The organism is Streptomyces monomycini (genome assembly GCF_022271435.1).
GTDB lineage: Bacteria > Actinomycetota > Actinomycetes > Streptomycetales > Streptomycetaceae > Streptomyces > Streptomyces monomycini.
Genome location: NZ_JAFIQY010000031.1, coordinates 1 through 55,217, shown reverse-complemented (window position 1 = coordinate 55,217; position 55,217 = coordinate 1). Strand labels below are relative to the sequence as shown.

The window sequence follows — 55,217 nt, the reverse complement described above, 5'->3', positions numbered from 1 at the left end:
GGGCCGGGGCGGTGAGGACGCGCAGCACGTCGAGGCAGCTGTCGGACAGGGCCGCGGTGATGCCGGTGAGGTGCAGGACGCGGGTGTCGTGGAGGGCGTCGGCGTCGAGCAGGCCGGGGGACATGGCGGAGGCGGCGGATCCGGCGCGGTAGTACGCCACCTCGGCCTCACCCGCCTCGGTCTCCGTACCGGTGGCGCGTTCGCCGGCGGTACGGAAGTAGACGCCGGTGGGGCGGGCCGGGTCGCGCTGGACGTGGGAGACGTCCACGCCGCAGGCGGCGACGGCGTCCCGGACGTGGTCGCCGAAGGCGTCGGCGCCGAGGCGGGAGATCCAGCGGGTGCGGTGGCCGGTACGGGCGAGGGCGCAGGCCACGTTGGACTCGGCGCCGCCGATGCCGCGCTCGAAAGTGGGTACGTCGGCGAGTCGGCCGGGCCCGGCGGGCATGAAGGTGACCATGGTTTCGCCGAGGCAGACGACATCGACGGCGCCGGTTCGCGGCCGGGCGGGCGGCGGGCCGTCCGCGATCTCGTCGCGGGCGGGGGGCGGGCCGTCCGTCGCCGCGTCGCGGGCGGGCGCGGTGCCGTCCGTCGCGTCGTTGCCGCCGGCGCTGACGTTGCTGGACGTGGTCACGATTACCTGCACTCCTTTGCGTACGGGCCGTGTTGAGCCGTTCCGCGACGTGTTACGCACCATTGACCCGGCGATGGCTCGGATGTTAGACAGCAGTAAGCGATATGCGCAATGGGTGTTGCACACAGTGCAACAAGAACTTGAGGAGGCCCCCATGGCCGCCGCGCCCCACGCCGACCGCAGCGCCACCGGCGCCGCACCCGGCGCCGACGCAGCCACCGCCGAGCGGCGTGCGACGACCCTCGCGGACGAGCGGGTCGACCACCGCTTCAAGGGGCTTCCCCCGGATGCCGAGGGCCGTACCGTCGGCGAGCTGGCGGCCGACCGCCGGAACCTGTTCACCGGCGGCTTCACCACCCCCGTCCTCGCCCTGTCCGCCGAGTCGCTGGAACACAACCTGGCGCTGATGGAGACCTACGCCGACCGGCACGGCCTGGCCTTCGCCCCGCACGGCAAGACCTCGATGGCGCCGCAGCTCTTCGCCCGCCAGCTCGCGCACGGCGCCTGGGGCATCACCGCCGCCGTCCCCCACCAGGCCCGCGTCTACCGCGCCTACGGCATCCAGCGGATCTTCCTCGCCAACGAGGTCGTCGACGCCGCCGCGCTGCGCTGGCTCGCCGCCGAGCTGGACGCCGACCCCGGCTTCCGCTGCGTCTGCTACGTCGACTCGCTGCGCGGCATCGAGCTGATGGACGCCGCCCTGCGGGAGGCGGGCGCCACCCGCCCGGTGGACGTGGTCATCGAGCTGGCCGCGGGCGAGGGCGCCCGTACCGGCGTGCGGACCGACGAGGAGTGCGTCGAACTGGCCGACGCCCTGGCGGGGGTGGACACCCTGCGCCTGGTCGGCGTCGCCGGGTACGAGGGCGAGGTGCCCGACGCCACGCACGAGCGGGTGACCGCCTGGCTGCGCCGCCTCCTGGCGCTCACCGTCGCCTTCGACCGTTCCGGACGCTTCGCCGACCTGGACGAGATCGTGCTCAGCGCGGGCGGCAGCGCCTGGTTCGACGCGGTCGCCGAGGTGTTCGACGAGGCGCCCGAACTGTCCCGGCCGCTGCTGAAGCTGCTGCGCTCCGGCGCGTACGTCTCGCACGACGACGGCCACTACCGCCGCCTGACCCCGTTCAACCGGGTTCCGGACGAGGGCGCCCTGCAACCCGCCTTCCGCCTCTGGTCCCAGGTCGTCTCCCGCCCGACGCCGGAGCAGGCTTTCCTGAACGCGGGCAAGCGCGACGCGGCGTACGACCTGGACCTGCCGCAGGCCCAGGTCGTACGCTCCGGCCGGGACGGTTCCGTACGGCCCGCGGACGGCGTCACCGTCACCAAGCTGTCCGACCAGCACGCCTGGGTCAGCACGGAACGGGCCGGTGACCTGGAGGTCGGCGACTGGGTCGGGCTGGGCCTGTCGCACCCGTGCACGATCTTCGACAAGTGGCAGCTGATCCCGGTGGCCGAGGCGGACGGCACGGTCGTGGACTACGTCCGGACGTTCTTCTGACGGAACCCGTACGACGGCCCTCCCCCTGAGGGCCGCGAGACTTCGGCGCGGGGCACCACCCCCGAGTCCCGCGCCGAACACCGGGGGCACCCCCGCCCCCGGCCGGCGCGCCCCACCCCCCGGGGCGCGCCCGGGTCCCGCTCCGGCTCATCCCCCCGATGCCGGAGCGGGGCCCGTACGCCATGGCCGCGCGGCGCGGCCCGGCGCGAAGCCTTTGTTCGACAGGAAAGGCAGTTCGGTCATGGACACCGTGGTCCGCGACGTACGCGTCATCGACGGCACCGGCACCCCCTCCTACCGGGCGGACGTCGCCCTCGACGGCGGCCGGATCGCCGAGATCCGCCGGGAGACGGACTCCGGGCCACGCCCCGGCGCCGCCCGTGTGGTGGACGGCGCGGGCCTGGCCCTCTCCCCCGGCTTCATCGACATGCACGCGCACAGCGACCTCGCGCTGCTGCGCGACCCGTCGCACGAGGCGAAGGCGGCGCAGGGCGTCACCCTCGAAGTGATCGGCCAGGACGGCCTGTCGTACGCGCCGGTCGACGACCGTACGCTCGCCGAGGTCCGCGCCCAGATCACCGGCTGGAACGGGGACGGCTCGGACATCGACTTCAGCTGGCGCACGGTCGGCGAGTACCTCGACCGCCTCGACCACGGCTTCGACGGCCAGGGCATCGCCGTCAACGCGGCTTATCTGATCCCGCAGGGCACGGTACGGATGCTCGCCCTCGGCTGGGACGACCGCGCGGCCACGCCCGACGAGATCGCCCGGATGCGGCAGCTCGTCGCCGAGGGCCTGGAGCAGGGCGCCGTCGGCCTGTCCTCCGGCCTCACCTACACCCCCGGCATGTACGCGGACGACGCCGAACTCACCGAACTGTGCCGGATCGTGGCCCGCTACGGCGGCTACTACTGCCCGCATCACCGCTCGTACGGCGCGGGCGCGCTGGGCGCGTACGAGGAGATGGTCGGCCTGACCCGCCAGGCGGGCTGCGCCCTGCACCTCGCCCACGCCACCATGAACTTCGGCGTGAACAAGGGCCGCGCTCCTGAACTCCTCGCCCTCCTGGACCGCGCCCTGGAGTCCGGCGCCGACATCACCCTGGACACGTACCCGTACACGCCCGGCTGCACGACCCTGGTCGCCATGCTGCCGAGCTGGGCGAGCGAGGGCGGCCCCGACGCGATCATGGAACGGCTGCGGGACGACGCGGCGGCCGAGCGCATCCGGCACGTCATGGAGGTGGAGGGCGCGGACGGCTGCCACGGCGTGCCGATCGAGTGGGACACCATCGAGATCTCCGGCGTCTCGCACCCGGAGCTGGAGGGGTACGTCGGCCGGACGGTGGCCGAGTCGGCGCGGGAGCGCGGCGAGGAGCCGTGGACGACGGCCCGGCGGCTGCTGGTCGAGGACCGGCTCGGCTCGACGATCCTCCAGCACGTCGGCCACGAGGAGAACGTCCGCGCGATCATGCGCCACCGGGTGCACACCGGCGGCAGCGACGGCATCCTCCAGGGCCACAAGCCGCACCCGCGGGCGTACGGCACGTTCCCCAAGTACCTGGGGACGTACGTACGGGAGCTGGGCGTGCTGTCGCTGGAGGAGTGCGTCGCGCATCTGACCTCGCGCGCCGCCGCCCGGCTGCGGCTGCCCGACCGGGGGCTGGTCCGCGAGGGCTACCGCGCCGACCTGGTCCTCTTCGACCCGGAGACGGTGGGCGCCGGGTCCACCTTCGACGCGCCGCGCACCCTGCCGACGGGTATTCCGCACGTGTTGATCGACGGGCGGTTCGTCATCGAGGACGGGCGGCGGACGGATGTGCTGGCGGGGCGGGCCGTGCGGCGAGCGCGCGTCTGACCAGGCGTGTCAGCTCCTCGCCGTCGGCTGCCACGCCCAGGGCGCCCAGGGCGCGGGCGGCCTCCTGGCGGGACGGTGTGACCCGGCCTGCGTAGAAGACGACCGGGCCGGTGTAGCGCCCGTCCCGGCGCAACGCCTCCACGTACAGGAAGCCGGCCCGGTCGTCCGTGCCACGGGCGATGTCGGAGATGATCAGGGACGGCGTTCGCCCGGCGATGACGGCGTCGGCGGTACGGGAGTCCTCGGCGCATTCGACCGTTGCCCCTCGGCGCCGGCACCACGCGGCCAGGGCGGTGTTGTTCTCAGGGTGGTCGTCGACCCAGAGAATGGTGTGGCCGGCGAAGGGTTCGGCGGGAAGCCGGGATGAGGACGGGCCGTATCCGATCTCGCCGGCCTGCGCCTCGTACACCCCGGTCTGCACGGGTACCCCCGCCGCCCCGGACTCCGGCTCCCGCTGCGGCAGCGTCACCATCGCCGGTCCGCCCTCGCGCAGGCTGCGCACCAGCTCCTCGGAGCGTGGCAGACCGAGCAGGCCGTCGAGCAGGGAATTGAACGCGGAGTCGGCAACCATGCCCGGGAACACGGTGGGGAGTTCGCGCTCCACCGCCTCCAAGGTCGCGCGCCAGTTCCCTGGGACGGGCGCCACGTCCCGGAGCGCCAGGAAGGCGTCGACCGACGACTGTTCCTCGTCGGACCAGGACGCGGACGCCCGCAGCAACGTCCGCACCCGCCGGTACGTACAGAAGTCCGCGATCACGTCCCCGCTGTCGGCCCCCGGCGGGCTGGTCATCATCCGGTAGAAGTCGGCGTAGAAGTACTGGATCAGTAGCGTGCGGAGGACGGCCTCCGGCGGGTGGTCCGCCCACATCGGGTTGAGGGTGGCCTCCAGGACGAAGCCGTTGACCAGCCGTTTGATGCGGCGCGGGTTGCGGGCCGAGCGCTCGGCGAGCAGTTCGACCAGGGGCGCGTCGAGCAGCCGCTCGATACCGGCGGTGCGCGCGCACCACCCGATGTACTCCTGCACGCCCTGGCCGTCGGCCACCGGGATGCGGTAGCTGGTCTGGAAGATCTTCTCCATGAAGGCGGCACCGGCCGGGGTCAGGTCGCGCAGCAGGCCGCTCGGCCCCATCGCCGAACGGTCGCAGCCGATGACGAACGCCAGCCCCGGCACGTCCAGATAGACCTTGACCGCCTCGCACACCGCGAGCACCGTCTCCTCGGAGCAGCGGTCCAGGTCGTCGATGAAGACGACGAGCATCCGGCGCGGTGAGTAGTCCGCGGTCTCGGCCCACTCCTGGGCCAGATCGCGGATCGCCTCCCGCATCTCGTTGCGCGCCTGGGAGTTGACGGACAGGTTGCTCCACAGCTCGTCGACCAGCCCGGCGGCGCCCAGCGGCCCGGCCACGAGGGCCGCCAGCGCGCGCAGGGCCCGCAGCAGGGCCCGCTGTTCGGAGACCCGGTGCAGCGCCCGCCGCAGCAGCCTGCGGTCGAAGCGCATCAGTACCGACTTGATGAGCCCTTCCAGGGCGTCGGCGCCGGACGAGGTCCAGGCGTTGTACCAGACGGTGTGCACCTCGGGCACGTTCGCCAGCTCGCCGCGCACCAGCTGCATCAGGCTGCTCTTGCCCATCCCCCACCCGGCGTCGACGGCGAGGGTGAACGGGGTGGAGGCCCGGGAGGCGACCAGCAGGCCCGCGAGCTGCCGGGCGGCCTGGCCCGAGCCGAGCAGGTCGGTGCCGGCGGTGTCCACCGGCTCGTCGTTGAGCAGTGCGAGCCGTTGCTCCGATGACACCATGCCGCCGCCCCCGTGATCGCCCGGCCACCACCCCGGAGCGTACCGCCGGGGCGCCGGGCGCGGGAGCCGTTCGCGCACGCCCCCGTCGGCACCCGGCGCGGCGCTCCGTCACGGCGGGTGAGCAACCCCACACCACCAGGCGTCCAGGGTGAACTAAAACACCAGGCGGGGGGTGTTACGCGCCCGTATGGTGGCTGGCATGCAGGTGATCCAGTCAACGAAGCTCGCCAACGTCTGCTACGAGATCCGGGGCCCGGTCCTTGAGGAGGCGATGCGGCTCGAAGCAGCGGGACACCGCATCCTCAAGCTCAACACCGGCAACCCGGCGGCGTTCGGATTCGAGTGCCCGCCGGAAATCCTGGAGGACATCCTCCGTACGGTCGGCACCGCCCACGGCTACGGCGACGCGAAGGGGCTGCTCTCCGCCCGGCGCGCGGTGATGCAGCACTACCAGACCAAGGGCATCGAACTGTCGGTCGACGACGTCTACCTCGGCAACGGCGTCTCCGAGCTGATCCAGATGTCCATGCAGGCGCTGCTGGACGACGGCGACGAGGTGCTCGTACCGGCCCCGGACTACCCGCTGTGGACCGCCTCGGTCTCGCTGTCCGGCGGTACGGCGGTGCACTACCGCTGCGACGAGCAGGCGGACTGGATGCCGGACCTCGCCGACATCGAGCGCAAGGTCACCGACCGCACCAAGGCCATCGTCGTCATCAACCCGAACAACCCGACGGGCGCGGTGTACGACGACGAGCTGCTGCGCGGCATCGCCGAGATCGCCCGCCGGCACAACCTGATCGTCTGCGCCGACGAGATCTACGACAAGATCCTCTACGACGGCGTCACCCACACCCCGTTCGCCTCGCTCGCGCCCGACCTGCTGACCCTGACGTTCAACGGGCTCTCCAAGTCCTACCGGGTGGCGGGCTACCGCAGCGGCTGGATGGCGGTCTGCGGCCCGAAGGCGCACGCGGCCTCGTACATCGAGGGGCTGACGATCCTCGCCAACATGCGGCTGTGCGCCAACATGCCCGCGCAGCACGCCGTGGCCACCGCCCTCGGCGGGCATCAGTCGATCAACGACCTGGTGCTGCCGGGCGGACGCCTCTTGGAGCAGCGGGACACCGCGTACGACCTGCTCACCCAGATCCCGGGCATCACCTGCACCAAACCGAAGGGCGCGCTGTACGCCTTCCCGCGGCTGGACCCGAAGGTCTACAAGATCAAGGACGACCGGCAGATGGTGCTGGACCTGCTGCGCGCCGAGAAGATCATGATCGTGCACGGTACGGGCTTCAACTGGCCGGAGCCGGACCACTTCCGCCTGGTCACGCTGCCGAACAAGGACGATCTGACGGACGCGGTGACCCGGATCGGCAGGTTCCTGGACGGGTACGGGCAGTACTGAGCGGGGCCGGGGGCCCGGCCGGAGCCGGCCGGGGCCCAGCCGGAGCCCGGCCGGGGAGCGCGCCTCGCCTCCGGGGAATGTCACCCGTACGTGGGCTGTACGGATCACAACTTTAGACAGTGTCTAAGCTAGGATGGTCTCCTAGCCGTTGAGTGTTGCCAGGAGGCCGTCCGATGTATGAACCGATCCGCACCAAGTCGGTCCACTCCATGGCCGCCGACCAGGAGGTCCCGCACCGCTCCCGCACGGAGGAGCTGGACATCCGCCTCGCCGGCCACCTGACCGCGCTGCTCACCGTCACCGACGAGCTGCGCGCCACCGTCGCCGATCCCGCACTGGACGAGGCCGCCGAGCGCATCGCCGAGCAGGTCACGCGGCTGCGCGGCGGGGCGTACCCGCTGCGCGCCGCGCCCACCGGCAGTGGCGATCCGGCCCGCGCGCCCCGGCTGCACCGGCGCGCCCGGATGCTGGCCGGCAGCGCCCTGGCTGTCGCCACCTCGCGGGGCGACCGGGCCGCCGCCGCGCTGGCGGCGGAGCGCATGGAGGCGCATGAGGCCGACGCCGCCGTACAGGAGCTGGCCACGGCCTGAGAGGCCGCGCGGAAAGCAAGAGACGGCCGGGGTCACGTGGTCGTGCACGTGACCCCGGCCGTCGACCGTGGGGCCCGGTCCGTGCCGGGCCGTTCCCGTACTACCCCACGCGGCGTACGAGCGCGGGGTACTCGTCCCACAGTTCCTTCGGCGTGTGGTCACCGAAGGTGTTCAGGTGGTCGGGGATGAGCGCCGCCTCCTCGCGCCACACGTCCTTGTCGACGGTGAGCAGGAAGTCCAGATCGGCGTCGTCCAGGCCGAGGCCGTCGGTGTCCAGCGCCTCCTTCGTCGGCAGCACACCGATGGGCGTCTCGACACCCTCGGCCTTGCCGTCCAGGCGCTCGACGATCCACTTCAGCACCCGGCTGTTCTCGCCGAAGCCCGGCCACACGAAGCGGCCCGACGCGTCCTTGCGGAACCAGTTGACGTAGTAGATCTTCGGCAGCTTCGCCTGGTCCTTGTCGGCGCCGACCTTGATCCAGTGGCCCATGTAGTCGCCCATGTTGTAGCCGCAGAACGGCAGCATGGCGAACGGGTCGCGGCGCAGCTCGCCGACCTTGCCCTCGGCCGCGGCGGTCTTCTCGCTCGCCACGTTCGCGCCGAGGAAGACACCGTGCTGCCAGGTCAGCGACTCGGTCACCAGCGGTACGGCGCTGGCGCGGCGGCCGCCGAAGAGGATGGCCGAGATCGGCACGCCCTTGGGGTCCTCCCACTCGGGCGCGATGATCGGGCACTGGCCGGCCGGGACGGTGAAGCGGGCGTTGGGGTGGGCCGCCGGGGTGCCGGACTCCGGCGTCCAGTCGTTGCCCTTCCAGTCGGTCAGGTGGGCGGGCAGTTCCTCGGTCATGCCCTCCCACCACACGTCGCCGTCGTCGGTCAGCGCGACGTTGGTGAAGACGGAGTTGCCCCACATCGTCTTCATGGCGTTGGCGTTGGTGTGCTCGCCGGTGCCGGGCGCGACACCGAAGAAACCGGCCTCCGGGTTGATCGCGTACAGGCGGCCGTCCTCGCCGAACCGCATCCAGGCGATGTCGTCGCCGATGGTCTCGACCGTCCAGCCGGAGATCGTGGGCTCCAGCATCGCGAGGTTGGTCTTGCCACAGGCGCTCGGGAAGGCCGCGGCGACGTACTTGGCCTCACCCTGCGGCGGGGTGAGCTTGAGGATGAGCATGTGCTCGGCGAGCCAGCCCTCGTCGCGCGCCATGACGGAGGCGATGCGCAGCGCGTAACACTTCTTGCCCAGCAGGGCGTTGCCGCCGTAACCGGAGCCGAACGACCAGATCTCGCGGTCCTCGGGGAAGTGCGAGATGTACTTCGTGGAGTTGCACGGCCACGGCACGTCGGCCTCGCCGGCGGCCAGCGGGGCGCCGAGGGTGTGCACGGCCTTGACGAAGAAGCCGTCCTCGCCCAGCTCGTCCAGGACGGCCTGGCCCATCCGGGTCATGGTGCGCATCGAGACGGCGACATACGCCGAGTCGGTGATCTCCACGCCGAGCGCGGAGAGCGGCGAGCCGAGCGGGCCCATGCAGAACGGGACGACGTACATCGTCCGGCCGCGCATCGCGCCGCGGAAGACGCCCTGCTCACCGGTGAAGATGTCGCGCATCTCCGCCGGGGCCTTCCAGTGGTTGGTCGGGCCGGCGTCCTCCTCCTTCTCGGAGCAGATGAAGGTGCGGTCCTCGACCCGGGCGACGTCGGAGGGGTCGGAAGCGGCGTAGTAGGAGTTGGGGCGCTTGACCGGGTCCAGCTTCGTGAAGGTGCCCTTCGCGACGAGCTCCTCGCACAGGCGCTCGTACTCCGCCTCCGAACCGTCGCACCACACGACGCGGTCCGGCTCGGTGACGGCTGCGATCTCGTCGACCCAGGAGATCAGTTCCTGGTGGTTGGTCGGTACGGGGGAGGGAGCCGCGTTGTCGCGCGCCACGATCGCTCCTAGATGAGGGTTTGGGACGGACCACTGTCCGCGTACACGCCGGCAGAGCCCGCTTCTGAAGATGCCTGCCCCTTGGGGGCTGCGACCCGGATGCTTCGCGACCGCTCATCCGGTGCCGACCGCACTCATTTGATCATCCGATCCTCATGGGCATCTGTCCAGAGGAGGTTCTCGTGACCGTCACCACTTCCGGACCGATCTGTAACCTACGGTTGCGTAGGTAGCATTGCGGCCATGACTTCCGCGCCCGACGCCGCCGAAAGCCGCTCTTCCTCCGTCACCAGCGCGGCCGCCGACGCAGTATCCGCGGTCGCCGCGAAGGCCGCGCCGCTCAAGCCCAAGCTGCGGGGCTGGCTGCACGCGGGGATGTTCCCCGCCGCCCTCGTCTCCGGAGTGGTGCTCACGGCACTGGCCGACAGCACCCGCGGCCGGATCGCCTGTGCCGTCTACACCCTCTCCGCGTGCCTGCTCTTCGGGATCAGCGCCCTGTACCACCGCGGCAATTGGGGCCCACGCGCCGAAGCCGTGCTACGGCGACTGGATCACGCCAATATTTTCCTGATCATCGCGGGCACCTACACCCCGCTGACCATGCTGCTGATCCCCGGCGGCCGCGGCCAGACACTCCTGTGGGCCGTGTGGGCGGCCGCCCTCGCCGGTATCGCCTTCCGCGTCTTCTGGGTGGGCGCGCCGCGCTGGCTCTACACACCCTGCTACATCGCGATGGGCTGGGCGGCCGTCTTCTTCCTGCCCGACTTCCTGCGCAAGGGCGGCATCGCCGTACTCGTCCTGGTCATCGTCGGCGGCATCCTCTACAGCGCGGGCGGCATCATCTACGGCATCAAGCGCCCCAACCCCTCACCGCGGTGGTTCGGTTTCCACGAGGTCTTCCACTCCCTGACACTGGCGGCGTTCGTGGTGCACTACGTCGGCATCTCACTGGTGGCCTATTCGCACGCCTGAGGCACCCGGCGCGACATCCGCGCCACCGGTGACACCCGCACCGCCGTCCTCCGCGCCGTCCTCACCGCCCCGCCGGCGCGAGCCCCCCGCACCCTGACGTGGCCGCGGCCTCGACGCCGCGGCCACCTGCCATGTCAGGGCCGTCACCCCGGCCAGCACCAGCGCGACCACCGCGGTCGTGCCGCCGACGAGGAACCCTCCGACGCACAGCGCTGCCGCGAACACGGCGAACACGTCAATCGCAGTACGCATACCCGCAACACCCCCTCCAAGCATCACTGACAGTGATCTTGCCCTCGCTCAAGCGTTACACACACCACTGACAGACAAGGGCATATCAAGGAACAGCGGCGGACCGACAGCCTCCTGCGTGCGGAAGCGGCCCATACCGCCGGACAATGACGCTCATGGCCTGCGCACAGAACTCCGCCGCTCAGCCCGGCACTCCCAAGATCGGGCTGCGGGAGCGGAAGAAGATCCAGACCCGGCAGGCGATCCGCCGGGCCGCCTACCGGCTCTTCGCGGAGCACGGGTACGAGGCGACCTCCGTCGACCGGATCGCCGAGGTCTCCCCCAGCACGGTTTCCCGCTACTTCCCCACGCGGGAGGACATCGTGCTCACCGACGAGTACGGCCCGCTCCTGGAGGCGGGGCTGCGGGCCAGGCCCGCCGGCGAGCCGATGACCGAGTCGATGCGGCACGTGGCCGTCGAGGCGCTGCGGCGCCTGTCGGCCGAGGAGCGTGCCGAACTGGTCCAGCGCGCCCGGCTCATCCGCGAGGTGCCCGCGATCCGGGGCCGTACGGCGGAGAACACCGCGCGGGACAGCGCCATGATCAGCGCCGTACTGGCGGAGCGGACCGGCCGCTCCGCCGACGACCTGGAGGTCCGGGTGATCTCCACGGCCCTTCTGGCCGGGCTCCAGGAGGCGCTGCTGCACTGGGTCGCGGACGGGCAGCGGGACGATCTCGGCACCCTCATCGACCGCGCGATGAACGTACTCGGCCGGGGCCTGACGTGGTGAGCGCGCGCCGCGTCCGCACCGCCTCACTCCCGTAAAGCCCTCTCGTACGGCGCCACCCGCCCCGGCTCCCTGGCCGGTTCCCCCAGCCGCCGGGCCAGCCGCCCGCGCAGCCGCGTCAGCCGCTCGATCCGGGCGTCCAGGTCGGCCAGCCGGCGGCGGGCCACCTCCGCCGCCGTACGGCGGTGCTGCGTCGGCCCGAGGTCCGCCACGTCACCCGCCGGGCCTCCCCCGCCACCGCCCCGGGCTCCGCTCTGAGCGCCGCCCTGTGTGAAGAACAGCTCCGGTATGCCCTCGGGAGGCAGCGCGTCGAGGAGTGGCGCGAAGGACCGGATGTCGCCCACCGTCAGCCCGGCGTCGAGCAGTTCACGCACCGTACGCAGCTTCCGTACGTCCTCCGGCTCGTACACCCGGTGCCCCGACGGCGTACGCCGGGCGATCACCAGCCCGTGCTCCTCGTAGTAGCGCAGCGCCCTGGCCGTCATGCCCGCCGCGGCCGCGGCGTCCCCGATGCGCATCCGGTCCTCCCCCGCCGGGGCCCGGTCGGTGGTGCCCCGCTGCGTACGTCGTCTCACTCAGACCGTACGTCGTCGCCCGGAGCACACCGACGGGCCCGCGCCACAGGAACCCCGCTCACCTCTCCCCTCAGCCCCCCCTCGCCACTCCCCTCACAACTCCACGAGCACAGCCCCCAGGTGCCGCCCCTCGACCAGCTCCCGCAGGGCGCGCGGCGCCTCCTGGATTCCGTGCAGCCGCGCGTGCGGGAAGGTGAGCGTGCCGTCCCGGAGGCCGCGCCCGAAGACCTCGTTCCACTCGGGGATCAGGTCGGGGTGGTCGTAGAGCGCGATGCCGCGCAGGGTGATGCCGCGCGCCACCAGGGACAGCGTGTCGATTTCCGTGGTGTGCGTGCCGGTATCGGAGAGCTGGTTGGAGAGCGCGCCGACGAGTGCGATACGGGCACCGCGGTTGGCGAGCGTGACGGCGGCCTGCAACTGCTCGCCGCCCACGTTGTCGAAGACCGCGTCGACGCCCTCCGGAGCGGCCTTGCGCAACTGCTCCTCGATCGGGCCGGCACCGCGGATCACCGCGGCGTCATACCCCAGTTCGTCGACCAGACAGTCGGCCTTGCGCTGCGATCCCGTACTGCCGATGACCCGCCCGGCACCGCGCAGCCGGGCGATCTGGCCCGCCAGCGAACCGACCCCGCCGGCCGCGCCCGACACGAACACCGTGTCCCCCGGGCGCACCTCGGCGCCCCGGACGACGCCCATGTAGGCGGTCGGGCCCTGCGACAGGTAGGCGGCCGGGTCGGGCAGCAGGTCCCGGTCCCTGCGGTGCGCCTCGGCGGCATCGACCAGGGCGTACTCCCGCCAGCCGAAGTGGTGTTCCACCAGGTCACCAGGGACGAAGTCGGTGCCGGGCGCGTCCACCACCTCGCCGACGGCCGCCCCGTACAGCGGCTCGCCCGGTACGAAGGACGGCATCGGGACCGTGGTGGCCTCGTCCATGAGCGTCCGCATGACGGCGGCGACGGCCATGGTGGTGTTGCGTACGAGCACCTGCCCGGCCGCCGGCTCGGGCACCGGTACCTCGACGACCTCGAACAGGTCGTCGGTGAGCGGGCCCCGCGGGCGGCCGGTGAGGCGGACTTCGTGGTGGGTGGCGGGGAGGCCGCCACCGGTGCGGTGCGTGCGGTTCGTCATGCCGTCACGCTAAAAGTTGACGCCCGCGTGAAGTTCAAGCCCGCTTTGCGGCCTAGGACTTAGGACGGAGGAGGTCGGCGGGGCCGGGGGCAGGCCGGCGCCCGCCCCCTCTCAGCCGCCGCTCAGCTTCTCCCCCAGCTCTCCGGGGTCGGTCGTCGGCCGCTCGCACGTGAAGTGGCGGCACACGTACGCGGCGGCCCGGCCGTCGGCCAGCGGGCGGTCCTTCAGCAGCGGCACCTCGTCCGACCCCGGCTCCCCCAGGGCGACCACCGCGCCGGGCGCCGTGCCCAGCAGGGCGGCACGGTGCAGTGCCCGGGTGGCCGGGTCGCCGTCCGGACCGACCACCGCGACCTCGCGCGGCCCGTCCAGCGCGGCCTCGGCGACGGCCAGCCCCCACCCGATGAAGCGCGGCGCCCGGCCGCTCAGCGCCTTGACGGCGCCGAGGGCGCGCTCGGCGGCGTCCCGGTGCGGGCTGCTGCCGGTCAGCGCCGCGTACGACAGGAGGGCGCCGGCGGCCGCGGTCCACCCGGAGGGCGTGGCGTTGTCGGTGGGGTCCTGCGGGCGGCGGATCAGCTGTTCGGCGTCGTCGGCGGTGTCGTAGAGCGTGCCGTCCTCGGCGGTGAAGTGGACGAGCACGGTGTCGAGGAAGAGGCCGGCGAACTCCACCCAGACGCCCTCCCCGGTGACCGAGGAGAGCGCGACGAAGCCCTCGGCGACGTCCGCGTAGTCCTCCAGGACGCCGGTGTTGGCGCCCGCGACGCCGTCGCGCGAGGTGCGGTGCAGCCGCGCCTGCCAGTCCATGTGGACGCGGACGAGCAGGTCGGCGGCGTCCGTGGCGGCCTGGACCAGATCCGGGCGGTCGAAGTAGGCACCGGTCTCGGCGAGGGCCGCGATGGCCAGGCCGTTCCAGGCGGCGACGACCTTGTCGTCCCGCCCGGGGCGCGGCCGGGCGTCGCGGGCCGCGCGCAGCCGCTCCTTGATGCCCGCGATCCGCGCCGCGTCCACCAGGTCGTCGGTGTCGGGGAGTTGCAGGACGGAGGCGCCCTCCTCGAAGGTGCCCTCCTGCGTCACCCCGAAGTAGTGCGCGGCGATCCCGGCGTCCTTCTCCCCCAGGACGTCGCGCAACTGCTCCGGCGTCCACACGTAGTACGCGCCTTCGACGTGCCGGCCGCTGCCGTCGTCGGAGTCGGCGTCCAGCGCGGAGGCGAACCCGCCCTGCTCCGTACGGAGTTCCCGCACCATGAACTCGGCGGTCTCGACGGCGACACGACGGGCCAGGTCCGACCCGGTGGCGCGCCACAGGTGCGCGTACGTACGGCACAGCAGCGCGTTGTCGTACAGCATCTTCTCGAAATGCGGCACCGTCCAGGTCTCGTCCACCGCGTAGCGCGCGAAACCGCCGCCGAGCTGGTCGTAGATGCCGCCGCGGGCCATCGCCTCCGCGGTCGCCTGCACCATTTGCAAAGCCGCCTCGGACTGCGTACGGGCGTGGTGGCGCAGCAGGAATTCCAGCGCCATGGACGGCGGGAACTTCGGCGCGCCGCCGAATCCGCCGTGTACGGCGTCGAAGTCGCGGGTCAGCGTGAGCAGCGCGTTCGCCAGGTCCTCCGGGCCCGGCGGCACCGGTTCACCGTTGGCCGGCGACACGGAGAGCGACCGCGCGGACAGATCGGCGACGATCCGCCCGGCGACCTCGCCCACCTCGTCCCGGCGGTCCGTCCACGCGCTCCGCACACCCTGGAGAATCTGCGGGAAGGAGGGCATGCCGTGGCGCGGCTCCGGCGGGAAGTACGTACCGAAGTAGAACGGCTCACCCTCGGGCGTCAGAAAGACGGTCATCGGCCAGCCGCCCTGCCCGGTGGCGGCCTGCACGGCCTCCATGTAGACGGCGTCCACGTCGGGCCGCTCCTCGCGGTCCACCTTGACCGCCACGAAGTGCTCGTTGATCACGGCGGCGACCGCCTCGTCCTCGAAGCTCTCGTGCGCCATCACATGGCACCAGTGACACGCGGAGTAGCCGACCGACAGCAGCACGGGCACATCGCGCCGCCGCGCCTCCTCGAAAGCCTCCGGCGTCCAGGGCCACCAGTCGACCGGATTGTCCGCGTGCTGAAGCAAATAAGGCGAGGTCACGCCAGCCAGCCGGTTCATGCGGTCCAGCCTCTCACAGTGCCTGATCCGGCCGGCGAAGCGCGCACGGGCGCTGCCTCGCTTGGCTGAATCGCGCTCGTGGGCTGTCGTGGGGTGGGTGATGGCCTCCTCTTCCGTCACAACTCGCCCGGATCAACGGACCGTACGCTCAGTTCCGGAGCTCCGGAACTGTCGAGGCTCCACGGAGGAGGTACCCATGACCACCGAAATGGTGGCATCCGCGTAGATGCATACGCAGGTCAGCGCGGAGCAGTACGCGTCCTGGCCCGAGGAGCGGTGCGCCGGCGTCGAGACCGTGGACGGGGCGGTCGTCGACAGGCCGAGCGCCTCCAAGCGGCACAACCGTCTGGCCCGAGTCCTGGCCAATGCCCTGGACGCCGCCGCAGGCCCGGACTGGAACGCCGACACGGACTTCGACGTCCGGCTTCAGGACGTTCCCCTCACCAACCGCCGTCCGGATGTCACCGTCTACCGGGCGGAGACCATCGATCTCACGCCCACCCGCCCCGACCACGTACTCCTGGTCGTCGAGGTCGTGTCGCCCGGCTCGGAGACCACCGACCGGGTCGTGAAGGTGAACCAGTACGCCGAGGCCGGGACCCCCTTCTACTGGCAGGTAGAACAGGCCGCCACCGGTGTCCCCGTCATCTACACCTACGTCCTCGACCCCGCCACCAGGGCCTACCGGGACGGCGAGATGTTCACCGGCGTGATCAAGGCTGCCGCGCCCTTCTCCGTCGCCGTGGATCTGGGAACCGTCTGACGGAGCTGGAAGAGCAACGCTGAAGCCGTCCATCACCAGCTCGCGATGGACGGGATCGCCGCATCCCACCCGGCCGGACACAGCGCGCTCACCGAGCGGGAGATCGAAGCGGCACACCAGGCGCTGTTCGGCGACGAGGGTGCGCGAGGCACAGCCAGGACGCCGTGCGGGGGGGACGGCCCGCTTCGCGGCGATGCGCGGTCCTCGACGGGCGTGTCGCGGACTCAGGTGATCGCCGCTATGTCCCCGTCATCGAATATGTCCCCGTCATCGAAGCAGATGGCCTGGTGCAGCCGGCCGCCGAGCGCGACGACGAAGCGGGCGAGGACGTCCTGGCCGGAGATGTGCCCTCGCTCGATCTCTGACGCCCGTCCCTTGGTGACGTCCATGCGGTCGGCCACGTCCTGCCGGGTCAGCCCACGCAGCCCGAAAGCCCCTCGGTGGATAGCCCACGGCCAACGCGGGGAGTTATCCACAGGCCTGCCGGATTTCGCGCGGAAGCGGAACACTGTGGGTACGGGAACCGATCACCGCGGGCCGGGGCGGGGCGCTGCCCCGGCCGTCGGGGAGCGGTGGGAGGCCGGAGGAGTCCGGGAGTGCCGGGACCTGCCGGGACGCTGGGAACTGCAGGAGGGGGAAGGCATGGCGGGCTCACTGGCTGTGCTGCGCGACCGTCATCGGGCGGAAGCGGACGGGCTGTTGTCGCGGGCCGTCGAGGAGGAGGTACGGCGTTCGGGCGGGACGCTGGACCGGGGTGTTCTGCTGGCCCGGGCGCGGGCGGTGCTGGACGAACTGGCCGGTGCGGCGGCCGAGGAGTACGGCGCGTACGTGCACGCGCTGGACGAGTCGGCGGCCGGGCAGCGCCCGCTGTCCGAGCGGCTGTCGCGCAAGGAGTTGAGCACGCCCGCGGTGGCCACGGCGGCCGCGGCGGTCGCCGCCTTCGGCACGGATCTCGCGTTCGGGACGGGGCCCGGCACGGCGTTCGGCGTCGGTGTCTCGGTGGTGGCCGCGGGCGCCGCGGCGACGGTGGTGAAGCTGACGGCGGGACACTGGCCCGCGGCCCACCGCCAGGCGGGGATGCGCGGGCAGCCGGGCGGGCCCGAGCAGTTGCGGTTGCAGTGGCTGACAGCCCTGGAGGTGCGCGGTATCCGGCCGTTCCTGGACCAGCAGCGGATGCTCACGGCGACGGCGCGCGGCAGTTCCTCCGGTACGCCCACGGCCTCCCGCGGCAACCGGGTGCCGCAGCTGCGCGGCGCGGACCGCAGCGCGGCGGCCCGCCAGCGGTCCGTGCTGGAGCAGTCCTTCTCCCATCTGCCGCAGCCGGAGCGGCTGTTCGCGGGGCGGCGGGCCCACCTGGCGCAGATCGCGCAGTGGGTGCACGCGGCCCGCGCGAGCACGGAGACCCGGCCGACGGTCGTGGTGCTGCACGGCGAGCCCGGTTCCGGGCGTACGGCGCTGGCGGTGCGGGCCGCGCACCAGCTGCGGGACCAGTTCCGCGGCGCGTGCGTGGTGGATCTGCGCGGGGACACCCCGGGCGAGACGCCGCTGCCGACCCGGGACGCGCTGCTGCATCTGCTCAACCGGCTCGGCGCGCCGCGCGAGCAGCTCCTCTTCCGCGAGCGGCCCTCCCAGGAGCAGCACGTCAAGCGGCTCACGGAGCTGTACCACAAGCATCTGACGGGCCTGCCCGTCACGGTCCTGCTGGACGACGCCTCGGACCCGGAGCAGGTGCGTCTGCTGGTGCCGGACCGTTCCGACAGCCTGGTGCTGGTGACGACCCGCGAGCCGATGGACCTGCCCGGCGATCTCCAGGCGTGGGTGCATCAGCTGCCGGTGGGCGCGCTGGACTCGGCGGGCACCGAGGAGCTGCTGCGGGCGGCGGCCGACGAGTCCGGGGGTGAGACCGGGCCGTACGACCATCAGTCCGTCGAGCGGATCGCGCAGCTGTGTGCGGGGCTGCCGCTGGCGCTGCGGGTGGCCGGTTCGTCGCTGGGGCCCCGGTCGCCCGCCACGCTGGCGGCGGACCTCGCGGAGAGCGCCGCGCGCTCTCCGGCCGCCGAGGACCGGGCGGCCCCGGCCGAGGCGGCGCTGTGGCTGCGTTACGGCGACCAGCCGGAGGCGTCCCGCCGGCTGCTGCGCCGGCTGGCACTGGTGGGGCGGGCCAGCCTGGGGGCGGCCGCCGCGGCGGCGCTGCTGGGGGTGGACGTGCCGGAGGCCGAGCGGCGACTGTCGGCGCTGGCCGCCGCGGGCCTGATCGAGCACGTGCGCAGCGACCGCTACCGCCTGCACGCCCTGGTGCACCATTTCGCGCACGCCCGCCTGGTGGACGAGGAGGACCCGGCCGAGCGCGCCACGGCCCAGGAGCGGCTGATCCGCAGCTACGCGGAGCTGGCGGACTCGGTGATCCGACTGGTGGACGGCCGTACGTCCACCCGTGCCGACCGCTTCGGCTCGCACGGCTTCACCTCGCTGGACGCCGCGCTCCAGTGGCTGGACGACGAGACCAGCTTCATCACCGCCGCGCTGCGCCACGCCGACCAGGACGTGGACCAGGCGACCGTCTCGCACCTGCTGGGCGCCCTGGCCGACTACTGCCTGCTGCGCGGCGACCTGTACCGCCTCGGTGAGCTGAGCGAGCTGACCAAGGCCGCCGACCGGGGGCTGCTCGTACGGTCCGTGCAGTGGCGCACCGGCGTCGCCGCCCGGCAGCTCGGTGAGCTGGACAAGGCCCGTACGACCCTGACCTCGGTGGTCGACCTGTACTTCGAGGCGCAGCACCCGGTCGGTGCCGCGCGCGCCCTGCGCGACCTGGGGATCACGCTCCAGCAGCAGGGCAATCTGACGGAGGCCGCGGCGAAGCTGCGCGAAGCCCTGGAGATGCAGTCCGGCCCGGAGGTGCGCGGTGACCGGGCGTGGACGCTGCACGCCCTGGCGGCCGTGGAGCGGGACCGCGCGCAGGTGGCCGAGGCGCTGGCGCTGCTGCGCGAGTCCCTGGAGCTGCACCGGGAGAGCGAGAGCCTGCACGGCCAGGCGTGGGCGCACTTCCAGCTCGGCCAGGTGTATCTGCGGATGGGCGAGGTCCCGGAGGCGGAGCGCGAGTTCCACGCGGCCATGGACCTGTACGGCCGTACGCACGACGACCGCGGCGAGGCGTGGGCGATGACCCAGCTGGCGCGGGCCCGGCTGGTGGACGCCGACCCGGCCCCGGCGGTGGACCGGCTGCGTCAGGCCCTGCCCCTGCACCGCCGCCACGAGGACGCCCGCGGCGAGGCGTGGACGCTGTACTACCTCGGCCAGTCGCTGGAGGAGGAGGGCGACCTGGACGCGGCGCTGCGGCACCTGGAGCGGTCCCGGACGATGTTCAGCCGGATGCAGGACGGCTACGGCCTCGCCTGCGCCCGGCACCACTCGGGGCGTGTCACCCGTGACCTGCGGGCCGCGCAGACCGGTTCGCTGCGCAACAGCGGCTTCGCCCGGCAGCTCCTCCAGGACGCCCGCAAAGACTTCCAGCGGATCGGCGTCCCGCACGGGGAGGCGTGGTCCTGCCTGGAGTTGGTGATCATCGACGCGGGCAACGGGCGCGCGGCGCAGGCGCTGGAGCTGGCCGACGAGGCGGCGCGGACGTTCGCCGGCTACGGCGACCGGCGCGGCGAGGACTGGGCCCGTTTCCTGCGCTGCACGCTGCTGCCGTTCGCCTCACCGGGCGGTTCGGTGGTCGGCGCGGCCGTCGCGCAGGAGGAGCTGGCCCGGCTCGCGCAGGAAGGGCACCCGACCCGGGACTCGAAGCTGGAGGACTGCGCGGAGACGTTCGCGCTGCTGCTGGAGCGCGGCGTCGAGCCGGAAACGGGGTGGGAGGCATGGCGGCTCGGCATGGTGCCGAACCGCCACGCGCGCGAGGTCATGGGGGTGACCGTTCCCTCGTCGCAGTGACCTGGGGCGCTCCCCCGGCGGGGTGGCCGGAGGTGGTCCCTCAGTGGGGCGGCCGGGTGGCCTGGGCGGCCGGAGGTGTCCCCCGAGCCGGAGCGGCCGGAGGTGTCCCCCGAGCCGGGGCGGCCGGAGATGTCCCCCGGCACAGCAAGGCGTCCGGGGACGCGCTCAGCCCGCCTCGGGCCGTGCCTTCCCCGAGGGCTGCCCCTTCGCCTGGCTCTTCGGCGCCTGATTCTTGGGCGCCTGATTCTTGGGCGCCTGATTCTTGGGCGCCTGGCTCTTCGCCTGCCCCTTCACGGCGCCGGGCTTCTCCGTGCCGCCGGAGGTGCCGGGCGCCTCCGGAGCCTCCTCGAAGTCGACCTTCTTCATCCGCTTGTTCATGGACTTCATCAGCAGCCACACGGCGCCGCCGATGACCGCGAACACGATGAAGCCGAGGACGCCCGGGGTCACCTTGTCCTTGTCGAAGCTGTCGGCAAGGGTGACGAAGGGCGTCACGGCGAGGGTGCTAGTCGCGCTCATCATGGAGTCAATTGTTGCGGATGCCCGCGAAGAGGTCGTCCTCGGGGAGGGACGTGTCGACGAGCGACTTGGCGAGCTCGTACTCCTCCGTGGGCCAGACCTCCTTCTGGATGTCCATCGGCACCCGGAACCAGCCGCCGTCGGGGTCGATCTGCGTCGCGTGCGCGATCAGCGCCTTGTCGCGGATCTCGAAGAATTCGGCGCAGGGCACGTACGTGGTCAGCGTGCGCTCACGGCGCTCGAACTCCTTCCAGCGCTCCAGCCACTCCCCGTACGGGGAATCCATGCCGCGCTCCAGCAGCGCCTCGTGCAGCGCGACGGTGCGCGGCCGGTTGAAGCCCTGGTTGTAGTAGAGCTTCTGCGGCTGCCAGGGCTCGCCGGCCTCCGGGTACTTCTCCGGGTCGCCGGCCGCCTCGAAGGCCACCATCGTGATCTTGTGGGTCATGATGTGGTCGGGGTGCGGGTAGCCGCCGTTCTCGTCGTAGGTCGTGATGACCTGCGGCTTGAACTCACGGATCAGCTTCACCAGCGGCTCGGCCGCGGCGTCGACGTCCTGGAGGGCGAAGCAGCCGTCGGGCAGCGGCGGCAGCGGGTCGCCCTCGGGCAGCCCCGAGTCGACGAATCCCAGCCACTCCTGCTTGACGCCCAGGATCTCCCGGGCCTCGTCCATCTCCTTCTTGCGCACCTCGTGGATGTGCTCCTCGATGTACGGGTCGCCCTGGAGCTTGGGGTTGAGGATGGAGCCGCGCTCCCCGCCCGTGCAGGTGGCGACCAGCACGTCCACCCCCTCGGACACGTACTTGGCCATGGTGGCCGCGCCCTTGCTCGACTCGTCGTCGGGATGGGCGTGGACTGCCATCAGTCGCAGCTGCTCAGTCAAGACTCGATCCTCAGTGAAAGGCCGGAGAAGATGTTTCCTATAGTGACCGAAGCGCGGGGCGATTAATTCCGGAGCCCCCGGCAGGAGGAGCGATCATGAGCGCGGTGCGCGAAGGGCTGCCCGACGGACGCTACGGCCGCTCCGCCGACCAGCGCGCCGACCGCAAGCTGAAGATCGTCGGCGCCGTGCTGGGCGTGGCGCTGCTCGGCGTGGTCGGCTGGTCCGGTTTCTCCTACATCTCCGGGCAGGACCTCAGCGGCCGGGTGATCACCTGGGACCGGGTTTCGGACAGCGCGGTCAAGGTGCATCTGGAGGTCGTCAAGGGCAAGGACGACACCGGTACGTGCACGCTGCGCTCGCAGGCCGAAAGCGGCGCCGAGGTGGGGCGCAAGGACGTCACCGTGGACGCTCCGAAGGAGCAGGTGGACGTCGAGGTCACGATCCGTACGACGGCGCGGGCGACCAACGCCGTCCTGGTCGGCTGCACGTCCTCCGGCGGCTGATCCGGCGCACCCCGGCGGCCGCCCCGCGGCCCCCGCGTCCCGCACCGCCCGGTGTGTCGCCGGGCCCCTCCGGGCCGGCGCGCTGACCGGGCACGATCCGGCCGGATGACGTTCCCGGCGAAATTCCCCTTCCCCGTTTTGTGCCGGAATTGTTAGGCTCGTGGTTTCGCCCACCCGTGGAGGCGCAGCCTTCCTGGTAGGGCGTTTGATTTATCCCCAGCACCGACGAGGAGCACCTGTGACCCAGACCAGCGACAACGTCACCTGGCTGACCCAGGAGGCGTATGACCAGCTCAAGGCCGAGCTGGAGTACCTGTCTGGTCCCGCACGCGCCGAGATCACCGAAAAGATCGCGGCGGCCCGCGAGGAAGGTGACCTGAAGGAGAACGCCGGGTACCACGCGGCCAAGGAAGAGCAGGGCAAGCAGGACCTTCGGATGCGCCAGCTCAAGCAGCTGCTGGAGTCGGCGAAGGTCGGCGAGGCGCCCGCCGCCACTGGTGTCGTGGCCCCCGGCACGGTCGTCACCATCGCGTTCGACGGAGACCCGGACGACACCCTGACGTTCCTGCTGGCCTCGCGGGAGTACGCGAGCTCGGAGATCGAGACCTACTCCCCGCAGTCCCCGCTGGGCTCCGGAGTGAACGGCAAGAAGATCGGCGAGACGGCTCGGTACGAGCTCCCCAACGGCAAGACGGCCTCGGTGAAGATCCTCGAAGCCAAGCCGTACAACGGCTGACCGTCGGGCGGCGTCCGCCCGTGGCCTGACGACGACCGGCCCGGAGCCCCAGCGGCTCCGGGCCGGTCGCGTCCGTGTGCGGCCCGTCCGGCCTCCGGTCAGCCGGCCGCCTTGCGGTACTTGCGGACCGCGAGCGTACGGAAGAAGACGAGGATCAGCGCCGACCACAGCACCGAGGCGATGACCGGGTGCTGCATGGGCCAGGCGTCCGGGGTCTTGAAGCCGGGCGGCAGGTTGCCGAACAGCTCACGGGCGGCCTGGACCGTGGTGCTGAACGGGTTCCACTCCGCGATGTGCCGGAAGACCGTCGGCAGCTTGTTGGAGTCCACGAAGGCGTTGGAGATGAACGTCAGCGGGAACAGCCAGATCAGCCCGCCCGAGGTGGCGGCCTCCGGCGTCCGTACGGACAGGCCGATCAGCGCGCCGATCCAGGAGAACGCGTAACCGAGCAGGAGCAGCAGGGCGAAGCCCGCGAGGACGCTGCCGATGTTCGTGTGCGTACGCCAGCCGATGAGGAGCGCGACGAGGGCGAGCACGACCGTCGTCAGCGCGGTCTGCACCAGGTCGGCGAGCGTCCGGCCGGTGAGGACGGCGCCACGCGCCATGGGCAGCGAGCGGAACCGGTCGACCAGGCCCTTGTGCATGTCGTCGGCGATGCCCGCGCCCGCCCCGGCGGTGGCGAAGGTGACGGTCTGCGCGAAGATGCCCGCCATCAGGAACTCGCGGTAGGTCTGCTGCGAGACCGAGCCGCCGACCTGGATCGAGCCGCCGAACACGTACGTGAACAGGACCACGAACATGATCGGCTGGATGAGGCCGAACAGCACCACCTCGGGAATCCGCTTCATGCGGATCAGGTTCCGCCGGGCGAGGATCAGGGAGTCGGTCGCGCTGCTCATGACGTCTGCTCCTTTCCGGCGGCGGACCGCCGCCCGGCGGGCGCGTCACCGGCCGCGGGGCCCCCGCCTTCGCCGGCCCCGCCTTCGCCGTCCCCGTCCTCGCCGTTGCCCTCCGCGGCCTCCGCGGCGTGGCCGGTCAGCGAGATGAACACGTCGTCCAGGGTCGGCCGGCGCAGCCCTATGTCGTCGATCTCGACGCCGCGTACGTCGAGTTCGCGGATGATCTCGGCGAGCAGCTTGGCGCCGCCCGACACCGGCACCGTGATCTTGCGGGTGTGCCGCTCGATCTTGCTCGCGCCCTTGCCGAAGCCGCGCAGCACCTCGTCGGTGGTGCCGATGTGTTCGGCGGCGTGCACGACGACCTCCACCCGCTCACCGCCCGTACGCGCCTTGAGCTCGTCGGAGGTGCCGCGGGCGATGACCCGGCCGTGGTCGACCACGCAGATGTCGTGCGCCAAGCGGTCGGCCTCTTCCAGGTACTGGGTGGTGAGGAGCAGCGTCGTGCCGCCGGCGACCAGTTCCTCGATGACTTCCCACAGCTGCTGGCGGTTGCGCGGGTCCAGGCCGGTGGTGGGCTCGTCCATGAACATCACGGGCGGGCTGACGACCAGCGCGGCCGCCAGGTCGAGCCGGCGCCGCATGCCGCCGGAGTAGGTCTTGGCCGGCCGGTCGCCGGCGTCGGTGAGGTGAAAACGTTCCAGCAGCTCGGTGGCCCGGGCCTTCGCCGCGCGCCCGCTCATCTGGTAGAGCCGGCCGACCATGGTCAGGTTCTCGCGGCCCGTCAGGTACTCGTCGACGGCGGCGAACTGGCCGGACAGACCGATCGAGCGGCGTACTTCGTCGGGGTGCTTGAGCACGTCGACGCCGGCGACGACCGCGGTGCCGCGGTCCGGCTGGAGCAGGGTGGTCAGGACTCGTACGGCGGTGGTCTTGCCCGCACCGTTCGGGCCGAGCAGTCCGAGGACGGTTCCTTCGGGGACGTCGAGGTCGACGCCGTCCAGAGCCCTCACCTTGCCGAAGGTCTTCACCAGACCCTCGGCGTAAATGGCGCCTGGCATGTGGGTTCTCCCAAGGTATGGGTTGACTCCGGGAAGAAGTTACTTTCACCGGATATGAGCCGCTCTACGGTCATATACCCGGCACCGAGGGTGCCCTGAAACACGGCCCAGCGCCCCCGCGACCCGGACCATACCGCGCTCGCGATACATCGCGATATACGTCAGACGGCGTCCGTGGGCGCACGGCCGGCCCGGCCGTGCGCCGCGGCGCACCTCAGCTCATGACGGTGTAACCCGCCGCCCGCAGGGCCGAGCTGACCTCCGTGCAGTGCTCCGGGCCCTTGGTCTCCAGATGCAGCTCCACCTCCGCTTCCGTGAGCCCGAGCCGCGGATCGGTCCGCACATGGCTCACGTCCAGGACGTTCGCGTCGACCTCCGACAGCACCGAGAGCAGCGTCGCGAGCGCCCCCGGCCGGTCCGTCAGCCGCAGGCGCAGCGACAGGTAGCGCCCCGCGGCGGCCATGCCGTGCCGCAGGATGCGCTGCATCAGCAGCGGATCGACGTTGCCTCCGGACAGCACCGCGACCACCGGCCCCTCGAAGGACTCGGGCCGCGACAGCAGCGCGGCCACCGGACTCGCCCCCGCCGGCTCCACGACCAGCTTGGCCCGCTCCAGGCAGAGCAGCAGAGCGCTGGAGAGCTCGTCCTCGGACACGGTACGGACCTCGTCGACGAGATCGCCGACGATTTTGAACGGCACGTCGCCCGGGCGCCCCACCTTGATGCCGTCCGCCATCGTCACCGGCGCCTCGATCGAGACCGGCCGCCCGGCCGCCAGTGAGGGCGGATAGGCGGCCGCGCCCGCCGCCTGCACCCCGACGATCCGCACGTCCGGCCGCAGCGCCTTGACCGCCAGGGCGATGCCCGCGACGAGCCCGCCGCCGCCGATGCCCACGACGATGGTGCGCACCTCCGGGCACTGTTCGAGGATCTCCAGGCCGACCGTGCCCTGGCCCGCGATGATGTCCCGGTGGTCGAAGGGGTGGATGAAGACCGCGCCCGTCGCCTCGGCATACTCCTGGGCGGCGGCCAGCGTCTCGTCCACGACCTGGCCGTGCAGCCGCACCTCGGCGCCGTACTCACGGGTCGCGGCGACCTTCGGCAGCGGCGCGCCGACCGGCATGAACACCGTCGAGCGCACCCCGAGCAGCGAGGCCGCCAGCGCCACGCCCTGCGCGTGGTTCCCGGCGCTGGCGGCGACCACGCCGGCCGCCCGCTCCTGAGGGGAGAGCGCCGCGATCCGCACGTACGCGCCACGTATCTTGAAGGAGCCGGTGCGTTGCAGGTTCTCGCACTTCAGATGCACCGGCGCCCCCACCAAACCGGACAGGTGCCGGCTCCCCTCCAAGGCGGTGGACCGCGAGACGCCGGACAGTATCTTCTGCGCCTCCCGTACGTCCTCGACGCCGAGCCCGGCGGAGGCGGCGGCCGCCGGGCCCGCGCCCGGCCCGGAAACGGAGGCGGAACCGGAATTCGACGCCGGTTGCGCACCGGTACCGGGCACCTCCGCACGTGCCGGGACCGATGCCGGACCGGGTCGCTGACCGGCGGCAGAAGCGGAAGCGGAACCCGAAGAGGAACCGGGGGCGGAAGTGTGCTCGTGCGGCGTGTGATCGGCCATGAAGCCCAGTCTTACAGTTCGGTCCGCCGCGGGGGCCCGGGGCCGCCGGACCGGCGCCGCCGAGGCACGTCTTTGGACAGCGCCGGTACGGTCCGCGCCGGGGCCGCGTACTCTGTCCCCCAATCCGTACGCATCCCATGAAGCGAGCTCCCGGCCATGCCCACCTCTTCGGACATGACGACCCACACCGACCCCGCTCTTCTCGACGCGCTGCAACACCAAGTCGCCGTTTTCGCCCGCCGCGCCGAACAGAGCCGGCTCGGCGGCGTCGGCCAGGCACGCAATTCCATGGACCGTGCCGCCTATCTGCTCCTCAACCGGCTGGACAGAGAGGGCCCGATGGGTGTCAAGGCGCTGGCCGCCGGCATGGGCATCGACTCCTCGACCGTCACCCGGCAGGTCGCCCCACTGGTCGACTCCGGCCTGGTCAACCGCGCCTCACACCCCGAGGACGGCCGTGCGGTCGTACTCCAGCTCTCCGAGCGCGGCCGGTCCCGGCTGGAAGAGGTACGGGCCTCCCGCCGCGCCCTGATGGCGCTGGTCACCGAGGAGTGGACGGAGGAGGAGCGGGACTCGTTCTGCAGCCTGCTGACGCGCTTCAACACCTCCCTGTCCACGGTCACCGCGACGCTGCCGCCGGTGACGTCGAGCTCCTGAGCGGTCGGGTCCTGGCCCGCCGGTTCCCCGGCGGCCCGTTCCCCGGCGGCCCGTTCCCCGGCGGCCGGATGCTGCTCCGTCGGTCCCTCGGCGAACGCGCCCCGGACCGTCGGTCCCTCCGCAGCCGGATCCCGGTCCGTCCGTTCCTCAGCGGCCGGCGGTCCGGCCGCCGCGCAGCAGGGAGAGCGAGGGGAACGAACGCGGCCGGCCCTGCGCGCCCCCGGTTTTTCCCTGCCGCCTCTTGACCGCGTGCCGGGCCTGCCGTGCCATGGAGCTGTGCGAGAGCGGCGAGCAGCCCAGGAACGCCGTCGTGCCCGGGAGTTCGAGGCGTTCGTCGCGGGCGCGGCCGGCCGTCTGCTGCACGCCGCCACACTCCTGACCGCGGAGCCGGAGGACCGTCCCGCGCCCGCCGCCGAACACCTGCTCACTCTGGCGCTGGCCCGTACGTACGCCGCCTGGGACCGGCTGCGCGGCGAGGACCCGTACGACCGCGCGCGCCAGGAGATGGCCGCCCACTTCGCGCACTCCGCCTGGCGGGAACGGCTCCCCCGCGCCCTGGGACACGGCAGGCGACCGCCGCCCGGCGGCCTCCTGGGGCGGCTGCCGCCCCAGGAGCGGCTGGTACTCGTACTGCGTCTCTACGAGGGCGTCGCCGAGGAGCAGACCGCCGCGCAGCTGGGCCTGCCCGCCGAACGCGTCCACACACTGTGCCTGCGGGCCGTGGGGCGCATGCGCAGCGACCCTCCCGCCGGGTACGCGGGGCCGCCGGTACAGGTCGGAGCGCCGGCAGCGGAACCTTTCGGCGTACCGGACACACCCGACGCGCCAGCCCCACCGGACCCACCGGACCTACCAACCACGCCAGCCGCGTCAACCACACCAAGCTCACCGACCGCACCACCAGCACCCACCGCACCGGATCCACTGCCACCACCGGCCCCGCGCCCGGAAGCGGCCACGCCATGAGCCTTCCGGACCGCAAGGAGACCGAGGTACGGCGGATGCTGGACGGGCCGCACCCGCCGGTCCCGCCCGACCTGGCGCTGCGCGCCGCCGCGCGCGGCCGGCGGCTGCTGGTCCACCGGCGGCTGGCGCGCCGACTGCTGTGGCTGCTGGCCGTGGCGGCCGTGGCGGCACTCCTGGCCTGGGCGGCCGTGGACCAGCCGTGGCTGCCGCCGCCGGCGCACACCACCCCTCCGCTGGAAGGGTGGTGAGCAGGGCCGGGGGACTCCGGGCGCCGCTGTCCCAGCGCCTGAAGCACCCCTCGAGCCCAGCGCCGGGGACCGTCTCCCGGCCCGGCGCCCGAGCGCTTCCGGGCCCAGGGCCCGGATGCTTCCTAGCCCAGCGCCTGCGTGAGGTCCGCGACCAGGTCGTCGATCGACTCGATGCCGACCGAGAGCCGTACGAGGTCGTTCGGGACCTCCAGCAGCGAGCCCGCCGTCGAGGCGTGCGTCATCCGGCCCGGGTGCTCGATCAGCGACTCCACGCCGCCCAGCGACTCGCCCAGCGTGAACAGCTTGGCGCGGTTGCAGACCTCCACCGCGGCCTGCTCGCCGTCCGCCACACGGAACGACACCATGCCGCCGAAGGAACGCATCTGCTTGGCGGCGATCTCGTGGCCGGGGTGGTCCTTCAGGCCCGGGTAGCAGACCTGCGACACCTTGTCGTGCGCGGCGAGCAGCTCGGCGATCCGGGCCGCGTTGGCGCTGTGCCGGTCCATCCGTACGGCCAGCGTCTTCAGCCCGCGCATCACCAGCCACGCGTCGAACGGACCGGCGACCGCGCCCATCGCGTTCTGGTGGTAGGCCAGCTCCTCGCCCAGCTCGGCGTCGTTGACGACGAGCGCGCCGCCGACCACGTCCGAGTGACCGCCCATGTACTTGGTCGTGGAGTAGACCACCACGTCCGCGCCGAGGGCCAGCGGCTGCTGGAGGTAAGGACTGGCGAAGGTGTTGTCCACGACCAGGCGGACCCCGGCGTCGCGCGCCACGGCCGCGAGCGCGGCGATGTCCGTGATGCCGAGGAGCGGGTTGCTGGGCGTCTCCACCCAGATCGCCTTGGTACGGGGGCGCAGCGCGTCCCGTACGGCCTGCGGGTCGGAGGTGTCGGCGACCGACCACTCCACACCCCACCGCTCGACGACCTTCGAAATGAGGCGGAACGTGCCGCCGTACGCGTCATTGGGGATCACGACGTGGTCGCCGGGGACCAGGAGGGTACGCAGCAGGCAGTCCTCGGCCGCGAGCCCGGAGGCGAAGGCCAGACCGCGGCGGCCGCCGTCGAGGGCGGCCAGGTTCTCCTCCAGGGCGGTACGGGTCGGGTTCGCGCTGCGGCTGTACTCGTAGCCGCCACGCAGCCCGCCCACGCCGTCCTGCTTGTAGGTGGACACCTGGTAGATGGGCGGTACCACCGCGCCGGTCGCCTCATCGGGCTCCTGACCTGCGTGAATGGCAAGGGTCTCGAAATTCTGGGGGCGCTCCTCGCGCTGATCGCTCATGTCTGCCGAGGGTAGTCGTCCACACCCGCGAACTTTTCGGAACTTTCTGCTTCGCTGGATAGTGGATACATACAAGACACATTCGCGCTCCACCCCTGCCGCACCACCACGCCACATCCACCCTCTCCCTCTCCTCTCCCCTCCCCCACCCGCATCCCAAGACCGGAATCCGAGACTGACCACATGGACGTTCTGCTGGTTCTCTTCGCCGCTGCCGCGCTCGGCGGGCTCGTCCTGCTGCCCTGGCTGCGGCGCCGCCAGGCCACGCAGCAGGCCCAGCAGGGGCTGACGCTGGCCGCCGACCCCATGGCCGGCTACGGATTCGTCCCGGCCCAGGAGCTCGACGTTCGGCTGCCCGGCCCCGACCAGGAGCTGGAGGACACCCTCGACGAGATCCGGCGCACGCACGACTGGCGCCCGGCCGCACAGCTGCTGAGCGCCACCGGCGAGGACTGGGAGCGCCGCTGGCAGCGGGTGCAGACGCTCGCCGGGGCCGCGGCGTTCGAGCTGGCGGAGCGGCCCGGACAGGGCGGCATCTGGCTGCGTACGTGGCGCTCCGAGGCGCCCAAGGACCCGGGCGGCGCCCAGACCCACGCCCAGTTCCTCGTGATCCAGGCGCTGCGCGACCCCGCCTCGCAGGACTTCCGCATGATCCTGGAGGAGGCCCGGACGGTCTGCCACGAGGCGGCCCTGCTGGCCCCCGGCAGCCCCGTCCCGTACATCACCGAGCTGGCCGTCGCCCGCGGCCTCGGCGACCGCCGCGCGGACTACGACGCCCTGTGGTCGAAGGTCGCCCAGCGCGCCCCGCACCACATGGGCGCGCACCTCGCGGCCCTGCCCTACTGGTCCCAGAAGTGGCACGGCTCCAAGGAGGAGGCCGCCGCGTTCACCGAGAGCGCCGCCTCGGCCGCCCCCGCCAAGAGCCTGCTCCCGGCCCTCCCGCTCTTCGCCGTCTACGACCACCTGCCCGAGGCCAACATGGTCAGCAGCCTCTTCCAGAGCGCCGTCGTCGAACGCGCGATCGAGGGCGCGCACTTCGCCCTGCGCGAGGCCCCGGCGGACCACCCCATGGCCCCGCACGTCCGGCACCTGCTCATCTGGTTCCTCGTGCACGCCGAGCGCTACGCGGAGGCCGTGGAGCAGCTGCGTCTGGTCGACGGCCATGTCGGCGCCGTCCCGTGGTCGTACGGCAGCAGCCCCGCCGCCGAGTACGCCGCGTTCCGCGCCCTGGCCGTGGCCGGCTGGGAACGCGGCGGCGGCACCTCGTCCGACTTCCGCCCGCACCCGTGACCGCCCCCGCCCCGGCGACGGCGCCATCCCGGTCCCTGTCCCCGTCCTCGTCCCCGTCCTCGTCCCCGCCCCCGTCCCTCTCCCCGGAATGCGTCTCCCCCGCCCGGCGTTGTCCCGGCAGCCGGTCACCGTCCTCTTCCCTCACCCACGGAGCGAGACGTCATGCTCTTCAACCGCTTCAAGAACGCCCTGCCCACCCCGGAGGAGGCCCTGAAGGGCCGCCCCGAACGTGACTTCCCCGTCCCCGACCGGCACACGGTCCTCGGCAACCCGCTCCTCGGCCCCTACCCCGAGCACCTGCGGATCGCCGACTTCGGCCTGGGCTGCTTCTGGGGCGCCGAGCGCAAGTTCTGGCAGACCGAGGGCGTCTGGACGACCCTGGCCGGCTACCAGGGCGGCCACACCCCGAACCCGGCTTACGAAGAGGTGTGCAGCGGCCTGACGGGCCACACCGAAGCCGTCCGCGTCGTCTACGACCCCGCCAAGGTCTCCTACGCCGCCCTCCTGAAGCTCTTCTGGGAGTCCCACGACCCCACCCAGGGCTTCCGCCAGGGCAACGACACCGGCACCCAGTACCGCTCCGCGATCTACACCCACTCCCCCGCCGACCAGCAGGCGGCCGAGGCCTCCCGCACCGCCTACCAGTCCGTCCTGCACTCCGCGGGCCACGGCGACATCACCACCGAAATCCTCCCGGCCACGGACCGCCCCTTCTACCCGGCCGAGGACTACCACCAGCAGTACTTGGACAAGAACCCGGCGGGGTACTGCGGGATCGGGGGGACGGGGGTGAGCTGCCCGGTGGGGGTGGCCAAGGCGGATGGCTGACGGCTGGGCCGGAAGGGGGGCCGGGATTACTGCGCGCGCTTCCGGTCGGCCTCGTCGCGCTTCTTCATGAACTCGTCGAAATCGCGCACGTAGGCCTGGTGGGCACCGGTGTGGATGAACTCCTTCCAGGCCGCCGGGTCGGAGCTTTCGGACACCCGCAGGCCCTCCGCGTAGAGGCCGGTGGCCCGGGTCTTGGCGGGAGCGCCGCGCAGCAGTTCGCGGAGGAAGGCGTCATCGCTGAGGCCGAGCATGGCCTCGGAGGCGACCATGTCGAACAGGGCCGCGGTCTTCTTGCGAGCGGCGATCTCCTTCGGGCGCTCGGCGTCCTTGCGGAGCTGCTCCTGCACCTCCTTGATCTCGCGTTCCACGTCGCGCCAGTGGGCCTCGCGGGCGCCGTTGGCCATGAACTCCTGCCGGCCGGCCGGGCCACCGTTCAGGGCGCGGACGGCTGCGGCCCGGACCTCCGGCCCGGAAGCGGGGTGCTCCGCGAGCGCGCGGAGGAAATCGGTGTCGCCGAGCTCCACCAGGTCCGGGCGGTTCGGGATACCCACGGTGCTCAGGACCTGGGCCCTGGCCTGTCGGGCCGCACGCTCGGCCCTGGCCTTCTCGATCTCCCGCAGTATCTCCTCGGTCGTGCGACCGGACTTCTTGGGCGCCCCGTCCGGCGTCGCGGCAACCGCGGCCATCGGCGCGACCAAGCCGGTGACCGCGGCCAGCACGGTGGCGGTCACGACGCCGCGCGCGATGGTTCTGCGCACGCGCGCGGAGTTGGTGTGATGTGTGTGCATGTTCTTCGGTAACCCCTCGTACCGTTACACATGGGGCGAACCCACGTGTTTGTCCTGGTTGTTGGCGAAGTCTCGTTGGTGACCGATCAGGCGTCAAATGAGATACGCGCATCACAGACGCGGCGACGGCCGTCCCGGCGGACCCGTACCGGCCGCACTGGCGATCACGGCGCCGAAGGGCGCCCGGACGTGACGGCGGGTCGAGGGGGCCTGTGGTACGGGGCGGGCTGTGTTCGTGGGGGCGGCCCGGGTGACGGCGGTGAGCGGGCTGATGGACCTGGAAGCCCGGAAGCTGGTCGGTGGGCCGGGGGAGTACTTCCGGGCGCTGGCGGGGGATGGGGAAGTGCTCGGGGTTCAGCCGGGTCGGCGGGGCTGGGCCGGCTGCTTGAAGACCTCGTGCACGGCCAGGTAGTTCTTGCCGCTGTGGCCCTGGGCGATCGCCTGCTCGGCGATCGCCTTCATGAGCTGCGGCTGGTCGGCGTGGATGCCCTGCTCCACGCAGGTGCGGGTGAGGTGGTCGAGCGCGTGGAGGTTCATCTCCATGGTGCCCGCGTCGCCGGGGTAGTCGCCCTTGTCCAGGGCGGGGGCCTGCTCGGTGAGGGTCGCGTTCACCACTGTGGGCAGGAACCAGTCGAGGGCGAGACCGGCGAACTCGGCCGCCGGGACGTTCGCCGATCCGACCAGCGCTGTGGCGTGCAGGAAGCCGTTCATGGTCGCGTACATCAGGTCGAGCAGCGCGGTGTTGTACAGCACTGCCAGGGTGGGGTCGGGGCCGAGGTACCGGGGGTCGCCCATGCTCGCCAGCGTCGGCCGGTGCTCGTCGAAGACATGCTGTGCACCGCTGTAGAGGAAGACGGAGTCAGGGTGCCCGACGAGCGGTGGCGGCACCATGATCGCGCCGTCCAGGTAGGCGACGTCTCGCCCGGCCGCCCAACGGGACGCCGCGCGTGCCTCGTTCGGTGTGCCGGAGTTGAGGTTCACCAGTGCACGGCCCTTCACGGCGTCGCCGGCGGAGTCGAACACCGCGTACATGGCCGCGTAGTCCTGGAGACAGACGACCGTGACAGCGCTCGCGGAGATCGCTTCGGCGACCGTCTCCGCGCGGTGGGCCCCCTTGGCCACGAGGCTGTCGGCCTTCTCCGGGGTGCGGTTCCAGACGGTCGTGGGGTGGCCGTTCCGCAGGAGCGTTTCGGCGAGCGCGAGGCCCATGGGGCCGAGGCCGATGACGGTAACGGGTGCGTGCGGCTGGGCTTCTGATCGGTTGTCAGTCATGCGGAATAGACTGCTGTCTCACATCGGTGTGAGAGTCAACTGAACGTGGTGGTCGTCACATGCGTATGGGGGAGTTCTCCCGGCGGACCGGGGTCAGCCAACGTCTGCTGCGTTACTACGAGGAGCAGGGGCTGCTCAAGCCGTCGCGGCAGGCCAGCGGGTACCGCGAGTTCGCCGAAGCGGACATAGCCACCGTCCGCGGCATCCGCATGTTGCTCGGCGCCGGTCTCGGCACCGCCACGATCGCCGAGCTGATGCCCTGCATGGCCGACGACGGGCAGACCCTGGCGCCGGCCTGTTCCGGCATGCTGCCCGACCTGCACCGGGAGCGTGAACGCATCAACGAGGCGGTGGCCGGCCTGTTGGCCGCACGGGAGACGCTGGACGCCCTCATCGCCGCCACGGCGCCGACCGGGGGTGACGATCCGGAGGCCTGCTTCGCGGCCGGTGCGGTGCAGCGGCCGGGCGCGGGCGACACCGAGCGGTCCGGCGGCGCCGCTGCGGCGCGGATCGGCGCACCGTCCGACCGGAGCTGACGCGAGGGGGCGGATCAGGGGGAGGGCAGATTAGGGGGGCGGATCAAGGGTTCGCCGCCGGGGTCAGGTCTTTCGGTGGTTGAGATGGGCCTGGTCGGCTGCCGCGGCGCCCTGTTCCCAGCCGGCGGCGTCGCGTACGCCCCGCATCCGGACGGCGGCGGTGTCGGGGAACAGTTCGCCGGTGGTCTCCGCCACGGCGACCTCGCGGGCGGCCAGGACCGGCAGGAGGTCCGGGGCGCCGCCCGCGGCTTCGGCGGTCGCCTCCTGCGTGGCCGCGGTCAGGCGGGCGCGGATGCGGTCGGCGTACGCGACGAGGAAGGTCTGGCGGAAGTCGCGGGTACGGCGGGACCGGCCGCGGCTGTGGTGGGCGTCGCCCGCGCGGTGCATGGCGGTGGTGGCCTGGAGGAGCAGCGAGGTGTAGAGGAGTTCGGTGGCCTCCAGGTCGGCTTCGAAGCCGATGAGGGTGGAGAAGGCCACGTCGCCGGACCAGACTGCCTGGCAGCGGTTGGCGGTGGCGACCGCGTCGAGCAGCAGGGCCTTCGCCTGCTCGTACGGGCCTTCGATGCCGATGCGGATGGCGGAGGGGGTGGAGGGTGCGGTGCGCATGGCCGAGGAAGCGGGGCCGAAGCCGGTGCCAGCGTGGTCGAGGAGTGCTTCGTCGATGCTGTGGCGCGCCATCAGCTCCTGGGCCTTGGCCGACAGTGCCTCCGCCTCGTCCGGGTAGTCCGTCGCCTCGGCCTTGGCGAGCAGGCCGCGGATACGGCCGAGGGCCCGGGACTCGGCGGGCGCGTGCGCGCGTACCGGACGGGCGGCCGGAAGGGGCGTGATGCGGGGCAGGCGCGCCAGGACGCGCAGCGCTGCCAGAACGTCGTACGTCGTCTCGAAGCGTGAGCTGCGGCGGCGGTGCGCCAGCTCGTGGATGTAGCGGGCGTCCGACTGCCACCAGAGCTCGGCTCCCAGGTCGCGCAGCTGGGCCGCCCAGCGGGGCCCACGGGCGCGTTCCGCCGCCCGGCCCGCGCGCTGGGCCTCGGCGGCCATCGCGTCCACGACGACGGCGGTACGCGGGCCGCCGCCCGTCTCGCGCCGTACGATCCGCTCCAGGTCGGCGGGCTGCCAGCCGCCCTGCCAGCAGCGCCGTACGCCGTCCTCCGCCGCCGCCAGCAGCGCGGCGCTGACGGCCTCCGGGCCGGCGGGCGCCGCTGCCAGCATGGAGGCGCCGGCCTCCAGGGCGTCCTCGGCGGGCGTCCCGTCCTCGGCGTACCGGACGGTGCCGAGTACGGTGCCGACCAGTTCACCGGCCGCCGCCCGGCCGCCCTGCTGCCGCTGTCCGTCGTCGTGCTTGCTCACGTGGTCACGATACGGAGGGCGGGCCCCCGCCTGCGCACCGGCGGGGGCCCGCCCTCCGAGCCGAGGGGCAAAGGCGCGCTACTTCACGGCGCTGCCCGCCACCCACTCGTTCCAGTCCATGTTCCAGCCGTTGAGGCCGTTGTCCGGCTTGATGGTCTTGTCCGGGGAGTTGACCATGTGGACTACGTCGCCGACCAGCGAGTTCTGGTAGAACCAGGCGCCGTCGGTGCCGGGGTCACCGGCGCCCTTGACGTCCTCCAGGCCGATGCAGCCGTGGCTGGTGTTGGCGTTGCCGAAGATGCCCTTGCCCCAGTAGTTGCCGTGCAGGAACGTGCCGGAGCTGGACAGCCGCATGGCGTGCGGGACGTCGGGGATGTCGTACTCGCCCTTGCCGTCGTTGTTGGTGAAGCCGACGGTGGAGCCGTCCATCCGGGTCTGCTGGTACTTCTCCGAGACGACCATCTTGCCGTTGTACGTCGGGTGGTCCTTGCTGCCCGCCGAGATCGGGATGGTCTTGATCGTCTTGCCGTCGCGCACCACGGTCATCTGGTGCGTCTTGGCGTCGACGGTGCTGACCTGCGACCGCCCGATCTTGAAGTTGACCTTCTTGTTCTGGACGCCCTTGACGCCGGGTGCGGCCTCGACGCCGTCCAGCTTCAGGTCCACGCTGACCTGGGAATTCGGCTTCCAGTAGTCCTTCGGGCGGAAGTCCAGGCGCTGGTCGCCGAACCAGTGGCCGACGATCTCCTGGTTGCTGCTGGACGCCACCTTGATCGCGGACTGGACGTCCTTCTTGTTCTTCACGGGCTTGTCGAAGTTGACCGACACCGGCATACCGACACCGACGGTCGAGCCGTCCTCCGGTGTGTAGTTGCCTATGAAGCTGTTCTTCGGGGAGACCGTGGTGAAGGTCGAGTGCTCCACCGCCTTGCGGCCCTCGCCGTCGGCGGCGTGCGCGGTGATCGTGTACTTGGTCGAGCGCTCCAGCTGCTTCTTCGGCTGCCAGGAGCTGCCGTCGGCGGCGAGCGTGCCCTCGACCGGCTTCTTGTTCTCACCGGCGGTCATCGTGACGTCGGTGAGCTTGCCGCCGGCGACGGTGACCTTGGCGGCGCTGTTGATGCCCGCGTCGGTGGATCCGTTCTTCGGTTCGATCTTGATCTTGGCTTCCGAGGCGTCCTTCGCCGCCGCCTCGTCGACCTTCTTCGTGTTGTCCTGGCCGCCCCCGTCACCGCCGTCACCGCCACCGCACGCCCCGAGTGTCAGCACACCCCCGAGCAGCGCGGCAGTGGCTATCAGGCCCTTGCGACGCTTGCTGTCCGTCATCACACGACTCTCCATTGCCTTGCTACCGAACCCGAAAACCCCCGAGCCGGGCGCCGCGCCGCATACTGCCGGCCGACACCATCAGGAACGTCTGTTCCGTTTCGTCCGTTCCATGCGTACGGCAGCTGTGGGAAACGCCACGCGACCCCCGGACGATGACGGGCGTCGTACGGAGATCGCGTGGCGGTCGTACGGAGATCGCGTGGCGTCGGCCGCGGGCGGCTCCTCAGAAGCGGGCGCGCACCCCGTCCGCGGGCACCTCGGCCGCCCCGGCCGTCTCGGGTTCCTCGTCCTCCGGGAAGTCGTCGTCCTCGGCGTCGTGCCCGAGGACCCACTCCGCGTCGGCGTCGTAGTCGATCTCCTCGCTGCTCCAGGACGCCTGCGTCAGCTCCACCCCCGGGACGCCCTCGACCAGGTCGAAGGGGTCCACGAGGTACGCCAGCGCCTCCGCCGGATCGGTCTGGACCGTTTCCCGCGCATGGCCGCGCTCCTCCGCGGGTAGAGAAGGGTCACCGTTGATGTGGTCGAGTGCCGCGCCGGTCAGCCGGTCCGAGTCGGCGACCTCCATGACGAGTTCGACATGGAGCCGGACAAACCGTGATGTCTCGTCGTTGCTCATGTCAGGGAGCGTAAGCACCACCGGCTCCTGACTTCCCCACGACCCGCGGCTGTCACTAACATCTGTTGTCAACGGTCAATTTGCCGAGCCCACAAGGGGGATCGTTTCTGTGCCCGTGACCGCACGTCGACCACTGCTGACCGCCGCAGCCGCGGGATCGGTACTGCTCGCCCTGTGGTTCGTACCGTCCGCGAACGCCACCGTCGAACACGGCGAACGGACGCCGCACGACACGCCCCGGTCGGCCCAGCAGGCGCCGAAGACGCAGCCGCACGCCGCCACGCAGACCAGTACGGACCAGCAGAATTCCGCGACCGGGCAGGGAACGCTGCTCGCCGACACCGGCGCGTTCGACACCACGCCGTACGTCGTCGGGGGCGCCGCCTTCCTCGGCATCGGTGCCGGGCTGGTCGGCTTCTCCGTCCGCCGCAGCCGCGGCGACGTGGCCTGACCGGCCCGGGGCCCGGCCCCGACCTGGCAAAGAAGCGCGGAGAACCGCGCGGATCTCCGGACGGCGGCCGGGCGGGGCGGAAACACGTACCGGAAGCGCGGAGCGGGCGGAGCGAGCCGCGCCGCCCCGCCCCGCCCGCTCCACCGGGTCGCCACCGCCCCGGCCGTCAGGCCAGCTCCCCCGTGACCTTCTCGACCGCCTCGACCAGCCGGCCGTCGCGGACGAAGGTGTACGCCGCCTCCAGGTCCGGCGCGAGGAAACGGTCCTCCCCCGGCCCCTGGACGCCCGCGGCCCGTACGGCGTCCAGCACCGCGCGGGTGGCCGGCGCCGGGGTCAGGCCGGTGCGCATCTCCACCGCCCGGGTCGCCGCGTACAGCTCGACGGCGAGCACCCGGGTCAGGTTGTCCACCGCGGTCCGCAGCTTGCGCGCAGCCGACCAGCCCATGGAGACGTGGTCCTCCTGCATCGCGGAGGACGGGATGGAGTCCACCGAGGCGGGCGCTGCCAGCCGCTTCAGCTCGCTGACCAGCGCGGCCTGCGTGTACTGGGCGATCATCAGGCCCGAGTCGACGCCCGGGTCACCGGCCAGGAAGGCGGGCAGGCCGTGCGAGCGGTTCTTGTCCAGCAGGCGGTCCGTACGGCGCTCCGCGATGGAGCCGAGGTCGGCCGCGGCGACGGCGAGGAAGTCCAGTACGTACGCGACCGGCGCGCCGTGGAAGTTGCCGTTCGACTCGACCCGGCCGTCCTCCAGCACCACCGGGTTGTCGACGGCGGCGGCCAGTTCCCGGCTCGCGACCAGGCGGGCGTGGTCCAGCGTGTCCCGGCCCGCGCCCGCGACCTGCGGAGCGCAGCGGATGGAGTAGGCGTCCTGGACGCGCGGCGCGTCGTCCTGGTGGTGGCCGGTGAGCCCCGAACCGGCCAGGACCTTGAGCATGTTGGCGGCCGAGGCGGCCTGCCCGGGATGCGGGCGGATGGCGTGCAGTTCCGGCGCGAGCACCTTGTCCGTGCCGAGCAGCGCCTCCAGGGAGAGCGCCGCGGTGATGTCCGCGGTGGTGAAGAGGCGGGCCAGGTCGGCGCAGGCCATGACCAGCATGCCGAGCATGCCGTCGGTGCCGTTCAGGAGGGCCAGGCCCTCCTTCTCGCGCAGTTCGACCGGCGCGATGCCGTGCTCGGCGAGCAGTTCGCCGGCCGGGCGCACGACGCCGTCCGGGCCTTCCGCCTCGCCCTCGCCCATGAGCGTCAGGGCGCAGTGCGACAGCGGCGCGAGGTCGCCGGAGCAGCCGAGCGAGCCGTACTCGTGCACGACCGGGGTGATCCCGGCGTTGAGGATCTCCGCCATCGTGCCGACGACGAGCGGCCGGACGCCCGTACGTCCGGAGGCCAGCGTCTTCAGGCGCAGGAACATCAGCGCGCGCACCACCTCGCGCTCCACCTGCGGACCCATGCCGGCGGCGTGCGAGCGCACGATGTTGCGCTGGAGCTGGGCGCGCAGCTCCGGGCTGATGTGGCGTACGGCCAGGGCGCCGAAGCCCGTGGAGACGCCGTACACCGGGTCCGGCTTGGCGGCGAGGTCGTCGATGACCGCGCGGGCGGCGGCGACGGCCGCCGTGGCCTCCTCGGACAGCTCGATACGGGCGGCGCCGCGGGCGACGGCGATGACGTCCTGTGCGGTCGTGCCGGACGTCCCCAACACCACAGTGTGCATATCCATATTCAGGCACCCTAGAGACTGAATCCCTGGATGTCACCACTGGATTTCCCGCTCGGCGGCCGCCGTGCCGTACGCCGCGTCGGACACCGTACGCGGACGGGGCCGACAGCGTGCGCGGACAGGTGCGACAGCGTGCGCGGACAGGCCGGAGACCGCGGACAGGCCGGAGACCGCGGACGGGCCGGAGGCCACGGGCGGGGGCGGGAGGCCACGGACGGGCGGGCCGCGGGTAGGGTCATCGCCGGAAGCGGCGGCGTTCCCTCGACGAGGTGCGTTCCGGGGCGTCGGCCAGGCGGATCACCGGGTCGTCCGTACCACCGTCCCGGCCCGCGACCACCGGGCCGCGCGAGCCGGAGCCCTTCGCCCGGTACTGGGCGGCGTCCGCCAGCCGGAACAGCCGGCGGGCCGAGCGCACCGGCCCGATCGGGTCGCCGGTCGACGCGACGCCGACCGCCACCCCCTCGCCGAGCTCCAGCTCCGCCGCCCGGTCGCACAGCTCACCGGCCACCTTGGTCACCTCGTCGGCCGACGGACCCACCGTGAGCAGGCAGAACTCGTCGCCGCCGAGCCGGGCGGCGAGGGCGCCCGGCAGTATGGCGCCGCACAGGGACAGCACCGAGCCGAAACGTTCCAGCAACCGGTCGCCGACGGCGTGCCCGCACGAGTCGTTCACCCGCTTCAGCCCGTTCAGATCGCACACCACCAGGCTCACCACCGCACCGTCCCGCCGGTGCCGCTCCAGTGCCTCGTCGAGCCGCATGTCCACCGCGCGCCGGTTGGCGAGGCCGGTCAGCGCGTCCGTGAACGCCAGCCGGCGCGCCTCCGCCAGCCGCTCCGTCTGCGCGATCCCGGCCGCCGCCACCGCGGCCAGTACGGTGGCGAAGTCCGCGTCCGCGCGCGTGAACGCCGGCTCCCCGGCCGAGCGGGCCACGTACACCTCGCCCCAGGCCCGCCCGTGCAGCACGATCGGCGCGACCACGCAGCAGCCGCGGCCCCGGCGGCGCAGCGCGGCCACCCGCTGGTGGTTGTACCGGCCGTCGTGCGACGGCTCGTCCGCGACGGTCTCCACCCAGGCGTTGGGCTGGCCGCCTTCGGCCCACTGCTCGTGCAGAAACCCGACGATCTCCGGGAACTCGTGCACCGGGTAGGACTCGTCCTCGGGGAACGTCACCTCCCCGTCGGCCAGCTCACCGACGTTGACCAGCACCTTCAGCCGGCCCAGCTCACGCTCCCAGGCCGAGACCGCCGCGAACGACCCCCCGAGGGCGGCCCGCACCCCGTCCGCGGCGGCCCGCACCGAAGCGCGCGGGGTGTGCGCCGCCGCCATCGCCTGTGCCAGCGCCACCACGGCCCGGAGCCTGTCATCGCCGTCGCCCGTCACCGGACCTCGCATTCCGTCACCGTGAGCACTACGTGTCACTACAGCGTAGGAATGTTCCAGAGCGTTCGCCCTTTCCGACCTGTTCGGACCCGTCCCGACCGGGCGGGGCCGGGCGGATCCGGGTACCCCTTACTCCCCCGGCCACTCCGGGCTGCGCTTCTCGACGAAGGCGGCCACGCCCTCCGCCCGGTCCGCCGAGAAGGCGACGCTGCGCCAGGCGCCGTCCTCCAGGTCGAGGCCGGTGCGCAGGTCGAGGCCGTGGCCCAGACGCAGGGCGCGCTTGGCGGCGCGCAGGCCGACCGGGGAGTTGCGGGCGATGCGCCCGGCGAGCTCCAGGGCCTCCCGCGTGTCCTGGGCCTCGTCCACCAGGTGGTCGACCAGGCCCAGCTCCCGCGCCTCCGCCGCCTCCACCCGCCGCCCCGTGAAGATCAGCTCGGCCGCGCGGGCCGCTCCCACCCGCCGCGGCAGCAGCTGCGTACCGCCGCCCCCGGGGATGACGCCGACCGACACCTCGGGCAGCCCGACCACCGCCGTACGGTCCGCCACGATCAGGTCGCAGGACAGCGCCAGCTCGAAGCCGCCGCCGAGGGCGAAGCCGTGCACGGCCGCGACGGTGGGCATCGGCAGCTCCAGGACGCCGGTGTAGGCGGCCCGGGTGCGCGGGCGCTGCCGCAGCAGGTCGGCGTCGCTGAAGGAGTTACGTTCCTTCAGGTCGGCGCCCACGCAGAACGCCCGCTCGTGGGTGGAGGTGAGGACGGTGACGCGGACGTCCCGGTCGGCGGCGAGCGCGGCGCAGGCGGCGCTGATGCCGTCCGCCATGGCCGTGGACACGGCGTTCATCGCCTTGGGCCGGTCGAGCCGCAGTTCGGCCACGTGCCCGTGCCGGTGTACGCCGACGAACTCCCCGAAGCGTTGCGTGTCCATGCGGCACCCTCCCTGGTTGACGGTCATCCCTGGTTAACGTTCGTTCCGTCACTCTAGTCAGGGGCGCAACAGGCACTCGGCCAGCGGGCGGTGACGTACGAAGGGTCAGCCGCGGCGGCTGAGGAGCCAGGGCTCGACGACGCCCAGCCCCCGCACCGGCCGCTGCCACATCGGCTGGAGCGCGAAGCGGTACTCGGGCAGCGGCCCGGCCCCGTCCGCGGCCGCCGCGGCGGCGGCCTTCGCGTCGGCCTCGGAGACGGGCGCCTCGCCCATGCGGCCCAGTTCCTCCGCGAACGCCTCGTCCACCAGCACCGTGTCCTTCGGAGCTATCGACGTCAGGCGGCTGGCCAGGTTCACGGTCGTACCGAAGACGTCGCCCATCCGCGTTGTGACCGTGCCGAACGCGATGCCGACACGCAGCTCCGGCATCGTCTCGTCGTTGGCCATGGTCTCGATGAGGCGCAGGCCGATCTCGGCCGCGATGCCCGCGTCGTCGGCGGCGAACAGCACCTCGTCGCCGAGCGTCTTGATGAGCCGGCCGCCGTGCGCGGCGACCAGGTCGGCGGCGGTGGTCTCGAACGCCTCGACCAGTTCGCCCAGTTCCTCCTCCTCCAGGCGGCGGGTCAGCCGGGTGAAGCCGACGAGGTCGGCGAAGCCCACCGCGAGGCGCCGGTCGACCATCTCCGCGTCGTCCTGGGCCTGCACGACGCGGCCGGTCGCGGCGGCGAGCTGGCGGCGCCAGACGTAGACCAGGAACTCCTCCAGCTCGGGCAGCAGGAGCTCGACGAGGGGGTAAGTGATCTCCGTACGGGTCAGACCGGAGTCCTGCGGCTCGGTCAGGCCCTCCAGGAAGGAGTCGATCTGCCAGTCGGCGAGGCGCGCCGTGGTCTGCCCGGTGGAGCGGGCCACCTGCACCGCCATCGCCTCGCTGAGCAGCCCGGCCTCCACCAGGCCCGCCAGCCGGCGCAGCGCCAGTACGTCGGCCTCGGTGAGCGCCTTGACCTGGCCGATGTCGGCGAAGCCCATGGCGCGCCAGAAGCGGGAGGCCAGCTCCATGGAGACGCCGGCACTGCGGGCCGCCTGGAAGGGGGTGTAGCGGCGGTCGGAGCCGAGGATGAGCTGTTCCAGGCGGATGGCGATGGTGTCGTCGTCGGGGTCGTCCCCCGCGCTGTCGGTGCTCGCCCCGTTCACCGTGCCGGGCGCGGGGCCGGTCCGGTCGGTACCACCGGTCATGTCGCCCCCGTGGGCTCCGGCCGGCCCGGGCGTGCCGTCGGCGCGCGCCGCGCCGTCCGCAGGCGCCGAGTCCCCCTCACGTGGAGCGGCCCCCGTCTCACGAGGGGCGATGTCCGCTTCGCGCGGGCCGGCGCCCGAGTCGTCGGCGGTCACCGCTCGCTCCCTGTCCGTTCCCTGCGCACTGCCCTTCCGATCACTTCTCGCTCGTTCGCCCGCTCCACGGCGGACGGCCTCAACGATACGGCAGGTGTGCTCTGGCTCACTCTCACACCTCGTCGCTATCGCCCCTATCGGCACATAAGTACGATTGCTCCCTAGGTTTCTTGACCAGGATCTGATCATTTCCGATCACGATGCGGACGAGAGGCAGATCGGTGGCGCGTTCAGGGCGCTCGGCCCCGGCCACCGTACGGAAGTCCCCGGCATTCCGCCCCGCCGGTTGGTCAGCAGTTGGACGGACACCGGGCGGGCCACGGGACGAGCTGAAGGACAGGCCGCAGCGGACCGGGGCGGCACCACCCCGCTCAGCGCCGCCCCAGCCCCCGGTCCTCTACTCCTGCGCCGCCGGCCGCACGTGCACGATGTCCCCCGCCGCGACCGGCCGCTGCATGCCCTCCTCCGTGGCGAGCACCAGCCGCCCGTCACCGTCGATGGCCACCGCCTCACCGAGCAGCGCCCGGTCGCCGGGCAGTTCGGCGCGTACCGAGCGGCCGAGCGTGGCGCACCCGGCCGCGTACGCGTCCTGGAGTCGGCAGGCCGCCGCGTCGCCGTCCGCCGCGGTCCACTGCCCGTACCAGTCCTCGACCGACCGCAGTACGGCCCGCAGCACCGGGTCCCGGTCGGTCACCTCGGCGCCGGCCAGGGCGAGCGAACCGGCGCCGGGCACGGGCAGTTCCTCGGCGCGCAGCGTGACGTTGAGGCCGATGCCGACGACCACGCCGTCACCGGCGCGTTCCGCGAGGATGCCGCCGGCCTTGCGTTCCTCGTCACCGACGGTCACCAGCAGGTCGTTGGGCCACTTCAGGGCGGTGTCCACACCCGCGACCCGGGCCACCGCGCTGGCGGTCGCCACCCCGGCGAGCAGCGGCAGCCAGCCCCAGCGCTCCGGGGGGACCCGCGGGGTGAGGTAGAAGGAGAAGAAGAGGCCGGAGCGCGGCGGCGCCGACCACCTGCGGTCCAGTCGGCCGCGCGCGGCCGACTGCTCCTCGGCGACGAGGACGGCCCCCTCGGCGAGCCCTCCGGTGGCCCGCGCGGCGAGGTCGGTGTTGGTCGAGCCCGTCGCGGACACGACGTCGAGGCCGGTCCAGAGCGAGCCGGGACGCAGCAGGGCGCGCCGCAGTGCCGTCCCGTTCAGCGGCGGCCGGTCCAGGTCGGACCAGTGCCCGCCGGAGCCCGCTCCCGGGCCCGATCCGGCGCGCGCCGCGTCGCCGTCGCCGCCGCCCGGGCGGTCTTTGTCCTGGTTTTCCGGTGGTTGAGACGTCATGGCCCCAGCCTAGGTGTGGTCAACGACGCAGTGCCGCTGAGCAGTCCCGCCGATACGCTACGAAGCGGTAGCCCATCCCGTTCAACCCCCGTACCACCCTCGTACGAGCACCAGTCCAGGACGAGCAGGAGCCGCATCCCGATGTCCGAGCCGGAAGCACACATCACCACGACCGCGGGCAAACTGGCCGATCTTCAGCGCAGGATCGAGGAGGCCACCCACGCCGGGTCCGCGCGGGCCGTGGAAAAGCAGCACGCGAAGGGCAAGCTGACGGCGCGTGAGCGCGTGGAGCTGCTCCTCGACGAGGGCTCGTTCGTCGAGCTGGACGAGTTCGCGCGGCACCGTTCGACCAACTTCGGGCTGGAGAAGAACCGGCCGTACGGCGACGGCGTGGTGACCGGTTACGGCACCGTCGACGGGCGCACGGTCTGCGTGTACTCGCAGGACTTCACCATCTTCGGCGGTTCGCTGGGCGAGGTCTACGGCGAGAAGATCGTCAAGGTGATGGACTTCGCCCTGAAGAACGGCTGCCCGGTCGTCGGCATCAACGACGGCGGCGGCGCCCGTATCCAGGAGGGCGTCGCGGCCCTCGGCCTGTTCGCGGAGATCTTCCGCCGCAATGTGCACGCCTCCGGCGTGATCCCGCAGATCTCGCTGATCGTCGGCCCGTGCGCGGGCGGCGCGGTCTACTCCCCCGCCATCACCGACTTCACGGTCATGGTCGACCAGACCTCGCACATGTTCATCACCGGACCCGACGTCATCAAGACCGTCACCGGTGAGGACGTGGGCTTCGAGGAGCTGGGCGGCGCGCGGACGCACAACAGCACCTCGGGCGTCGCCCACCACATGGCGGGCGACGAGAAGGACGCCATCGAGTACGTCAAGGCGCTGCTGTCCTACCTGCCGTCCAACAACCTCTCCGAGCCGCCCGCCTTCCCCGAGGAGGCGGACCTGGAGACCTCGGACTACGACCGCGAGCTGGACACGCTGATCCCGGACTCGGCGAACCAGCCGTACGACATGCACACCGCCATCGAGCACGTCCTCGACGACGGCGAGTTCCTGGAGACGCAGGCGCTCTTCGCGCCGAACATGGTCACCGGCTTCGGCCGGGTGGAGGGCCACGCGGTCGGCATCGTCGCCAACCAGCCGATGCAGTACGCGGGCACGCTGGACATCAACGCGAGCGAGAAGGCCGCGCGGTTCGTGCGCACCTGCGACGCGTTCAACGTCCCCGTGCTGACGTTCGTGGACGTACCGGGCTTCCTGCCGGGTACGGACCAGGAATGGGACGGCATCATCCGGCGCGGCGCCAAGCTGATCTACGCCTACGCGGAGGCGACGGTTCCGCTGATCACCGTGATCACCCGCAAGGCGTTCGGCGGCGCGTACGACGTCATGGGCTCCAAGCACCTGGGCGCGGACCTGAACCTGGCCTGGCCGACCGCGCAGATCGCGGTCATGGGCGCGCAGGGCGCGGTCAACATCCTGCACCGCCGCGCGCTCGCCGCGATCGAGGACCAGGACGCGCAGGACGCCCGCCGCCAGGAGCTGATCCAGGAGTACGAGGACGCGCTGCTCAACCCGTACGTGGCGGCCGAGCGCGGCTACGTCGACGCGGTGATCATGCCCTCGGAGACCCGTCGGCACATCGTCCGCGGGCTGCGCACGCTGCGCAACAAGCGCGAGTCGCTGCCCCCGAAGAAGCACGGCAACATCCCGCTGTAGGGGCGCCCGTGCCCGTCGGCGGCGCCGTCCGCCGTCCGCCGCAAGTCCGTCAGAGCCAGGAGGTCGGTTGACCATGATCAAGGTCGTCCGGGGCAACCCCACACCCGAGGAGCTGGCCGCCGCACTGGCGGTGGTTCGCACCCGCGCGGCGGCGGCCGCTGCCGCCGCCTCCGCCGCGCCCGGCACGGAACGTACGGACGAATGGGCCGACCCGGCGTCCACGATCCCGCGCCGCCGGCTGCCGCACCCGGGCCCGCGGGCCTGGCGCACGAGCTACTGGCCGCGGTGACGTCCGCGGTCCGGCCGTCCCTCCTCAGGGGCCCCCTCCGCTAGTCCTTCCGCCCGACGGCGCTTGAGTACGCGTACTCAGGCGTCGTCGGCGTTCCCGGCGCAGGATCGAAGGATGCTGTGGTCCGATCCGCCCGACGAGCCTCCCGAGGAGCTGCGCCAGGTGCAGGCGATGCTCCGCCGGATGGGCATCGTGCTGGCCGTCGCCGCGGTCGTGCTGATGGTGATGCTGGTCGGCGGGGCCTGAGAGGTCCGGCGGCCGGGCCCGTGCACGGTCTGCGCGGCGCGGCGTCCGGGCACCGTCCGCGGTCACCCGCGGACTCCACGGCGACAGGCCCGGGCAAGTGTCTCGCGAATTCGGACGAAGAGGACCAGCTCACACACCCCGCCTGCAACCGCTGCCCCCAGTTGGGACATCCTTTACCCCTGAAGGACGCAATCCGGGCGCCCGTACGGCCGGTGCGCGCGGCACCGGGCCGTACGGCATGGGGAGTGGAGAGCGATGAACAGGCCGCTGAGACACATAGCCGTCTTCTGCGGAGTGCTGGTGCTGGCGCTGCTGGTGCGCGCCACCTGGGTCCAGTTCGTCCAGGCGGACTCACTGGCGAACGACGACAACAACCGCCGGGTGAAGATCGAGGCGTTCTCGTATCCGCGCGGCAACATCATCGTCGGCGGCAAGCCGATCACCGACTCGGTCGAGACGACCGGCGACTTCAAGTACAAGCGGGTCTACAAGGAAGGCCCGATGTACGCGCCGATCACCGGCTACGCCTCGCAGTCGCAGGGCAGCACGTTCCTGGAGGGTGTCTACAAGGACATCCTCAGCGGCAAGGACGACAAGCTCTTCCTCAAGCGCGCCAAGGACATCCTCACCGGGGAGAAGCCGCGCGGCGGCGACGTGCTGACGACCATCAGCGAGAAGGCGCAGCGGGCCGCGTACAAGAGCCTGACCGACCTCAAGGCCAAGGGCGCGGTGGTCGCCCTCGAACCGGGCACCGGAAAGATCCTCGCCATGGCGAGCACGCCGTCCTACGACCCGTCCGTCTTCGCGGGCAGCTCCTTCAAGGAGGGCGACCGGTACACCGCCCTCATCAAGGACAAGACCAAGCCGATGAACAACCGGGCGTCCCTGGAGATCTACCCGCCCGGCTCCACGTTCAAGATCCTCACCGCCGCCGCGGCCCTGGAGCACGGCGTGGTCCCGGACATCGACACCCCGGTGCAGGCCCCGGTGCCGTACACCCTGCCGAACACGACCACCAAGGTCGGCAACGACATCGCCTCCGCGCCGTGCGCGAACGCGTCCCTCAAGGTCGGTATGCAGTGGTCCTGCAACAACACCTACCTGGAGGCGGCGAACCGGCTCGGCAAGGACAAGATGCGCGAGACGGCGGAGAAGTTCGGCTTCAACCAGAAGCTCTTCACCCCGGTCCGTACGGCCACCAGCGGCTACCCCGAGAAGCTGGACAAGCCGCAGACCGCGCTGACCGGCATGGGCCAGGGCAGCCTGACCAGCACCCCGCTGCAGATGGCCATGGTCGTCGCCGGGCTCGCCAACAACGGCAAGGTCATGCAGCCGTACCTGGTCGAGGAGACCCGCGGCCCCGACCTGTCGACGATCGAGAAGTTCGAGCCCAAGGAGCTGAACCAGGCGGTGTCCGAGGACACCGCCAAGAAGGTGCAGCAGATGATGGAGAACACCGCGGAGAACGGCACGGCGAAGAAGGCGCTGATCGACGGCGTCAAGGTCGGCGCCAAGACCGGTACCGCCCAGCACGGCGCGGACGTCCGCGACGAGCGCCCGTACGCCTGGTTCGTCTCGTACGCCAAGCAGGACAACGGCTCGCCGGTCGCGGTCGCGGTCTTCGTGGACCCGTCCGACATGGACATCCCGCGCTCGGAGATCGCCGGCGGCAAGCTGGGCGGCCCGATCGCGAAGAAGGTCATGGAGGCCGTGCTCAGCAAGTGAGCGGGCGACCGGGCGGGGCCGGGTGAGTACGGAGCGGGCGGGTGCCGGACGGCGCCCGCCCGCTCCGTGTCCGCCGCTCCGTACGATGGCGGGCATGACCGTTCAGCCCGGCACCGCCGCCCGCCGTCTCGTCCTCGCCTCCCAGTCCCCCGCCCGGCTCGGCCTGCTGCGCCAGGCCGGGCTCGCGCCCGAGGTCGTCGTCAGCGGCGTCGACGAGGACGCGATCACCGCGGACTCCCCCGCCGAGCTGGCCCGGGTGCTCGCCGAGGCGAAGGCCGCCGCGGTGGCCGCGCGGCCCGAGACCGCCGGTGCCCTCGTCATCGGCTGCGACTCGGTGCTGGAGCTGGACGGCCGGGCGCTCGGCAAGCCCGCCGACGCGGAGGACGCGACCGCCCGCTGGAAGGCGATGCGCGGCCGTTCCGGAATCCTGCGGACCGGCCACTGCGTGATCGACACGGCGGCCGGGGGCCGCCGGGTGTCGGCCACCGCGTCCACCACCGTCCGGTTCGGCGAGCCGAGCGACGCGGAGATCGCCGCGTACGTGGCCTCCGGCGAGCCGCTGTACGTGGCGGGCGCCTTCACGCTCGACGGCCGGTCGGCGCCGTTCATCGACGGCATCGACGGTGACCCCGGCAACGTCATCGGCCTGTCGCTGCCGCTGCTGCGGCGTCTCCTGGCCGACCTGGACGTCGCGATCACGGATCTCTGGGCCTGAGAACGCGCGGGCCGCGGCCCCTGGTGCCGGGCCTCCGGCGCGCGTAACATACATACATGGATGTACGTAAGGGTGGAGCGGGGCCGGCGGCCGCACCGACCGCCAAGCCGTTCCGCACCACCCAGGCCGACCGCAGGGCGCGCACCCGCGCCGCCCTCCTGGAAGCGGCCGCCCGGGGGCTGTCCCGCTACGGCTACGGCAACCTCCGGCTCGAACAGGTCGCCCAGGACGCCGGCTACACCCGCGGCGCGCTCTACCACCAGTTCACGGGCAAGCAGGACCTGGCGCTGGCGGTGACCGAGTGGGTCCGGGACACCTGGTGGCAGGAGGTCGGCCGGCACGTCGAACAGCAACGGGATCCGGTCGCGGCGCTGCTCACCCTGGCGCGCGGGCACGCCGTGTACTGCCGACGGGACATCGCGCGCGTGGCGATCGCGCTGCGGCTGGAGTTCGCCGGGCAGGACCACCCGGTGGGGCGCGAGATCGAGAAGGGCTACCGGGCGCTCGTCGAGCGCTGCACCGGTCTGGTCACCGCCGCCCGCGAGGCGGGCTCGCTGCCGGACGGCCCGCCGCCCCGCACCCTCGCGCTCGCCTTCGTCGGCGCGGTCGAGGGCACGTCGATCGCCCTGTCCGGCCAGGCCCCGTACGACGAGTCGCTGGTGGCCGGCGCCGCGGCCGGCGCGCTCGGACTCCCGTACGGGTCCGGCGACCACGCGGGCACGGCCCGCACCCCGCACTCACCGGCAACGTGAAGGAGAGCGTCATGAAGGTCGGCATGGTGGCACACCACTATCCGCACGCGGAACACCGCGCGGAGTTCGTCACGCGCGTGCGCCGCGTCGCCGAGGAGTTCCGGCGTACGCCCGGCTGCCTGTCGGCGGACTGCTGGCTGGCCGCGGACGGTGACGCGGTGGTCTCGATCGTGCAGTGGGAGTCCGAGGAGGCGTCGGCCGCGGCGCTCGCCGCCGTGCAGGCGGCGCCCGGACTCGACCTCGCCTACGACGAGCGGGAGTCCCGGCCGCGCGAGATCGTGCGGCTCGCGGCGCCCTGAGCGCCGGCGGCGCGGGGCCTCACCGGTCGCGGCCGTCCGGGTCGCCGGCTCTTCCCCGCTCGCGGCCGCCCCTCGCCGCCCCTCACCGGCCGCGGCCGCCCGGCGTCAGGCCGCCGCTGTCGCGGCGTGCCGGCAGTGCGTGCACAGCAGGCGGCGGCCCGCCGAGTGGGCCGTGCTGCGGCCCAGGCCCGCCGTACGGTGGACCGTCCGCGGAACGGCGGCGGCGTGCGCGGCGCACGCCGCCGCGCCGCAGTCCGCGCAGACGGCCAGCGCGGGGGTCTCGCTGCCGAGTTCCGCACAGTCGAAGCACTGCATTCAACAACTCCTGGTGAGCTTGGTTCCGTGATCGCCGGAAGGGTGACCGTTCTGAGTGAACGGCATCCGCCCTCCGCGCATTCCGGGAATTCACGCGCGGTGACCACCGTCACGATGCCGCGGAATTCGGCGGCCGCCCAGGCCCCTTTTCTCCCGGGAACCCCATTTCTGGTAATGCCGCTGCCACCCGGGAATCCGGCCCGCCGGACCCGCCGGACGCCTGGCCCACCTGGCGCCCGGGCCGCCCGGACCGCCCGGACCGCCCGTTCAGCCTTCCGCCACCAGCCGCCGCAGCTCCCGGTCCGCCGCCGAATCCGGCTCGGCCAGGTACACCACCACGGCCTGGTCCGGCTCGTCCGGCAGCCGCAGCGTCTCGAAGGACAGGTCCAGGGCGCCCGCGCGCGGGTGGTGCAGCGGCTTGCTGCCGTACGTCTTGTCGCGGACGTTGTGGTCGGACCACAGACGGCGGAAGTCCTCGCTGTGCTCGGTGAGTTCGGCGATCAGCGCGGCCAGCTTCGGGTCGTCCGGGTGCCGTCCGGTGTCCAGCCGCAGGAACGCCACCGTGTCGTCGGCCTTCTGCTGCCAGTGGACGTACCGCCGGCGCGCGGACCGGTCGAGGAACGTGAGGCGGGCGAGGTTGCGCTCCCCGGGCGGCAGGGCCGGGAAGTCGGCGATCAGGATGCGGGCCAGCTCGTTCCAGGCCAGCACCTCCTGGCGGCGGCCGACCACGTAGGCCGGCGAGTGCTCGAACGTCCGCAGCAGCCGCAGCACGCCCGGCCGCACCTCCTGGCCCTGCCCGGCGGCCGGCTGCCGGGCGTCGTCGTGGCGGCCCTCCTCGCCCCGTACCAGCGCGTACAGGTGCGCCCGCTCGTGCGCGTCGAGCCGCAGGACGTGCGCGATGGCGTCCAGCACCTCGGCCGAGGCGTGGCCGCCGCGGCCCTGTTCCAGGCGTACGTAGTAGTCGACGCTGACCCCGGAGAGCTGGGCGAGTTCCTCGCGGCGCAGCCCCGGCACCCGGCGGCGGCCGCTGAAGCCGGTGCCCGGCCGCAGGCCCGCGTCCTCGGGGCGTACCCGGGCCCGCCGCGATCGGAGGAATTCCCGTAGTTCGGCCCGCCGGTCCATCGTTCTCACCTTCGACACCGTGCGCCGCGCACTCTTCGCCACGGAACCCGTACTTTCCTGCATCCCTGCTTCTTCGCCGCTTTCCCGCTCGCTCCGCCGCCCCGCTTTCCGCATTCCCCATTCTCGCGCGACCGTTTTCCGGCCGCGGCGGAAGCGGAACCGCCCAGCGTACTTCCGCGCACCCGGCAAAGCTGTGCGAGGCTGGAAGCCCGTACCCGCGCGCCGCCCGCCCGCGTACCGCTCCACCCCGCACGCCCCACACCCCGCACCCGCCGCCCCCCGCGCCCGTGCCGCACCCCGTCCCGGAGGAAGACCGCCATGCCGCAGTCCGTCGACCGTGCCCTGGACCTGCTCGACGCGGTCGCCGCGGCGGACGGCCCGGTGACGGCGAAGGCACTGGCCCGGCACCTGGACTGCGGCCTCTCCACGGTCTACGACCTGCTCGGCTCCCTGACCGAACGCGGCCACCTGGCCCGTACGGCCGCCGGCTACACCCTCGGTTACCGCGTCCCGGCCCTGCACCAGGCCTTCCAGCGGCAGTTGCGGGTCGACGAGCGGGTGCACGAGGTGCTGCTGCGGCTGCGCCGCTCCTCCGGCGCCGACGTCTTCTTCAGCACGTACCGGGACGGGGAGATCGCCGTACTGGACGGCGCCGCCGGCCCGGACTCCGCGTTCACGGTCGGCCAGGACACCGCCGCACACGCCACAGCACACGGCCGCGCCCTGCTGGCCTCCCTCCCCGCCGCCACCCGGCGCCAGTACCTGACCACCGGCGGAATGCGCGCCCGGACCGCGCGCACCATCACCGCCCCCGAGCGACTGGAACGGGAACTGCGCCGGGTCCGCCGCGACGGGATCGCCGTGGAACGGGAGGAGGCCGCGTCCGGCATGGCATGCGTCGCCGTCCCCGTACCGATACGGCCCGGCGGCCCCGGCACCCCCACCACCCTGACCGCCGTCTCGGCCGCCCTCCCCGTGAAGGACTTTGCCCGCCTGCGCGCCCCACTCACCGAGGCGCTGCGGCGGGAGGTGGCGGCGCTGGCCTGAATGCCCTGACCTGCGCGCCAGGACCCGAGGGCGGGCCTGCCGATCGGCGGCCGCGCGGCGCTACATTGAGGTACGCACCGTGCGGGGAGCACGGTGCGTACGAGTGTCATGGGCTGAACGAGCCGCGAACGGCCATGGCGGCCCGCGGGATCAGGGGGAACGCGATGACCGGTGCGGCCACAGTCGCCGAACTGACGTACTACCCGCTCAAAGGCTGCGCCGGGGTCTCCGTCCCCGCGGCGGAGGTGACGCCCGCCGGGCTCGCTCATGACCGCAGCTTCATGGTGACCGACGCTGAAGGCGTCTTCCGCAGCCAGCGGCGCGATCCGCGGCTCGCCCTGATCCGGCCGGAGATCGGCGCCGGCGGCGGGCGTCTGACGCTGCGTGCGCCGGGTGTCGAGCCGCTGGAGCTGGACGTGGACACCTCCTCCGCCCGCCGGGACGTGCTGCTGTTCAAGAGCGCCTACCGGGGCATCGACCAGGGGGACGCCGTCGCCGAGTGGCTGACGGAGGCGCTCGGCGTGCCGAGCAGGCTCGTGCGGGTGCCGCCGGAGCACGACCGCGTGACGGACGGGCTGACCCCGGGCACCTCCGGATACGCCGACAGCTGTGCGCTGCACGTGCTGTCCCGGTCCACGCTGGAGCTGCTGGGCGAGCGGCTGGCGGAGCAGGGCGCGGCGCCGCTGCCGATGGACCGGTTCCGGCCCAACATCGTGGTCGACGGCTGGGACGCGCCGCACACCGAGGACCGGGCGCGCCGGATCGCCGTCGGTGACGTCGAGCTGGGGTACGCCAAGCTCGCCGTGCGGTGTGCCGTCACCACCGTCGACCAGGGGGCCGGCGCGCGGGGCGGTCCGGAGCCGCTGCGGACGCTGGCCGGGTACCGGCGCGCGGCCTCGGGCGGTGTCGTGTTCGGTGCGAAGTTCGCCGTGCTGCGGCCGGGCAAGCTGTCGGTGGGGGACGCGGTGGCCGTCAGTTCGTGGGGCGAGCCGGAGCGGTAGCCGGGGTGCCGCCGGAACCGCCGCGGCCGGCGCCCTCGCCGTTCGGGACGGTGTACGACGTGCCGTACGCCGTCAGTGTCAGGACCAGCAGCGCCAGGACGGCCATCAGCAGCGCGAACGCCGCCCAGCCGACCAGCCCGACCGCGAAAGCTCCCAGGACGGCGTGCACCACGGCGCAGCTGACGAGGGCGACGCGCCCGAACGTGCCGGGCGGGCGGTCGCGCAGGCCGATGCGGGCCAGGAGGACAGCGCAGCACACCAGGTAGAGCGCGAAGACGACGCCGAGCACCCAGGCCCCGGTGGACATCGCGCCGGGGTCGACGCCCGCCATCGACATCTGCTGCTGGTCCACGACGATGCTCAGGACCCAGTTCAGGAAGAGGATGCCGAGCGCCTCCAGCACCAGCACCACCGCCGCCGTCCACGCCACCGGTCTGCGTGCCGCCACCCCGTCCACCCACTTCCCAGTCACGCGCTGCGCTGTTACCGCGAGTACGAAAGAACACCGGGCACGCTACTCCTGAGTACCCCCCGCTCTACAAGGGCCCGGAGCCGGGTATGAGCAGGGAAGCGGAACGGGCCGCGGGGGCGACGGCGACCGCGGGGGCGCGCGGACGCGCCCGGGGTCGGCACGGGCCGGACCCGGACACACCAGCGCGCAAAGATTCCTTCGCCCATTCGTAGGGACTCCACAAAGAAACGGGGTTCCGGTGAACGGACGGGGAGCGAGACCTTGCCCACATCTTGATCACCCCACGGCCCCCGGAATACGGGCCTACCCTGGGATACCGGGGGACTCCGGTCCCGTACCCGCACCGGGCGCACGCTCCGTGTGGGCAAGCTCACTACCGGGAACGGGTCGGCACGCGGTGTCGCCAGTCCCTAAACTCGCGACGTCCAATTTTGTTGCGGCGAAGCGCCAAGGAGGAACCGATCGTGCGCAAGGTGCTCATCGCCAACCGAGGCGAAATCGCTGTCCGCGTTGCCCGGGCGTGCCGGGACGCCGGAATCGGGAGTGTGGCCGTCTACGCCGACCCCGACCGCGACGCTCTGCACGTACGCGCGGCGGACGAGGCCTACGCACTGGGCGGTGACACCCCGGCCACCAGCTACCTCGACATCACCAAGGTCCTGACCGCCGCCGCCGACTCCGGCGCCGACGCCATCCACCCCGGCT

The 55,217-nt window shown here is 72.3% G+C and carries 53 protein-coding genes and 1 pseudogene (1 of these 54 running past the window's edge); 27 read left to right on the top strand and 27 right to left on the bottom strand.

The features are described 5' to 3' along the window. On the bottom strand, positions 1 to 457 hold the 5' end (the start) of the coding sequence (locus JXZ78_RS28270; RefSeq protein ID WP_238783437.1) for a sugar kinase. The gene continues 608 nt to the left of window position 1, outside the view; only the first 457 of its 1,065 coding nucleotides appear in the window; the start codon lies at positions 455 to 457; its stop codon lies beyond the left edge, outside the window. A 328-nt stretch (positions 458 to 785) separates the two neighbouring features. Here JXZ78_RS28270 and JXZ78_RS28265 point away from each other — a divergent pair, with 328 nt between their 5' ends. Beyond that, positions 786 to 2,126, top strand: coding sequence for an amino acid deaminase (locus JXZ78_RS28265; protein WP_030020657.1), 1,341 nt, complete (start codon positions 786 to 788; stop codon positions 2,124 to 2,126). Between the two features lie 241 nt (positions 2,127 to 2,367). Then, on the top strand, positions 2,368 to 3,984 hold the full coding sequence (locus JXZ78_RS28260; protein WP_030020656.1) for an N-acyl-D-amino-acid deacylase family protein: 1,617 nt from the start codon (positions 2,368 to 2,370) through the stop codon (positions 3,982 to 3,984). Here the strand turns inward: JXZ78_RS28260 and JXZ78_RS28255 are convergent. After that, positions 3,920 to 5,779, bottom strand: coding sequence for a P-loop NTPase fold protein (locus JXZ78_RS28255; protein ID WP_050502557.1), 1,860 nt, complete (start codon positions 5,777 to 5,779; stop codon positions 3,920 to 3,922). The genes JXZ78_RS28260 and JXZ78_RS28255 overlap by 65 nt on opposite strands. A 199-nt stretch (positions 5,780 to 5,978) precedes the next feature. Between JXZ78_RS28255 and JXZ78_RS28250 the strand changes: the two genes are divergently transcribed. After that, positions 5,979 to 7,190: a pyridoxal phosphate-dependent aminotransferase gene (locus tag JXZ78_RS28250; protein WP_030020654.1), complete on the top strand. Its 1,212-nt coding sequence runs from the start codon at positions 5,979 to 5,981 to the stop codon at positions 7,188 to 7,190. Between the two features lie 173 nt (positions 7,191 to 7,363). Beyond that, positions 7,364 to 7,780, top strand: coding sequence for an SCO4983 family protein (locus JXZ78_RS28245; protein WP_030020653.1), 417 nt, complete (start codon positions 7,364 to 7,366; stop codon positions 7,778 to 7,780). A 100-nt stretch (positions 7,781 to 7,880) separates the two neighbouring features. On the opposite strand, the gene JXZ78_RS28240 is transcribed toward JXZ78_RS28245, so the two are convergent. Next, positions 7,881 to 9,704, bottom strand: coding sequence for a phosphoenolpyruvate carboxykinase (GTP) (locus JXZ78_RS28240; RefSeq protein ID WP_238783432.1), 1,824 nt, complete (start codon positions 9,702 to 9,704; stop codon positions 7,881 to 7,883). A 243-nt stretch (positions 9,705 to 9,947) separates the two neighbouring features. On the opposite strand from JXZ78_RS28240, the gene trhA reads away from it, so the two are divergent. Continuing rightward, a complete protein-coding gene (gene trhA / locus JXZ78_RS28235) occupies positions 9,948 to 10,676 on the top strand; it encodes a PAQR family membrane homeostasis protein TrhA (protein ID WP_030020651.1) in 729 nt (242 codons plus the stop codon). Here trhA and JXZ78_RS28230 read toward each other — a convergent pair. Continuing rightward, the gene (locus JXZ78_RS28230) at positions 10,650 to 10,928 is read right to left on the bottom strand and encodes a hypothetical protein (RefSeq protein ID WP_030020650.1); all 279 of its coding nucleotides are present in this window, start codon (positions 10,926 to 10,928) and stop codon (positions 10,650 to 10,652) included. The genes trhA and JXZ78_RS28230 overlap by 27 nt on opposite strands. A 146-nt stretch (positions 10,929 to 11,074) precedes the next feature. Here JXZ78_RS28230 and JXZ78_RS28225 point away from each other — a divergent pair, with 146 nt between their 5' ends. Further along, entirely contained in the window at positions 11,075 to 11,698 is a 624-nt protein-coding gene (locus JXZ78_RS28225) for an acyl-CoA-like ligand-binding transcription factor (protein WP_372498452.1), read from the top strand. Between the two features lie 23 nt (positions 11,699 to 11,721). Here JXZ78_RS28225 and JXZ78_RS28220 read toward each other — a convergent pair whose 3' ends face one another. The 3 genes from JXZ78_RS28220 to JXZ78_RS28210 all read right to left on the bottom strand — a co-directional run bounded on the left by JXZ78_RS28220 (position 11,722) and on the right by JXZ78_RS28210 (position 15,549). Next, positions 11,722 to 12,213 (bottom strand): MerR family transcriptional regulator, encoded by a 492-nt coding sequence (locus tag JXZ78_RS28220; protein ID WP_030020648.1) that lies wholly within the window; start codon positions 12,211 to 12,213, stop codon positions 11,722 to 11,724. 150 nt (positions 12,214 to 12,363) lie between these two features. After that, entirely contained in the window at positions 12,364 to 13,398 is a 1,035-nt protein-coding gene (locus JXZ78_RS28215) for an MDR family NADP-dependent oxidoreductase (protein ID WP_030020647.1), read from the bottom strand. 111 nt (positions 13,399 to 13,509) lie between these two features. Beyond that, positions 13,510 to 15,549 (bottom strand): thioredoxin domain-containing protein, encoded by a 2,040-nt coding sequence (locus tag JXZ78_RS28210; RefSeq protein ID WP_030020646.1) that lies wholly within the window; start codon positions 15,547 to 15,549, stop codon positions 13,510 to 13,512. Between the two features lie 226 nt (positions 15,550 to 15,775). Between JXZ78_RS28210 and JXZ78_RS28205 the strand changes: the two genes are divergently transcribed. After that, positions 15,776 to 16,312, top strand: a complete 537-nt coding sequence (locus JXZ78_RS28205; RefSeq protein ID WP_238783430.1) for a Uma2 family endonuclease — start codon at positions 15,776 to 15,778, stop codon at positions 16,310 to 16,312. Between the two features lie 224 nt (positions 16,313 to 16,536). Here JXZ78_RS28205 and JXZ78_RS28200 read toward each other — a convergent pair whose 3' ends face one another. Further along, positions 16,537 to 16,713 (bottom strand): hypothetical protein, encoded by a 177-nt coding sequence (locus JXZ78_RS28200; protein WP_238783429.1) that lies wholly within the window; start codon positions 16,711 to 16,713, stop codon positions 16,537 to 16,539. A 241-nt stretch (positions 16,714 to 16,954) separates the two neighbouring features. On the opposite strand from JXZ78_RS28200, the gene JXZ78_RS28195 reads away from it, so the two are divergent. Beyond that, the gene (locus JXZ78_RS28195) at positions 16,955 to 20,242 is read left to right on the top strand and encodes a tetratricopeptide repeat protein (RefSeq protein ID WP_030020644.1); all 3,288 of its coding nucleotides are present in this window, start codon (positions 16,955 to 16,957) and stop codon (positions 20,240 to 20,242) included. A 165-nt stretch (positions 20,243 to 20,407) separates the two neighbouring features. Here JXZ78_RS28195 and JXZ78_RS28190 read toward each other — a convergent pair whose 3' ends face one another. Together JXZ78_RS28190 and mca are read right to left on the bottom strand one after the other, a co-directional pair. Then, on the bottom strand, positions 20,408 to 20,764 hold the full coding sequence (locus JXZ78_RS28190; protein WP_238783428.1) for a hypothetical protein: 357 nt from the start codon (positions 20,762 to 20,764) through the stop codon (positions 20,408 to 20,410). A 4-nt stretch (positions 20,765 to 20,768) separates the two neighbouring features. Next, on the bottom strand, positions 20,769 to 21,641 hold the full coding sequence (gene mca / locus JXZ78_RS28185) for a mycothiol conjugate amidase Mca (protein ID WP_030020642.1): 873 nt from the start codon (positions 21,639 to 21,641) through the stop codon (positions 20,769 to 20,771). 95 nt (positions 21,642 to 21,736) lie between these two features. Between mca and JXZ78_RS28180 the strand changes: the two genes are divergently transcribed. Together JXZ78_RS28180 and greA are read left to right on the top strand one after the other, a co-directional pair. Beyond that, positions 21,737 to 22,144 carry a DUF4307 domain-containing protein gene (locus JXZ78_RS28180; protein ID WP_030020641.1) on the top strand — a complete coding sequence of 136 codons (408 nt, stop codon included), beginning with the start codon at positions 21,737 to 21,739 and terminating at the stop codon, positions 22,142 to 22,144. 238 nt (positions 22,145 to 22,382) lie between these two features. Continuing rightward, a complete protein-coding gene (gene greA, locus JXZ78_RS28175) occupies positions 22,383 to 22,880 on the top strand; it encodes a transcription elongation factor GreA (protein ID WP_030020640.1) in 498 nt (165 codons plus the stop codon). A gap of 98 nt (positions 22,881 to 22,978) precedes the next feature. Here the strand turns inward: greA and JXZ78_RS28170 are convergent, their stop codons facing one another. The 3 genes from JXZ78_RS28170 to ilvA all read right to left on the bottom strand — a co-directional run bounded on the left by JXZ78_RS28170 (position 22,979) and on the right by ilvA (position 26,341). Further along, positions 22,979 to 23,779 carry an ABC transporter permease gene (locus tag JXZ78_RS28170; protein ID WP_033038040.1) on the bottom strand — a complete coding sequence of 267 codons (801 nt, stop codon included), beginning with the start codon at positions 23,777 to 23,779 and terminating at the stop codon, positions 22,979 to 22,981. After that, on the bottom strand, positions 23,776 to 24,837 hold the full coding sequence (locus JXZ78_RS28165) for a daunorubicin resistance protein DrrA family ABC transporter ATP-binding protein (protein WP_030020638.1): 1,062 nt from the start codon (positions 24,835 to 24,837) through the stop codon (positions 23,776 to 23,778). Before JXZ78_RS28165 ends, JXZ78_RS28170 begins: the two co-directional genes overlap by 4 nt. A 214-nt stretch (positions 24,838 to 25,051) precedes the next feature. Beyond that, the gene (ilvA, locus tag JXZ78_RS28160; RefSeq protein ID WP_078624315.1) at positions 25,052 to 26,341 is read right to left on the bottom strand and encodes a threonine ammonia-lyase; all 1,290 of its coding nucleotides are present in this window, start codon (positions 26,339 to 26,341) and stop codon (positions 25,052 to 25,054) included. 273 nt (positions 26,342 to 26,614) lie between these two features. Between ilvA and JXZ78_RS28155 the strand changes: the two genes are divergently transcribed. The 3 genes and pseudogenes from JXZ78_RS28155 (at position 26,615) to JXZ78_RS28145 (ending at position 28,329) form a co-directional block, all read left to right on the top strand. Then, positions 26,615 to 27,115: a MarR family winged helix-turn-helix transcriptional regulator gene (locus JXZ78_RS28155; RefSeq protein ID WP_030020636.1), complete on the top strand. Its 501-nt coding sequence runs from the start codon at positions 26,615 to 26,617 to the stop codon at positions 27,113 to 27,115. Positions 27,116 to 27,391: 276 nt separating this feature from the next. After that, positions 27,392 to 27,904 (top strand): annotated as a pseudogene (locus tag JXZ78_RS28150) (sigma factor-like helix-turn-helix DNA-binding protein); the annotation flags it as partial. Positions 27,905 to 28,077: 173 nt separating this feature from the next. After that, positions 28,078 to 28,329, top strand: a complete 252-nt coding sequence (locus JXZ78_RS28145; protein WP_030020634.1) for a hypothetical protein — start codon at positions 28,078 to 28,080, stop codon at positions 28,327 to 28,329. Positions 28,330 to 28,451: 122 nt separating this feature from the next. On the opposite strand, the gene JXZ78_RS28140 is transcribed toward JXZ78_RS28145, so the two are convergent. Next, positions 28,452 to 29,612 carry a cystathionine gamma-synthase gene (locus JXZ78_RS28140; protein ID WP_030020633.1) on the bottom strand — a complete coding sequence of 387 codons (1,161 nt, stop codon included), beginning with the start codon at positions 29,610 to 29,612 and terminating at the stop codon, positions 28,452 to 28,454. A gap of 183 nt (positions 29,613 to 29,795) precedes the next feature. Between JXZ78_RS28140 and JXZ78_RS28135 the strand changes: the two genes are divergently transcribed. Both JXZ78_RS28135 and msrA read left to right on the top strand, forming a co-directional pair. Continuing rightward, entirely contained in the window at positions 29,796 to 30,902 is a 1,107-nt protein-coding gene (locus JXZ78_RS28135; protein WP_030020632.1) for a membrane protein, read from the top strand. 162 nt (positions 30,903 to 31,064) lie between these two features. Then, the gene (gene msrA / locus JXZ78_RS28130) at positions 31,065 to 31,730 is read left to right on the top strand and encodes a peptide-methionine (S)-S-oxide reductase MsrA (protein ID WP_030020631.1); all 666 of its coding nucleotides are present in this window, start codon (positions 31,065 to 31,067) and stop codon (positions 31,728 to 31,730) included. 26 nt (positions 31,731 to 31,756) lie between these two features. Here msrA and JXZ78_RS28125 read toward each other — a convergent pair whose 3' ends face one another. Together JXZ78_RS28125 and JXZ78_RS28120 are read right to left on the bottom strand one after the other, a co-directional pair. Then, positions 31,757 to 32,518 (bottom strand): ALF repeat-containing protein, encoded by a 762-nt coding sequence (locus JXZ78_RS28125; RefSeq protein WP_050502547.1) that lies wholly within the window; start codon positions 32,516 to 32,518, stop codon positions 31,757 to 31,759. Positions 32,519 to 32,872: 354 nt separating this feature from the next. Further along, positions 32,873 to 33,790, bottom strand: a complete 918-nt coding sequence (locus JXZ78_RS28120) for an NAD(P)-dependent oxidoreductase (RefSeq protein WP_030020629.1) — start codon at positions 33,788 to 33,790, stop codon at positions 32,873 to 32,875. A 59-nt stretch (positions 33,791 to 33,849) separates the two neighbouring features. Here JXZ78_RS28120 and JXZ78_RS28115 point away from each other — a divergent pair, with 59 nt between their 5' ends. Further along, the gene (locus JXZ78_RS28115) at positions 33,850 to 34,326 is read left to right on the top strand and encodes a MerR family transcriptional regulator (protein ID WP_078624312.1); all 477 of its coding nucleotides are present in this window, start codon (positions 33,850 to 33,852) and stop codon (positions 34,324 to 34,326) included. A gap of 63 nt (positions 34,327 to 34,389) precedes the next feature. Here the strand turns inward: JXZ78_RS28115 and JXZ78_RS28110 are convergent, their stop codons facing one another. The 3 genes from JXZ78_RS28110 to JXZ78_RS28100 form a co-directional block, all read right to left on the bottom strand. Then, positions 34,390 to 35,673 (bottom strand): DUF2786 domain-containing protein, encoded by a 1,284-nt coding sequence (locus JXZ78_RS28110; protein ID WP_030020627.1) that lies wholly within the window; start codon positions 35,671 to 35,673, stop codon positions 34,390 to 34,392. 78 nt (positions 35,674 to 35,751) lie between these two features. Then, entirely contained in the window at positions 35,752 to 36,996 is a 1,245-nt protein-coding gene (locus JXZ78_RS28105; RefSeq protein ID WP_078624311.1) for a L,D-transpeptidase, read from the bottom strand. Positions 36,997 to 37,222: 226 nt separating this feature from the next. Beyond that, positions 37,223 to 37,615, bottom strand: coding sequence for a hypothetical protein (locus tag JXZ78_RS28100; protein ID WP_033038038.1), 393 nt, complete (start codon positions 37,613 to 37,615; stop codon positions 37,223 to 37,225). 115 nt (positions 37,616 to 37,730) lie between these two features. On the opposite strand from JXZ78_RS28100, the gene JXZ78_RS28095 reads away from it, so the two are divergent. Next, positions 37,731 to 38,066, top strand: a complete 336-nt coding sequence (locus JXZ78_RS28095; RefSeq protein ID WP_030020624.1) for a hypothetical protein — start codon at positions 37,731 to 37,733, stop codon at positions 38,064 to 38,066. 166 nt (positions 38,067 to 38,232) lie between these two features. Here the strand turns inward: JXZ78_RS28095 and hutH are convergent, their stop codons facing one another. The 5 genes from hutH to JXZ78_RS28070 all read right to left on the bottom strand — a co-directional run bounded on the left by hutH (position 38,233) and on the right by JXZ78_RS28070 (position 44,798). After that, positions 38,233 to 39,777 (bottom strand): histidine ammonia-lyase, encoded by a 1,545-nt coding sequence (gene hutH / locus JXZ78_RS28090; RefSeq protein WP_033038037.1) that lies wholly within the window; start codon positions 39,775 to 39,777, stop codon positions 38,233 to 38,235. Positions 39,778 to 40,012: 235 nt separating this feature from the next. Next, on the bottom strand, positions 40,013 to 41,170 hold the full coding sequence (locus JXZ78_RS28085; protein WP_030020622.1) for a GGDEF domain-containing protein: 1,158 nt from the start codon (positions 41,168 to 41,170) through the stop codon (positions 40,013 to 40,015). A 117-nt stretch (positions 41,171 to 41,287) separates the two neighbouring features. Next, entirely contained in the window at positions 41,288 to 42,082 is a 795-nt protein-coding gene (locus JXZ78_RS28080) for an enoyl-CoA hydratase/isomerase family protein (RefSeq protein WP_030020621.1), read from the bottom strand. Between the two features lie 105 nt (positions 42,083 to 42,187). Continuing rightward, positions 42,188 to 43,315 (bottom strand): adenylate/guanylate cyclase domain-containing protein, encoded by a 1,128-nt coding sequence (locus JXZ78_RS28075; protein WP_050502553.1) that lies wholly within the window; start codon positions 43,313 to 43,315, stop codon positions 42,188 to 42,190. A gap of 550 nt (positions 43,316 to 43,865) precedes the next feature. After that, positions 43,866 to 44,798 carry a biotin--[acetyl-CoA-carboxylase] ligase gene (locus JXZ78_RS28070; protein WP_030020619.1) on the bottom strand — a complete coding sequence of 311 codons (933 nt, stop codon included), beginning with the start codon at positions 44,796 to 44,798 and terminating at the stop codon, positions 43,866 to 43,868. Between the two features lie 141 nt (positions 44,799 to 44,939). Here JXZ78_RS28070 and JXZ78_RS28065 point away from each other — a divergent pair, with 141 nt between their 5' ends. From JXZ78_RS28065 to JXZ78_RS28040, 7 genes are all read left to right on the top strand, one after another. Beyond that, positions 44,940 to 46,529: an acyl-CoA carboxylase subunit beta gene (locus JXZ78_RS28065; RefSeq protein WP_030020618.1), complete on the top strand. Its 1,590-nt coding sequence runs from the start codon at positions 44,940 to 44,942 to the stop codon at positions 46,527 to 46,529. Between the two features lie 73 nt (positions 46,530 to 46,602). Then, positions 46,603 to 46,818 (top strand): acyl-CoA carboxylase subunit epsilon, encoded by a 216-nt coding sequence (locus JXZ78_RS28060; protein ID WP_030020617.1) that lies wholly within the window; start codon positions 46,603 to 46,605, stop codon positions 46,816 to 46,818. Positions 46,819 to 46,932: 114 nt separating this feature from the next. After that, on the top strand, positions 46,933 to 47,064 hold the full coding sequence (gene mmpB / locus JXZ78_RS40425) for a morphogenic membrane protein MmpB (RefSeq protein WP_003981923.1): 132 nt from the start codon (positions 46,933 to 46,935) through the stop codon (positions 47,062 to 47,064). Positions 47,065 to 47,319: 255 nt separating this feature from the next. Further along, positions 47,320 to 48,789: a peptidoglycan D,D-transpeptidase FtsI family protein gene (locus JXZ78_RS28055; protein ID WP_030020616.1), complete on the top strand. Its 1,470-nt coding sequence runs from the start codon at positions 47,320 to 47,322 to the stop codon at positions 48,787 to 48,789. 94 nt (positions 48,790 to 48,883) lie between these two features. Beyond that, positions 48,884 to 49,504, top strand: a complete 621-nt coding sequence (locus JXZ78_RS28050) for a Maf family protein (protein ID WP_030020615.1) — start codon at positions 48,884 to 48,886, stop codon at positions 49,502 to 49,504. A gap of 56 nt (positions 49,505 to 49,560) precedes the next feature. Next, on the top strand, positions 49,561 to 50,256 hold the full coding sequence (locus JXZ78_RS28045; protein WP_030020614.1) for a TetR/AcrR family transcriptional regulator: 696 nt from the start codon (positions 49,561 to 49,563) through the stop codon (positions 50,254 to 50,256). 11 nt (positions 50,257 to 50,267) lie between these two features. Continuing rightward, positions 50,268 to 50,555, top strand: a complete 288-nt coding sequence (locus tag JXZ78_RS28040) for an antibiotic biosynthesis monooxygenase (RefSeq protein ID WP_238783427.1) — start codon at positions 50,268 to 50,270, stop codon at positions 50,553 to 50,555. A gap of 105 nt (positions 50,556 to 50,660) precedes the next feature. Here the strand turns inward: JXZ78_RS28040 and JXZ78_RS28035 are convergent, their stop codons facing one another. Together JXZ78_RS28035 and JXZ78_RS28030 are read right to left on the bottom strand one after the other, a co-directional pair. After that, the gene (locus JXZ78_RS28035) at positions 50,661 to 50,870 is read right to left on the bottom strand and encodes a DUF2180 family protein (protein WP_030020613.1); all 210 of its coding nucleotides are present in this window, start codon (positions 50,868 to 50,870) and stop codon (positions 50,661 to 50,663) included. Between the two features lie 267 nt (positions 50,871 to 51,137). Beyond that, positions 51,138 to 51,992, bottom strand: coding sequence for a helix-turn-helix domain-containing protein (locus JXZ78_RS28030; RefSeq protein ID WP_030020612.1), 855 nt, complete (start codon positions 51,990 to 51,992; stop codon positions 51,138 to 51,140). Between the two features lie 318 nt (positions 51,993 to 52,310). On the opposite strand from JXZ78_RS28030, the gene JXZ78_RS28025 reads away from it, so the two are divergent. Beyond that, the gene (locus tag JXZ78_RS28025) at positions 52,311 to 53,039 is read left to right on the top strand and encodes an IclR family transcriptional regulator (RefSeq protein ID WP_030020611.1); all 729 of its coding nucleotides are present in this window, start codon (positions 52,311 to 52,313) and stop codon (positions 53,037 to 53,039) included. 164 nt (positions 53,040 to 53,203) lie between these two features. Then, on the top strand, positions 53,204 to 54,040 hold the full coding sequence (locus JXZ78_RS28020; protein ID WP_030020610.1) for an MOSC domain-containing protein: 837 nt from the start codon (positions 53,204 to 53,206) through the stop codon (positions 54,038 to 54,040). Here the strand turns inward: JXZ78_RS28020 and JXZ78_RS28015 are convergent. After that, entirely contained in the window at positions 54,012 to 54,512 is a 501-nt protein-coding gene (locus JXZ78_RS28015; RefSeq protein WP_238783426.1) for a hypothetical protein, read from the bottom strand. The genes JXZ78_RS28020 and JXZ78_RS28015 overlap by 29 nt on opposite strands. A 464-nt stretch (positions 54,513 to 54,976) precedes the next feature. On the opposite strand from JXZ78_RS28015, the gene JXZ78_RS28010 reads away from it, so the two are divergent. Next, positions 54,977 to 55,217 (top strand): biotin carboxylase N-terminal domain-containing protein (locus tag JXZ78_RS28010; RefSeq protein ID WP_308281056.1); only part of this gene is annotated, 241 nt, incomplete at its 3' end.

Coding starts and splice junctions, on each gene's coding strand:
- JXZ78_RS28100 (WP_033038038.1), bottom strand. CDS start 37,615: ATGAGCAACGACGAGACATCACGGTTTGTCCGGCTCCATGTCGAACTC.
- JXZ78_RS28085 (WP_030020622.1), bottom strand. CDS start 41,170: ATGCGAGGTCCGGTGACGGGCGACGGCGATGACAGGCTCCGGGCCGTG.
- JXZ78_RS28245 (WP_030020653.1), top strand. CDS start 7,364: ATGTATGAACCGATCCGCACCAAGTCGGTCCACTCCATGGCCGCCGAC.
- JXZ78_RS28230 (WP_030020650.1), bottom strand. CDS start 10,928: ATGCGTACTGCGATTGACGTGTTCGCCGTGTTCGCGGCAGCGCTGTGC.
- JXZ78_RS28060 (WP_030020617.1), top strand. CDS start 46,603: ATGATCAAGGTCGTCCGGGGCAACCCCACACCCGAGGAGCTGGCCGCC.
- JXZ78_RS28125 (WP_050502547.1), bottom strand. CDS start 32,518: ATGCACACACATCACACCAACTCCGCGCGCGTGCGCAGAACCATCGCG.
- JXZ78_RS28105 (WP_078624311.1), bottom strand. CDS start 36,996: ATGACGGACAGCAAGCGTCGCAAGGGCCTGATAGCCACTGCCGCGCTG.
- JXZ78_RS28040 (WP_238783427.1), top strand. CDS start 50,268: ATGAAGGTCGGCATGGTGGCACACCACTATCCGCACGCGGAACACCGC.
- JXZ78_RS28180 (WP_030020641.1), top strand. CDS start 21,737: ATGAGCGCGGTGCGCGAAGGGCTGCCCGACGGACGCTACGGCCGCTCC.
- JXZ78_RS28220 (WP_030020648.1), bottom strand. CDS start 12,213: ATGCGCATCGGGGACGCCGCGGCCGCGGCGGGCATGACGGCCAGGGCG.
- JXZ78_RS28215 (WP_030020647.1), bottom strand. CDS start 13,398: ATGACGAACCGCACGCACCGCACCGGTGGCGGCCTCCCCGCCACCCAC.
- JXZ78_RS28035 (WP_030020613.1), bottom strand. CDS start 50,870: ATGCAGTGCTTCGACTGTGCGGAACTCGGCAGCGAGACCCCCGCGCTG.
- JXZ78_RS28145 (WP_030020634.1), top strand. CDS start 28,078: ATGAGCCTTCCGGACCGCAAGGAGACCGAGGTACGGCGGATGCTGGAC.
- JXZ78_RS28260 (WP_030020656.1), top strand. CDS start 2,368: ATGGACACCGTGGTCCGCGACGTACGCGTCATCGACGGCACCGGCACC.
- msrA (WP_030020631.1), top strand. CDS start 31,065: ATGCTCTTCAACCGCTTCAAGAACGCCCTGCCCACCCCGGAGGAGGCC.
- JXZ78_RS28055 (WP_030020616.1), top strand. CDS start 47,320: ATGAACAGGCCGCTGAGACACATAGCCGTCTTCTGCGGAGTGCTGGTG.
- JXZ78_RS28155 (WP_030020636.1), top strand. CDS start 26,615: ATGCCCACCTCTTCGGACATGACGACCCACACCGACCCCGCTCTTCTC.
- JXZ78_RS28225 (WP_372498452.1), top strand. CDS start 11,075: ATGACGCTCATGGCCTGCGCACAGAACTCCGCCGCTCAGCCCGGCACT.
- JXZ78_RS28030 (WP_030020612.1), bottom strand. CDS start 51,992: ATGGACCGGCGGGCCGAACTACGGGAATTCCTCCGATCGCGGCGGGCC.
- JXZ78_RS28140 (WP_030020633.1), bottom strand. CDS start 29,612: ATGAGCGATCAGCGCGAGGAGCGCCCCCAGAATTTCGAGACCCTTGCC.
- JXZ78_RS28075 (WP_050502553.1), bottom strand. CDS start 43,315: ATGACCGGTGGTACCGACCGGACCGGCCCCGCGCCCGGCACGGTGAAC.
- hutH (WP_033038037.1), bottom strand. CDS start 39,777: ATGGATATGCACACTGTGGTGTTGGGGACGTCCGGCACGACCGCACAG.
- JXZ78_RS28065 (WP_030020618.1), top strand. CDS start 44,940: ATGTCCGAGCCGGAAGCACACATCACCACGACCGCGGGCAAACTGGCC.
- JXZ78_RS28120 (WP_030020629.1), bottom strand. CDS start 33,790: ATGACTGACAACCGATCAGAAGCCCAGCCGCACGCACCCGTTACCGTC.
- JXZ78_RS28265 (WP_030020657.1), top strand. CDS start 786: ATGGCCGCCGCGCCCCACGCCGACCGCAGCGCCACCGGCGCCGCACCC.
- JXZ78_RS28070 (WP_030020619.1), bottom strand. CDS start 44,798: ATGACGTCTCAACCACCGGAAAACCAGGACAAAGACCGCCCGGGCGGC.
- JXZ78_RS28115 (WP_078624312.1), top strand. CDS start 33,850: ATGCGTATGGGGGAGTTCTCCCGGCGGACCGGGGTCAGCCAACGTCTG.
- JXZ78_RS28210 (WP_030020646.1), bottom strand. CDS start 15,549: ATGAACCGGCTGGCTGGCGTGACCTCGCCTTATTTGCTTCAGCACGCG.
- JXZ78_RS28255 (WP_050502557.1), bottom strand. CDS start 5,779: ATGGTGTCATCGGAGCAACGGCTCGCACTGCTCAACGACGAGCCGGTG.
- JXZ78_RS28045 (WP_030020614.1), top strand. CDS start 49,561: ATGGATGTACGTAAGGGTGGAGCGGGGCCGGCGGCCGCACCGACCGCC.
- JXZ78_RS28190 (WP_238783428.1), bottom strand. CDS start 20,764: ATGATGAGCGCGACTAGCACCCTCGCCGTGACGCCCTTCGTCACCCTT.
- JXZ78_RS28195 (WP_030020644.1), top strand. CDS start 16,955: ATGGCGGGCTCACTGGCTGTGCTGCGCGACCGTCATCGGGCGGAAGCG.
- mmpB (WP_003981923.1), top strand. CDS start 46,933: ATGCTGTGGTCCGATCCGCCCGACGAGCCTCCCGAGGAGCTGCGCCAG.
- JXZ78_RS28205 (WP_238783430.1), top strand. CDS start 15,776: ATGCATACGCAGGTCAGCGCGGAGCAGTACGCGTCCTGGCCCGAGGAG.
- JXZ78_RS28165 (WP_030020638.1), bottom strand. CDS start 24,837: ATGCCAGGCGCCATTTACGCCGAGGGTCTGGTGAAGACCTTCGGCAAG.
- JXZ78_RS28020 (WP_030020610.1), top strand. CDS start 53,204: ATGACCGGTGCGGCCACAGTCGCCGAACTGACGTACTACCCGCTCAAA.
- JXZ78_RS28250 (WP_030020654.1), top strand. CDS start 5,979: ATGCAGGTGATCCAGTCAACGAAGCTCGCCAACGTCTGCTACGAGATC.
- JXZ78_RS28170 (WP_033038040.1), bottom strand. CDS start 23,779: ATGAGCAGCGCGACCGACTCCCTGATCCTCGCCCGGCGGAACCTGATC.
- JXZ78_RS28135 (WP_030020632.1), top strand. CDS start 29,796: ATGGACGTTCTGCTGGTTCTCTTCGCCGCTGCCGCGCTCGGCGGGCTC.
- JXZ78_RS28025 (WP_030020611.1), top strand. CDS start 52,311: ATGCCGCAGTCCGTCGACCGTGCCCTGGACCTGCTCGACGCGGTCGCC.
- JXZ78_RS28050 (WP_030020615.1), top strand. CDS start 48,884: ATGACCGTTCAGCCCGGCACCGCCGCCCGCCGTCTCGTCCTCGCCTCC.
- JXZ78_RS28080 (WP_030020621.1), bottom strand. CDS start 42,082: ATGGACACGCAACGCTTCGGGGAGTTCGTCGGCGTACACCGGCACGGG.
- trhA (WP_030020651.1), top strand. CDS start 9,948: ATGACTTCCGCGCCCGACGCCGCCGAAAGCCGCTCTTCCTCCGTCACC.